We start from the raw sequence: 55,218 nt of genomic DNA, 5'->3' as shown, positions 1-55,218 counted from the left end.
TTGGGCCACCAGACCCATTGGCGCGTCGTCGAGCCAGACGAGGAGCTGCCCGGCCGTGCGCCGCTCGTGCTCCTGCACGGCGGACCGGGGTCGACGCACAACTACTTCGAGGTGCTGGACGGCCTGGCCGACCTCGACGGCAGGAGGCTGGTCATGTACGACCAGCTGGGCTGCGGTCTCTCGTGGGACGACGGGCTGGCGGGACATGACGAGCTCTGGCGCGCGGACACCTGGCTGGACGAGTTCGACGCCCTGCGCGCGGGGCTTGGGCTGGAGCGCATCCACCTCCTGGGGCAGTCATGGGGCGGGATGCTGGCGCTCATGCACCTCCTGGACCGCGGGGGCGTGGGCGTGAGGTCGGTGGTGCTCAGCAGCACGCTGGCATCGGCGAGCCTCTGGGGCAGCGAGGGACACCGGCGGCTTCGCTACCTGGGCGCGGACGAGCGCAGGACCATGGAGGAGACGGAGAGGAGCGGGCGCTTCGACACGCCGGAGTTCCGCGCCGCCGAGGCCCGCTACCTGGAGCTCTTCTGCGCCGGAGAGCCGGACGAGTCGAGCCCGGAGTGCCTGAGGAGGCCCAAGCGCACCGGCCGCGAGTCCTACCTCGCGGCGTGGGGAGACAACGAGCTCATGCCGAGTGGCACGCTCGCCGGCTTCGAGTACGCGGGACGCCTGAAAGAGGTGCGCTGCCCCGCACTGGTGGTGAGCGGGACCCAGGACCTCTGCTCCCCGCTGGTCGCCAAGCAGCTCGCGGACGGCATTCCCGGGGCGCGTTGGGAGCTCTTCGAGGGCTGCCGGCACGCGTGCTTCGTCGAGGACACGCCGCGCTACCTGGCGATGCTGCGGGAGTGGCTGGACGAGAACGACTAGCTGGCGCAGGCGGCGTGCGGCGGCCGGCGGCGAGCGCGGCTGACATCGTGGCCGGTGGCTATTCCGAGGCGGGCGCTGCGTCGAGCACGCGCGAGCGCACGCCGTTCTCGCCCGATGCGCCCAGACCGCATGCGACTCTCACCTTGCACGCCCATCCCGCACGCGCGAGCGCACGCCTTTCTCGCCTCGCACGCACATGCGCACACGCTTCTCGTCCAGCACGCACGAACGCACAGCGGGCTCCGCGTTTCCCCAGATGGCGAGAGGGACCGTTGTGCGCAACTGCGTGCTTGATGTCAGGGATGTGCGCGGCAGCGTGCTCGGTGCATACGCATGTGCGCGACAGCGTGCTCGGCGCCCGATCGTGCGCTACCGCGTGTGCGGCATCAGGGGTGCACGGCGGAGAAGCACGTCGCCGGCAGTCACGCGAACCGGCCACGAGCCGTCGCCGGAGGAGCCGTTGCCATCCGCCGGAAGGACCTCGAGCGATCCGTCCGCGCGCACGTCCCCCGCGACGCCCTCCACCCTATGACCGGCGGCGAGGTCGACCGTGACGGGATGCCCGCGAAGGACGTTCTCCACGTTCACGCGAGAGACGAGCTCGTCCCGCGCTGTCTCGCCGCCAAACGCGAGCGCGCCCATCTGCCGGCGCAGGCCACGCGCGATGCCGGCACACAGGCGGTCGCGCAGCTCGGCGAAGGGCGGCAGCCCGTCGAAGTGCAGCTGAAGCGACGTGGAGAGGGGCGTAGGCAGCCGGTCGGCCGCGACGAGGAGGTTGGCCCCGACGCCGACGACCACCCCCACGTCATCCGCATCCGAGAACGCCACCTCCGAGAGGATGCCGGCAAGCTTGCGTCCGGCCAGGTAGACGTCATTGGGCCACTTGAGTCCGAGCAGCTGGGCAGGGCTAGCGGCGACCGCGGTTCCGGCACCATCGACAGCGTGCGCTGCGCCACCGGCATTGCCCGCGACACCAAGGCCACCCGCAACACCGAGATCACCCGCGACACCGAGGCCACCCGCACCGACGACCACGTCGCGCAGGGCGTCGAGCACGGCAAGGCCAGCGGCAAGGGTAAGCAGTCCCGAGTCCGAGCCCCGCATGAGGGAGGCGGGGAGCGCGAGCACGAAGGATGCCGTGAGCGAATCGCCCACGCCACTCTGCCACGAGCGGCCAAGTCTGCCTCTACCCTGGGTCTGCTCGTCGGCGACCACGAGGCAGACGGGAACGCGGCCTACTCCTCGCCAGGGACGACCGCGCCGCCCGTCCGCAGCGTCTCCAAAACCCGCTGACACGGGCAGGCTCCCCAGGCTGGGATAGAGCCTCCGCGCAAGATCGTTGGTCGACCCGCAGGTGGCGACATGCACCAGCTCGTCGCAGGCCTGTCGGGAGAGGGGGAGGTCATCACGACCTGCGTCACGTCCCGCGTCGCGGCCAAGTCCTCCGTCGGCGTTGACGACCGTCTCGGCAGAGGTGTCCTCAGCGGCCGCCAAGGCCATCCGCCCCGCCCGCACCGAAACCGTCTGCCGCCACGTCGGCGCCACTGGCCACGTCGGCGCCACCCGTCGCCTCGCCACCCGCCACACCAGAACCGCCACCCGACGCGTCGACCCAGCCTAGGGCCAGCGACCCGACCCCCAGCCTCGACGTGAGCACGGGCCCACCGTCCTTCACGAGCACCCTCGCCTTGGGGCGACGGCGACGCAGCTCGACGAGGGCGAAGCGCGCCAGCTCGTCGGCATGCCCGAAGTGGGACACGATGACCGTCCCCACGTCCGCGGGAACGGGCCCCACGAGCTCGCGCGCGGCAGAGATCCCCCCGCGGACGACCTCGACCGTCTCGATGGCGCCCTCACGCAGGCAGAAGACCGGGTAGCGCCCCAGCATCCCCGCCACGGAGCGCCGCGTCGCCCCGAGCCGGCCGCTGCGGCGCAGGGGCCTCATGTCCGGGACGGCAAAGCGTATGCCCACGCGTCCGCGGAACTCGCGCACGCCGTCCGCGACCTCCGTGAGCGAGAGGCCCGCGTCCGCGAGGGCCCGGGCCTGACGCACGACGAGCTCGAGCCCCGAGGCCGTGGCCCACGAGTCAACGACCTGCACGCGCCCGCCGACGCCGGTCCGCTCCCGGTCAAGGGCCGCAACCGCCTCGCGGGCGGCGCGGTGCGCGCCAGACAGCCTCGCCGACATCGTCACGCACAGCACGTCCCGGTCCGAGTCGAGCAACCGCTCGAAGGCCCGCGCGAAGTCGCGCTGGTAGACCGACTCGGTCCCCACGAAGGGGTCCTCGCGCAGGATCGCCTCGTAGTCGCCGTTCTCACCTTGGGGCAGCTCCGGCCGGCGCTCGCCGCGCGCGACGTAGGTCATGGGCAGCACGGTGCACCCCAGCTCGCGCGCCTCCTGGCGCGTGAGGCAGCAGGTGGAGTCCGTGACGATAGCTATTCCTGGCATAGCGCGTCTCCTCCCATGCGGCGGAAGCGGTCGTAGCGGCGCTCGAGCAGCTCGTCCACGCCCAGACCAGCCAGGGCGTCGACCTCCTCGGCGAGCCGCGCGGAGAGGGACCGGGCGAACCCCTCGCCACCCAGGCCCGCGTCGTCCACCACGTCATCCACGATTCCCAGCTCGACGAGGTCGCGCGCCGTGACGCGCAGGGCCTCCGCCGCCTCCGCAGCGCGCGACGTGTCCTTCCAGAGGATGGACGCAGCGCCCTCCGGGCTCACGACCGAGTACACGGCGCCCGAGAGCATGAGCGTCCGGTCGCCTGCGGCCAGGGCGAGCGCCCCACCAGAACCGCCCTCGCCCACGATGACCGAGACGACGGGCACCCTGAGCCCGCCCATCTCCACCAGACTCGAGGCGATGGCCTCGCCCTGGCCGCGCTCCTCCGCGCCGACCCCGCAGTAGGCGCCCGAGGTGTCGACGAGGCATACCACGGGACGGCCGAACTTCTCGGCCTCGCGCATGAGGCGCTGGGCCTTGCGATAGCCCTCGGGGTTGGCCGAGCCGAAGTTGCGCGCGACGCGTTCCTTGGTGTCGCGGCCGCGCTCGGTGCCTATCACCGTCACGGGCCGGTTCCCCAGCAGCGCGATGCCGCCCACGATGGCCGCGTCGTCGCCGAAGAGCCGATCCCCGTGCAGCTCGAGGAAGCCGTCGAAGACCTGCTCCATCAGGGGGAGGACCGTCCCGCGCTCGCCGCCGCGCACGCGCGAGAGCAGCTCGTACGCCGAGGGAGCGGGCGTGGCCGATGGTGAGCCCTTGGCCGGCGCCCCGCCTTCCCGTCCGACATCAGGCGAGAGAGGCGTGCCCTCCTGGCCTCGCGAGCCCTCGCGAGCCGCACCGACGCCTTCGGTGGAGAGACGCACGCGTTTGCCCTCCTGGTCCCGCGCGGCCTCGCGAACCGCACCGCCCCCGTCCCCGCCAGCCGACAGCGCGACGCCCGAGGCGCCGGCGCCGTCCTTCCCCGTCCCCGCGGCGCCGGAAGGCTCCCCCAGCACGTCGGCCGCGGCGCGGACCTCGGGCACGTCGGCCCCGTCGGGCGCACGGTAGGCGCCGCCCTCGTGCAGGGCCAGCAGCCTGCCCAGCATCGAGGGGACGTCCCTGCGCTCCACGATGCGGTCCACGAAGCCGTGCTCCAGGAGGAACTCGGAGCGCTGGAACCCCGCGGGCAGGCGCTTGTGGGTGGTCTGCTCCACCACACGCGGCCCGGCGAAGGCAACGAGCGCCCCAGGCTCGGCCAGGGTGACGTCGCCCTCCATCGCGAAGCTCGCCGTGACGCCGCCCGAGGTCGGGTCCGTCAGCACCACCACGTAGAGCAGCCCCGCCTCGGAGTGCCTGCGCACCGCGGCGGAGACCTTGGCCATCTGCACGAGCGACGTGGTCCCCTCCTGCATGCGCGCCCCACCCGACACGGTGAAGCCTACCACGGGGATGCGCAGCTCGAGGGCCCTCTCGAAGAGGCGGCAGAGCTTCTCGCCCACCACGGCGCCCATGGAACCCATCATGAACTCGCCGTCCATCACGAAGACGCCGGTGGGGCAGCCGCCGATGGAGGCCACACCGGTGAGGACGGCGTCGTTCTCGCCCGTGCGCAGGCGGGCGCTGCGGAGCTTCTCCTCGTATCCCGGGAAGCGGAGGAAGTCCCTCACCCTGAGCTCGGCGTCCATCTCCTCGAAGCTCCCCGCGTCCACCGTCATCGCGAGGCGGCGGCGGGCCCTCAGCCGCATGGGATGGCCGCAGCGCGGGCACACGTCCAGGTTGTCGGCCAGGATGTCGGCGTCCGTCACGCGACGGCAGTTGGGGCACTTCACGAACACGTGGCGCGACGGCAGCTCGACGGGAACCTCGGTCACGGCCCCCTCGAGCACGTTCACGCTCTTGGTCTTCTTCCTATTCGTCGCCATAGAGGTGCTCCATGAGGTCGGTGTGGTAGACGCCCGAGACGAACTCGGGGTTCGAGAGTATGTCGAGCTGCAGCTCGGAGTTCTCCGCCACCCCCTCGATCACCAGCTCGCCCAGGGCGGAGCGCATCTTGCGTATGGCCTCCTCGCGCGAGGGGGACGAGATGACGAGCTTGCCCAGCATCGAGTCGTAGTAGGGAGGCACGGACGCCCCCTGGAAGAGGGCCGTGTCGAAGCGGACCCAGGGGCCGCCCGGGACGTGCAGCATGGACACCGTGCCGCACGAGGGGAGGAACTCGGGGGTCTCGGCGTTGATGCGGCACTCGATGGCGTGGCCGTCCACGCGGACGTCGTCCTGGGAGAAGGGCAGCTCCACCCCGGACGCCACGCGCAGCTGCCACTTCACCAGGTCGACTCCCGTGACCATCTCGGTCACGGGATGCTCCACCTGCAGGCGGGTATTCATCTCCATGAAGGCGAAGGTGCCGTCGTCGGAGCAGAGGTACTCGATGGTGCCCACACCCACGTAGCCCACGGCCCGGGCGAGGTCGCGCGCGGCGGCGTGCATGCGCTCGCGGACCTCGGGCGTGACCGAGGGGCTGGGGCTCTCCTCCAGGAGCTTCTGGTTGTGGCGCTGCACCGAGCACTCGCGCTCGCCCAGCGAGACCACGTTGCCCCGCGCGTCCGCCAGGACCTGGACCTCCACGTGGTGGGCGGGATGGATGAAGCGCTCCATGTAGCAGCCGCCGTCGCCGAAGGCCGCCTGGGCCTCGGAGCTCGCGGCCAGGAAGGCCGAAGCGACGCCCTCGGGGCCCGTCACCTTGCGGATGCCCCTGCCGCCGCCACCGGCACGTGCCTTGACCAGGAGCGGGAAGCCTATGCGGCGGGCTTGCTCCTGCGCATCCGCCTCGTCGCGCAGGAGGTCCGAGCCCTCCACCACGGGCACCCCCGCCGCGCGCGCCGTCCGGCGGGCCTCGTCCTTGTCGCCCATGCGCTCGATCACCTCGGGAGAGGGACCGACGAACACGATGCCGCAGTCGCGGCACTCGCGCGCGAAGGGGGCGGACTCCGAGAGGAAGCCGTAGCCGGGATGGATGGCCGTGGCCCCGCTCTCCAGGGCGACGGTGAGAATGGCATCGGCGTTGAGGTAGCTCTCCTGCGGGCGCGGCCCGCCTATGCAGTAGGCCTCGTCGGCAATCTGGGCGTGGAAGGCGCCGGCGTCGGCCGTGGAGTAGACGGCGACGGTCTTCACGCCCATCTCCTTGCAGGCGCGTATCACGCGGACGGCGACCTCGCCACGGTTGGCGACGAGGATCTTCTCGAACACCTAGCGCCCCCCGTCGGCCACGTCGGCGGCTGGCACCAGGGCGAACGACATGTCCGCGCTGCAGCAGGGCATGTCCCCCACGAGCGCCTCGCCGTGGGCGAAGTGGAAGGCCCCGTGCTCGCGCGTGATGCGGCAGCGCAGCTCCACGGTGTCGCCCGGCCTCACGGGGTGCCTGAAGCGCACCTTGTCCAGGCTCGTGTAGAGGGGGACCCTCCCCTCGCCCGACATCGCCTCGCCCAGGAGGACGCAGCAGTTCTGCGCGAGCATCTCGCACAGGATCACGCCGGGCACTACGGGGTCGCCGGGGAAGTGCCCCCGCACAAAGAACTCGTCGCCCGTGACCGTCACGTGCCCCACGGCCTCGTCCCCGACGACCTCGGCGTCGTCCAGGAGCAGCATGGGCTCGCGATGGGGCAGCAGCCCCTTGATCTCTTCCCTGTTCATGGCTCGTCTCCCTCGCAGGCCCGTCGGCCGTCCGCGTCAGCTGCCGCCTAGCACAGCTTCATGAGCGTGCAGCCGAACTCCACCAGCTCGCCGTCGCCCACGCACACGTCGATGACCTCGCCGTCGCGCTCGGCCACGACCTCGTTCATGAGCTTCATCGCCTCGATGACACAGAGCGTGTCGCCCTTGCGCACCTTGGATCCCACGTGCACGAATGGCTCCGCCCCGGGCGAGGGGGCGGCATAGAACACGCCCACCATGGGGGCGGTCACCGTGGCCACCTTGGAGAGGTCGAGCGGCCGCTGGTCCGGGTCCAGGCCGTCCTCGCCCGGGATCGTAGCCGCCATCGCGCCCTCGTCCGCAGGCGAGAGGGCCACCGCATCCGCGGCGGAGGGTGCCCCCGGCAACGTGGCATCAGCCACGCCCGCCACGCCCGCCGGCAATGGCGCGGAGGCGGACGTCGCCGCGACGACGGGCGCGCACTCGAGCTCTATGACCTCACCAGCCTCCTCGAGGCGCAGGCGCGTGAGTCCGTTGGACCTGAGCACCCGAGCCAGGTCGTCGACCCTCTTCGCATCGATCATCTCGACCACCTATCCCTCGAAGGAGCGCAGCACCAGGGCCGCGTTGTGTCCGCCGAAGCCGAGCGAGGTGGAGAGCGCCCAGCGCGCCCGGAACTCGGCGGCCATCAGCGGCGTGTAGTCGAGGTCGCAGTCCGGGTCGGGGTCGGTGAGCCCCATCGTGGGCGGCACGACCCCCTCCTCCAGGGCCTTCGCGCAGGCCAGGGCCTCGATGGCCCCCGCGGCCCCCAGCATGTGCCCCGTCATCGACTTGGTCGACGACACCTTGGCCGAACGCGCCGCCCCCTCGCCGAGCGCGGCCTTGAGTCCGCGCGTCTCCGAGAGGTCGTTGAGCTTGGTCGAGGTGCCGTGCGCGTTGACGTAGAGGCCCTCGGCGGCGTCCAGGCCCGCCTCCGCAGCCGCCTGCCCAATGGCGCGCGAGATGCCCGAGGCCTCCGGGTCGGGGCTCGTCATGTGGTAGGCGTCGCAGGTGTTGCCGTAGCCCATGACCTCGGCGTAGACGTGGGCCCCGCGGGCCAGGGCGTGGTCGAGCTCCTCGAGCACGAGGACCGCGGCTCCCTCCCCCATCACGAAGCCGTCGCGCCCGCGGTCGAAGGGCCGGCAGGCGGTCGCGGGGTCGGGGTTGCGCGTGAGGGCCTTGGCGTTGGCGAAGCCGGCCACGGCGAGCTCCATGATGGCCGCCTCCGAGCCGCCGGCCAGGATGGCGTCGGCGTAGCCGTGCCTGATGGCGCGGAACGCCTCGCCGATGGCGTGGGACGAGGTGGCGCAGGCCGTCACCACGGGAAGCGTGGGGCCGTAGCACCTGTGCCTGATGGCCACCTGCCCCGATGCCATGTTGGCGATCATTGCCGGCACCAGGAAGGGAGAGACCCTGCCGGGGCCCGAGCCCCTCAGCACGTCCTCGTTCGCCACGGTGGTCTGGATCCCACCGATGCCCGAGCCCACGTAGACGCCCAGGCGCTCGTGGTCCACGGCGCCCTCGCGGTCGAGGCCGGAGTCCGCCATGGCCTGGCCCGCCGCGACGAGCGCATAGAGCACGAAGGGGTCGCTCCGGCGGGCCTCAGCCACGCCGAAGGCCTCGCGGGCGTCGAAGCTCTTGACCTCCGCGGCGACCTTGACCTTGCTGCCGCTCGCATCGAACTTGCTTATGGGACCGATGCCCACGCGTCCCGCCCTGAGGGAGTCCCAGGTCTCGGCCGCGGTGTTGCCCACGGGCGAGATGGCCCCCAGGCCGGTGATGGCTACCCTGTGCTCCATGTGCGAACTCACGCTCCCCATTCTCTACATGCCCATTCCGCCGTCGACGGGCAGGACGGCCCCGGTGACGTAGGCCGCCGCGTCGCTCGCGAGGAAGGCGATGGCCTCCGCCACGTCCTCCGGCTCGCACAGGTGGCCCAGGGGAATCTGCCCCTCGTACCTCTCCCTCACCGCATCCGGCAGCTTCGCCGTCATGTCCGTCCGGACGAAGCCGGGGGCGACGGCGTTGCAGGTGACCCCGCGACCCGCCAGCTCGCGCGCCACGGACTTGGTGAGGCCGATGAGCCCCGCCTTCGAGGCGGCGTAGTTGGCCTGGCCCGCGTTGCCCATGACGCCCACGACGGAGCTCACGTTGACGATGCGGCCCCCGCGTTGGCGCATGAGGGTGCGGCAGAGGGCGCGCGTCATGTGGAAGGCGCCCTTGAGGTTCACGGAGAGGACCGCGTCGAAGTCCTCGTCGGACATGCGCGCCAGGAGGCCGTCGCGGGTGACGCCCGCGTTGTTCACGAGGGCCCAGACGGAGCCGAAGTCGGCCAGGACCTGCCTCACGCAGGCGGTCGCCTCGTCCCCGTCGGCCACGTCGCAGCGGTAGCTCCGTGCCGTGGCGCCCAGGGACTCGAGCTCCCCCACCGTCTTGCAGGCCGCCTCGTCGTTTCCGGCGTAGACCACGGCAACGTCGAACCCGTCCCTCGCGAGGGCGATCGACGTCGCCCTGCCGATCCCGCGCGAGCCGCCCGTGACGAGGGCCACCCTGCGCACGGGGGCCTCGGCTGGTCCCGTGGACACTCCGGCCGCGGACGTCCCTGCGATCGCGTCGCTCATGACTCTCTCCCCTCGAGATGCGCCAGCACGGCGTCGAGCTGGTCGGGCGTCTCGCAGGGGAGCGCGGTGGCTCCCCGCGCGATCCTGCCCACGAGCTTGGTGAGCGTGCTGCCCGGACCGACCTCGACGAAGGTGTCGACCCCGAGGCCCACCAGACCCTCCACGGTCTGCTGCCAGCGCACGGGACTCGACGCCTGCCGCGCCAGAAGCTCAGCCATGGCGGCGGGGTCGTCGGGGTAGGGCCGCGCCGTGGCGTTGGCCCACACGGGGACGGTCGTGGGGACGGGAAGCGTGCGCGCCAGCCACTCCCGCAGCCCGTCGGAGGCGGGTGCCATGAGCGGGCTGTGGAAGGCGCCCGAGACCGCCAGGCGCATGCAGCGCCCGCCCGCCTCGCGCACCAGGGCGTCAAGCCGCCCGAGGGCCTCCTCGGTCCCCGCCACCACGGTCTGTTCCGCGCTGTTGTAGTTGACGGGCCAGGCGTCGCCGGCCTTTGCGGCGAGGGCCTCCACGCGCCTGGCCGGAAGCCTCAGCACGGCCCTCATGCCCCCGGGATTCCTCCCCGAGGCGGAGTCCATGAGCTCGGCGCGACGTAGCACCAGGTCGAAGGCGTCCTCGGGCGAGAAGGCCCCCGCAAACGCTAGTGCGGACAGCTCCCCGAGCGAGAAGCCCGCCACGGCGTCGGGCCGCACGCCATGCGAGGCGAGCGCGCGGGCGGCCGCCAGGTCGCAGGCGAAGACGGCGGGCTGCGTGTTGCGCGTCTGCGCGAGCTCCTCACGGGAGCCCTCGCGGCAGAGCCTGCCCAGGCCGGGCATGCGGGCCTCGAGCAGCTCGAAGGTCTCTTGGGCGGCGGGCTCGCGCGTGACGAGGCCGTCGGCCATGCCGGGTTGCTGGGCTCCCTGGCCCGCGAAGAGGAGGGCTACCTTACCCATCTCGTCGCCCCCCGAAGCACTTCCTCTGCGCCTTCGAGCAGGTCGTCGACGATGTCGGCCGCGGGCTGGCGCCTGGTCACCATGCCGGCGGACTGGCCGGCCATGAAGCTGCCCTCCTCGTAGTTGCCGTCCACGGCGGCCTTGCGCAGGGAGCCGCGGCCCAGTTCGGCGAGCTCCTCCTTGGAGGCGCCCTCCCTCTCGAGCTTCGCGTACCTGCGCGAGAAGGGCGTCTTGAGGCAGCGGACGGCGCCGTCGTCCCTGCGGCCCGTCACCATGGTGGCGATGTCGTTGGCCTTGAGGATGCGCTCCTTGTACTCCTCGCTCACCGTGCACTCGTCGGCAACGAGGAAGCGCGTGCCCACCTGGACGCCCACGGCGCCAAGCATGAGGGCCGCAGCCACCCCCCTGCCGTCGGCGATCCCGCCGGCGGCGACCACGGGGACGTCCACTGCGTCGACCACCTGCGGCACCAGCGTCATGGTGGTGAGGTCTCCCACGTGGCCGCCCGACTCGCCGCCCTCGGCGACCACGGCCACGGCGCCGGCGCGCTCCACGAGGCGCGCGAGCGCCACGGAGGCGACAACGGGGATCACCTTGATGCCGGCGGGCACCCACGACTTCATGTGCTTGTTGGGCGTGCCCGCCCCCGTGATGACGACGGGGACGTGCTCGTCGACGACCACCTGGGCGACCTCGTCCACGAAGGGGCTCTGGAGCATGATGTTCACGCCGAACGGCCTGTCCGTGAGCTCGCGGCAGGCGCGGATCTGACCGCGGAGCCACTCCGCGTCGGCATTCATCGCCGAGATGACGCCCAGGCCGCCCGCGTTCGAGACGGCCGAGGCAAGGGAGGCATCGGCAATCCAGGCCATGCCACCCTGGAAGACGGGCTTCTCGATGCCGACGACGTCGCAAATGGGTGTGCGGATCATCTGGTGCTAGCCCTTCTGGGCGACGAGGCCGTCGACCAGCGAGACGAACTCGCCGATCGTCTTGGGGTTGGCCTCGGCGTCGATCTCGATGTCGAAGTCGCCCTCGCAGGCCATGACCGCCTCCACGATGGAGAGCGAGTCGAGGCCGATCTCCTCGAAGCTCGTCTCGGGCGTGAGCTCGCCGGTAATGCCGTCCTGCTCGCGGAGAATGTCGCAGATGTGCTCGAACGTGGTCTCCTTGGCCATGATGGCCCTCCTTCTGTCCGTCTTGACCTGTTCTTCCCTTGTCCTTGCGGGGCGATGGCCCCTATGGTCACGGGCGAGCCTCCGCCCGGTGATGCCCTGGGTCGCCCGCCGTCGCTCCCGACGGCGGCTCGTGGTCCCTCTCGGTGGTCACGTCAGTGGTGCCTTGGCGGCCGCGTGCGGAAGGGCCGGGCCCGTCCCGGCGGCCCCCTCCTCCCATCTGATCAGGCAGGAGCCCACGGAGAGCCCCGCCCCGAAGCCCACGATCGCGACGGTCTGCCCTGCCGTCAGGCCGCCCGACCTCACGAGGTGGTCGAGCGCGTGGGGAATGCAGGCGCTGGAGAGGTTGCCCGTCTCGGCCAGCGTCCGCACGACGCGCGAGGCGTCGATGCCCAGGCGCGACGCAGCCGAGTCGAGGATGCGACCGTTGGCCTGGTGAAACACGAAGTGGTCGATGTCCGCCACCTCCATGCCCGCGTCTGCCGCGAGGGCGCGCACCTCTCGCTCGATGGAAGTGACGCCGAACTTGAAGATCTCGCGGCCGCGCATGGAGAGCAGTTGCGGGCCGCGGACGGTCTTGTCGAAGGGGCTGCTCCCCGGGATGCCGGGGAGGTCCAGGGCGCCCGTGTCAGGCTGGGTCGACAGCCTGAGGGAGAGGAGCCCCTCCCCCTCCGCACCGAGCACCGCCGCCGCGGCACCGTCGCCGAAGAGCACGCAGGTGGCGCGGTCGGTCCAGTCGAGGTAGCGCGTGCACCTCTCCGCCGAGACCACGAGCACGCGGCGCGCCCTGCCCCTCGCGAAGATGCCGTCCGCCACGTCGAGGGCGAAGACGAACCCCGCGCAGGCCGCGGCGAGGTCGAACGAGGGGCAGGAGGCCCCGATGCTCCCCTGCACGACGCTCGCCTCGGCGGGCATCACGTGGTCGGGGGAGGTGGTGGTGCAGATGACGGCGCCGAGCTCGGACGCGTCGACGCCCGCGGACTCCAGGGCGCGCCGCGACGCCTGGGTCGCCAGGTCGTCGAGGGTCTCGGTGGTGCACACCCGGCGGGCGCGGATGCCCGTGCGCTGGCTGATCCACTCGTCGGAGGTGTCGAGGAAGCCCGACAGCTCCTCGTTGGTGACGCGCCTGGCGGGAAGGGCGCTGCCCGTCCCAAGGATGCGAAGGCCCATGCTACTTCTCCTCCTCTGCCCTGTAGAAGGCGGCGAGGCGCTCGATGCCCGCGTGGAACTTCCCCATGTCCTCGAGGGACATGCCCTCCATGATCGCGGCGGCCATGCGCATGTGGAAGATCGTGTGGAGGCGGTAGACCTCCTCGCCCTTCCTGGTGAGGGCCACGTTGACGCGTCGGCCGTCGCTCTCGTCGCGCTCCTTGATGAGGAAGCCACGGTCGACCAGGCGGTTGACTCCCGCGGTCATCGAGGGGATCCTGACCATCGCCTCGGTGGCGATCTGGCTCACGCTTATCTGCCTGTCGGTGTGGAAGGTCTCGTCCCCCACGATCTGGATAATGCGCGCCTCGCTCATGGTCACGCCCAGGCCGCGGACCCGCTTGAACATCTTGCTCTCGACCGTGTCGACCGAGTTGTAGATGGAGACGAGGAGCTCGCTGATCTCGACGGTGATGCGCTCGGCAGCCTTGGCGTCGGGGGTGGGGGTGACGGGCTGGCCGTCGGCCATCGCGCCCGCGGCGGGGGCGACGTCAAAGGTGGTCCGACCGTCGGCCGCAGGGCCGTCAGCGGGCGCCATGCCAGTCTTGACGCCGCCTCTGAGCTCGTCAATCGCGTCCACCAAGCCACCACCGATCCAGGTCTGGGCCATGTCGGGCAGCCTCTCTCCCCCCACATGGCGTGAAATTTAGTTAGTTAGACTAACTAACTAATCCGGAAATGGTGAGAAGGCGAGAAAAGCGTCACACAACTGACACATGGGACCTGGACGCGCAGAATTGCGCCCGCATCTCTCGCCCGCCATATGCCTAGCACGCGCCAGCGCACATACCGCAGCAACGAGCACGCGCGAGCGCACGCGCTTTTCGTCCACCACGCACGAACGCACAACGCAGCTCGCGTTTGCCCAGTTAATGAGGGCCGCCAATGTGCGTAACAGCGTGCTCGCCGCCAGGGGCGTGCGCAACAGCGTGCTCGCAGCCAAGACCGTGCCCGCCGCACGCACGCACGCGAACAAGAAAGCGCCGCGCAGCCCCTCGGCCACGCGGCGCCAACTCCCAACTCGCAGGTGATCCCGGCCACCTACTGCGCGGCCAGCTCCCCCTCTCCCGCAGCAGAGCCCTTGCGGCTCAGCAGCTTGGAGGCGACAGACTGCCCGGGCCTGCGCAGGCCGCGGGCGTCAGGCATGTTGATGCCCAGGCCCAGGATGGTGTTGGCGAGCCACACGAAGAACAGCAGCGTGACGATGGGAATCACGCAGCAGGTCACCACCATGACGGCAAAGGCCTCAATCATGCGGTTGAGGACGTTCTTCGCGGACTCGATGAACGACTTCGCGCCATCCGTCACCGCTTGGACGGCGTTGCCGACGGCATCCACGACGTTGGTCGCGACGGTGGTCGCGTCGTTCGCCCGGTCCTGTACCCAGCTTATGAAGTTATCCAGGACGTTCCTGTCCTCCTGGGTCTGCTCGCTCGCCTCGGGCTCCGGGGCCGCCTCCTCCACCTGGGGCTCCTCGATGGGAGACTCCTCCGGCGCGGACGTCACGGCCGCGGTCACCGACTCGACGTCCGCCTTGTACGTCGCCTGCACGACATCGGACACCATCACGCTCGCCGGGACCACCAGGAATCCCGCGACCGCAAAGACGGCCAGACGCAGAGCGAAGCTGCGGAACAGCGTCTGCAGCCCGGCGTTCTGGTCCCAGCGCAGGCGTCCGCTCGTGACCACGGCGGCGACGGCGAGAGCGCAGCTCAGTGGGATGAGCAGCCTGAACGCTGCCAGGCTGAAGATGGTGAGAAGGTACTTCTCAAGGTAGATGGCAGCAAGGACGATGCCCAGGTCGACGCTGAGCTCGACGAGCTTCTCCGCGATGGGCGCACCGAAGTCCCCCGGGATGAGCGAGATGCCGGCCGAGAGTGCCGTGGCCACCGTGACCAGTCCGGTCGCCGTCTCGGCGTGGGCATTGAGGGAGGCAATCTGCGAAGTCCAGGCGTCGGGACTCGAGAAGTGGTCGGCCAGCACCGTCGCCGAGACGATGGCGGCAACCAGTGCGGCAGCGACCATCAGAAGGCCACCCAGCTCCATGCCTGCGACGCGGCGGCTCAGGCGCCCCGCCTCGGAAGGGGCCTCCGCCAGCGTTTCCTCGGCCGCCCTGGCAATGTCATTGGCGAACGTCGGAGCAAGCTCCGCGGCGTCATTGCATCTTCCGGCACGGAGCCCGAAGCCTCCTCGAACGTCTCTTCCCTCTCGCTCATGTGACCTCCCCATCTCTCGGCTGCAGATGTGCGGGCGTTGCCCGCATTGCCCATCTTGCTAGCTTGGAAGGCGGCAGTCGTTAGCTGGCAGCTAACTAGTCGGGGGGGTAGCAAGTCGTCTGTAAGCGAGCTGACGACAGTTACGTACGGCAGTCGGCTGGCGGCTGACTGCTGGCGGCAGCCGACGACCGAGCTGTGCATTTCAAAAATGAAATGCACAGCTACCTACGTTTTCCCAGGTCAGCAGGAGACGGCGTACATTCTAGAAATGAAATGCGCACCTCTCCCCCAGCCATGCACCCCTCCCCTAGAATGGGTACACGCGCCGAGCCGTCGCTCGCGCACGGAACCGACTCGCCGACCGCCCGCCCTCGCGCATGCAGGAGGCCCCATGCAAAAACTGTCCGAGCTGCCGCTCCGCGCATACCTGGGCCACCCCGTCATCGTTGACCTCAGGCTCACCCGACACGACCTCGAGGAGCTGGCGCGGCAGATCACATCCGCGCCGGAGCCGCAACTCCCTCCCGAGGCCCTCGAGGCGCTGCCCGACCACTGGGACTTCGATGCCGATGCCAGCCTGGCCTGGCCGCGCGTCGACCACGAAAACGGCGTCTGTCTCTACCTACTGTGCCCGTGCAGCACCGCCGACCACCAGATCATGCCCCAGTACGACCTCTTCGGCGGCTTTGGGCTGACGCTGGAGCGCATCGTCGACCAGGATGCCCCCGACTGCAAGGTCATCGACATCCTGAGCTGGGAGGACATGCCCGAAATGCTCAAGGCGCACACGCGATGGATCGGCAAGCTATTCGAGGAGTTCCCGGGCGTCGAGGAGGCGCGCGGCGACGAGCGGCTCGACCGCTGGCGCGACCCGCTGTACCCCGACGTCGTGAGCGCCGTGCTCTTCCCGTCCGAGGGTGAGGGCGACGCGGACGCACATCCCTGGCGCGTCTTCGCGCGCGTCGAGCGTTGCGCTATCGACCCGGACGAACCCGACGCGCCGCACTGGGAGGCGACGCTCGCCGCCGTGGTGCCGTTCCCGGACGAGAAGGGGGCCACGGAACCGGGAGCCGCGGAAGGCGTCGGGACCACTGACGGCGACCTACAGGCCGGCCTCGACCTCCCCCAGCCGGGAAGCAGGCTGTGGCTGGGCATCGCCCGTACAGAGGAAGACGGCAAGGTCCTGGGCCTCTACGCGTTCGAGGCCCAGGACCTCGGCGCAGAGGACTACGACCCTGAGGTCGACGCGAGAGAGGACGGCGAGCTCTCGCTTGCCATCGGCGCGCGCTACTACCAGGAGGGCATGGTCAGCGAGGGGATTCACCGCGTGGTCTGCTTCGAGCTCGCGGAGCACTTCTACCAGGCATCGGCCGAGCGTGGGAACGCACGGGCCATGTGCAACCTGGGCCACGTCTACTCGTACGGTCGGCTGGGCGAGAAGGACTTCGACGCGGCCGCGAAGTGGTTCCGCAAGGCGGCGGTGCTGGGCAACGCCGAGGCCGCGTGCAAGTACGGCGACCTGCTGTGGCAGGGGCACGGCGTGAGACGCGACGACGAGCAGGCCTACTTCTACTACCAGATGGCCTACAAGCGCGCGAAGGACGAGGGGGACGGTGCCGTCTGGGGAAGCGCGGCCCTGAGGCTCGCCGGCTGCTTCGAGTACGGGCGAGGGGGCGAGAGGGACCACCATCGCGCTCGCGACCTCTACCTCGAGGCCGAGGCGGGCCTCCTCGAGGCGGTGCCGGACCAGCCCTGGTACAAGGGCCAGCTAGCGCGCGCTCGCGAGGGACTGGAGCGGCTAGCGAGAGAGTAGGCTTGCGTCTCTCGGCTCGCAGCGTGACGTCAGCCGCCCGCTTTTGGCGAGCGGCAGCAGGGCTCCAGGCGGGAGGGCGAGGTGCGCAGTGGAAAGGACGCTCATGAGCGACTACAGGCTACGTCCCGAGGTCAGGATCCACGACGCCGAAAGGGGCGTCCGCGGCTGGCCCGCCGTCCTCGCCGCCGTCAGAGGCAGGCTGGACGAGCTCGCGGGCGAGAGAGGCAGCAGGCTCACCCTCGCCATCGAATGCTATCCGGGGACCAACATGGACGAGATCCGGCAGGGCCTCGTGGAACCGCTTGGCGCCGAAGCTGCCCTCCTTGCCGACGACTACGCATGGGACGCCCCGCGCGTGCAGGCGCGCATCGCCGACACGATCACCGACGACCGCGTGTTTGGCGTCCTCTCCCACTACACGGCGGACGAGTTCTTCGACGCAGGCCGCGTGGGGCAGGCACGCGCCAGGCTTTCGTCCGCCCCGGGGCTCTCCGTGGTCTTTGGCGTCGGCGCCACCGTCATCTGCCCTGATCCCGACCTCCTGCTGTACGCCGACCTCACCCGCTGGGAGATCCAGCTGCGCCTGCGTGCCGGCATGCCCAACTGGAAGGCAGACAACGCCGACGAGGACGCCCTGCGCAAGTTCAAGCGCGGCTACTTCTTCGAGTGGCGCATGGCCGACCTCACCAAGCGGGCGCTCTTCGACCGCGTGGACTTCGAGCTCGAGACCAACGTGCCCGGCGAGCCCAAGATGGTGCCGGGCGACGCCTACCGCGCGGGCCTCGCCCAGGTCGCGCGCCAGCCCTTCCGCCTCGTCCCCTACTTCGACGCGAGCGTCTGGGGCGGCCACTGGATGCAGGAGCGCTTCGGCCTCGACCCCGACGCGCCCAACTTTGGCTGGGCCTTCGACGGCGTGCCCGAGGAGAACAGCGTCATCCTCGACTTCGATGGGGTGCGCCTGGAGATTCCTGCGATCAACGTCGTGCTGCGCGAGCCGGACGCGCTCCTGGGGCCCAAGGTCCACGCCCGCTTCGGGGCGGAGTTCCCCATCCGCTTCGACTTCCTCGACACGATGGGTGGCCAGAACCTCTCCCTGCAGGTCCATCCGCTGGTGGAGTACGCGCAGGACAGGTTTGGCATCCACTACACGCAGGACGAGAGCTACTACATCCTCGACGCGAGCGAGGACTCCTGCGTGTACCTGGGCGTGAGGCCCGGCGTGAGCCGCGAGGAGATGGTGGCCGACCTCAAGCGCGCCGAGCGCGGCGAGGACCGTTTCCACGACGAGCGCTTCGTGAACCGCTTTCCCGTGAGGAAGCACGACCACGTGTCGATTCCCGCTGGCACCGTGCACTGCGCCGGGCCCAACACCGTGGTGCTCGAGATCAGCGCGACACCCTACATCTTCACCTTCAAGCTGTGGGACTGGGGTCGCGTGGGGCTCGACGGCGTCCCCCGCCCCGTGCACGTCGACCACGGCGCGCCCAACATCAAGCTCGACCGCGACACCGACTATGCCCTCTCGCAGCTGATCGACCGGGCGGACGCCCCGCACCAGGACCTTTCCGACCAGGAGGGCGTGGTGATCCAGAGGACCGGCCTCCACGAGCTCGAGTTCATCGAGACAGACCGCCACTGGTTCGAGGATGCCGCCACGGTCGACTGCCACCAGAGCGTCAACATGCTCAACCTCGTGGAGGGCACGAGCGCCCGCGTCGTGAGCCTGGACGGCAGCTTCGAGCCCTTCGACGTCTACTACGGCGAGACCTTCGTCGTGCCCCAGAGCGTGGGGCGCTATCGCATCGAGAACACCGGCGACCGCACGCGGCACGTCGGCGTCATCCAAGCCTTCGTCCGCAACCTTTAGGCGGCAGGCAGCGGGTGCGCCCGTCGCACGTGTGGACCGCGATAGGTCACGAAGGTCCTTGCCCGACCACAACGTCGAAAGGAAGAGTCCCATGCGGCCCCTCAAGCTCATTCCCTTGTATGACAGGACCATCTGGGCTGGCGAGCGACTCTCGGTCCTCCGGAACCGTCCTGCGGCCGGCGAGGGGACGAGCTGGGAGATCTCGGTGCATCCCCATGCCCAGTCGGTGGTCGCCAACGGCCCCGACGCCGGCCGCACCCTGCGCGAGCTCATCGATTCCGACCCCGAGGGCATGGAGGGGCCGGGCATGGGCGACGCGGAGCTCCTGCGTCTCGCCTTCCTGGACGCACGCGATCCGCTGTCGGTACAGGTACATCCCGACGAGGCCTATGCCCAGGCGCATGCGCGCGACCACGGAAAGACCGAGGGCTGGTACGTGCTCGACGCCGACCCCGGTGCAGCGCTGGTGGTCGGCTGCGACCTGGCCAGCAAGGACGAGGTCGCGCGGGCGATTGCCGACGACAGCATCGAGGACCACCTCTGTCGCGTGCCCGTGACGGAGGACGACTTCGTGTTCGTGCCCGCAGGCACCCTTCATGCCCTGGGCGCGGGAATCCTAGCCCTCGAGATCGGCACCAACTCGAACACCACCTATCGCTTCTACGACTACCATCGCAAGGACGATGAGGGCAACGAGCGAGAGCTGCACGTGCGGAGAAGCCTGGACGTGGTGAGGCTCGACTATCGCGGCAATGTCGTGCACACACCCCTTGACGGCATGCCCAAGGAGAGGACGCTCGTGAGCTCCCCGGAGTTTGACGTCATACTCATAGACGTCGCAGACACCCATGTCCTGCCTGCCGACCACGCCCGCTTCCGCACGATCTCGTGTGTGAGGGGCGCCTGCGACCTCGTCTGCGGGGGTACGAGCACGCATCTGGGCTACACCGAGTCGGCGTTCCTTCCCGCAGCGCTCGGAGACGTCCTGGTGACGGGCGACTGCCGCTTGCTCGTGGGCATGCCCCACCGCCGCTGAGTCTTCTGGGCTCGTGCCAGCTGGTCGTGCCAGCCGGTCGTGCAGAACTCGTCCGAGTCAACGAATTCCTGTCATCTCGGACGAGTTGTGAATCCGCTCCCTCCGAGGACCTCCGAGAGATGAGACCGTGCGCCCCCCATGCCTTCCCTATGCCTTCTTCTGAGTCTGCCGCGCCAGCCCCGCCATCGGCGCGTTCGGCGCCCGGGTGCTCTTCTCATATCCCAAATTGCACGTGACCCAGCTATCCCAATTTTCGGAATGCGATGCAGGGTGCGTAACGTCACCCAAAAGTCGTTAGAGTCACTCGAGATGCTCTAACGACTTTTTTTAAGCGAAAAAAGTCGTTAGAGTCTATCATGTTCTCTGTAACGACACTTTCCAGTCATAAGGAGAATCATGGAGTTCGTCCCCAGCGGACAGGGATTCTTGCGCAAGAACCTACATGGTGCCATGGAGTACCAGTCCTTCGTGCCCACCCCACTAAACGAGGTTGTCCCCCTCGGGCTCGGAAGCGACACCCATCGCCTGCTTAGCACCTGCTCGCTCAAGCTTGGCGAGCTGAAGGGGATGCTGAGGTTCATCTCCAACGCAGACATGTATCTCGCCATGTACGTGCGCAAAGAGGCTCTCCTCTCCGCACAGATCGAAGGGACACAATGTACCTTCGACGACGTGCTTGACCCCACAAGGACGGACCTCATCGGGCATGAAGTCGCTGATGTTGTGGCATACGTGAGGGCAACGGAGCTTGCGGTCCAGAGAATGAAATGCCTTCCCCTTTGTATGAGACTGCTCCGTGAGGTTCACAAGAAACTCCTCGATGGAACACGAGGGACAGAGAAGAATCCAGGAGAGGTACGGACCTCCCAGAATTGGGTTGGACCGACAGGCTGCACGATCAAGGGGGCAGCTTACATACCTCCCAATATCGAAGACATGAATGCCGCGCTTTCGGAACTGGAGCGCTTCATCAACGAGGCAGACTCTGTTGACCCGATACTCAAGGCCGCGCTTGTACACTACCAGTTTGAGACCATCCACCCCTTTTTGGATGGCAACGGCAGGCTCGGGAGGCTGCTCATTACGCTCTCCCTGCTTAACGATGGAGTGCTGACGGGTGCCGTGTTCTATCCCTCGTATTACCTGAAACTAAACAGGTCCGAGTACTACACAAGACTCATGAATGTGAGACAGAGGGGAGCCTATGAAGAGTGGGTCGCATTCTTTTGCAAGTGCCTCATAAAAAGCGCCGATGATGCCATCGAATCGCTGGATCGGCTCGTCGAGCTTCGCCGATGCAACCTAGAAAAGCTGGGCAAGGCAACGGGGGTGTCTGTACAGAATGGTCAGCGTCTGCTGGACCTCCTCGAAGCAAGTCCCTTCGTAAGCATCGGCGACGTTACCGAAAAGCTGAACATCGCCCGAACCACTGCCAGCAAGCTAGTGGAGGGATTCGAAAGGCTCGGGATTCTCGTGCAGCATGAGACTGGCAGGCGCCGCTATCGCACGTTCCAGTACGAGGAATATCTCAGCATCCTGAGACAAGGGAGCGAGCCACTATAGGGCCTTGCGCGCATTGATGCGCATGCTAGAAACACAGGCGAACGCGCGGGGCGCGGCAGCCAGGACCCAGAGCCAGCGGCTACGGCGCTTCGGCGCAAACGAGCGGGATACGCAGCCGTACTCCGAAGCCGTCGGCGTGACGTGTCGGAGCAATCCGTCGAGCCCCTCGCACGCGTCAAGGCCTGGCTCAAGCGAGCGGACCTCCTCTTCCGAGCCGAGCACGCACAGCAGGTCGCAACCCGCCCACGCCTCGACGGGCCGCACGCCGAGGGCGGTCTCCGTGGCTATGCCCTGCATGAGGCGGTCGTCCAGCCAAGAATCAACTATGTAGATCGCGGCGGGGTTCCCCGAGAAGACCTTTTCGGCGAATGCGTCCGTCCGCCGCATATCGGCGCATGTCCATTACTGTTGCTCCAAACCGTCACATCGTGAATCTTGAACGGACCGGGAAGCTCACGTACGTGTCGGAGGACGAGCACGAGAGGCACCACCTGGCGCGCAAGGGCACCCGCCGTCCCGGGTCGACCACGCTATGAGGTTCAGGCTCACCGAGCTTGCCGACGAGGACCTCTCCGGCATTGAGGACTGGGTCAGGGTGACCCGCGGGGCCGACACCGCAGACGAGGTGTCGGGCGACATAGACGCGAAGATGCGCGAGATCGCTGAGCACTCTCTTCGGTCCACCGTCTGCCAGTTCGACGGGGAGCACGGCCTCCTGCACGAGTACCGCAGCGCGGGCACCGACCGATTCAAGGTCTTCTACTGGGTGAACGACGCCGAGGGTTTCGTCGAGATTTGGCGCGTCCTTCATGTCCCGTCCGACTTCACGCGCATGGGCTGGTACGCCGGGAGGCAGCCGGCTGCCCGAGGATGGCGAATAGGCGTTTGCACGCATGCCGCTCGTCCTGCGGGGGTTCCGTGATCGTCAGATGAGGGTTCCGCGAGTGACGGGAAGACGGTCCCGCACGACCTGAGATCAGCAATATCGACGCGCGTCCTTGCCTCGCCGTGCGCTTTCGCACTTGTCGGTAAGATGTCGGTAGCAATATCGGTCACGTGACAGTCAAAACCCCGACCTGTCTTCGCAGGTCAGGGTATAAGTTTTGGTCGCGGGGGCAGGATTTGAACCTGCGACCTCCGGGTTATGAGCGAGTCAAGCTGGAGGTTCCGCAAATTCTCCCTCGTCTACCTCGTCTGGACGCACTGCGCCGAGCAGGCGTTTTGCGTCTCTTCGCGTCTCCAACGGTCTGCAGGATTCTGCTTCTCCTGCATCTCCAACCTCGTTTTGGCGGTCATTTGGCGGTCATTTGGCGGTCACTTTGGCGGTCACAATGTCGGTCAGAAACGGCTGTCGAAAACCGAGTGGAAGGAAGTGGAGATGCAGGACCTTACCTACACCAGCCGTGGCCTGAGGAGACGGAGAAACAGCGACCGATGGGAGGCGGTCCTCTCGCACACCGACCCCGTGACGGGCGAGGTCGTGAGGACGTTCCACACGGTCGAGGGCAAGACGCGCCGGCAGGCGGAGCGCGCACGCGACGCGCTCATCTTGGAGCTCGAGCGCAAGGGAGGAGCCGTCGGCTCCTCGATGAGCGTGCGCGAGTTCATGGAGCAGTTCCTCGCCTACAAGGAGGGCTCGGGCACCATAGAGCCCTCGACGGCGCGCGGCTACCGCGCCGAGGCGCGCCAGATAGACTCCTACATCGGAAACGTCCGCCTGGCGGACCTCTCAGTGGAGGACGTGTCGGGCTGGATGCGCGACATGAGCGCCGACGGCTACGCGCCGAAGAGCGTGTCGAAGCCCTTCCGCCTGCTCAAGCAGGCGCTCAAGTGGGGCATGGCACAGAACCTCATCACCAAGAACCCCCTGCGACTTCTGCAAGCCGCCCAAGCGCGTGAAGACGCCCATCAACGCCCTGCCGCGCGAGGAGCGCACCCGCATGCTGGAGCTGGCGAGGCGCGCGCAGCCGGCGCCTTTGGGCATATCCATAGAGCTCGCCCTCACCACGGGCATGAGGCGCGGCGAGGTCTGCGCGCTCAAGTGGTCCGACCTCTCCGATGACGGCACCATAACCGTGAGCCATGCCCTGGGGAACGGCGATGGCGGCTTCTACGTGAAGGAGCCCAAGACCTCAAGCTCGCTGAGGACGATTCCCCTCACCAGGCGCACCTTCGACATGCTGCGCCTGGTGAGGGCGGACGCCGTGCGCATCGCCAACGAGTTCGCGCTTCCCTTCGGAGACCCCTACATACTGGGAACGCAGCAGGAGAAGAGCAGGCCCTACAACCCCACGCAGCTCGGCAAAGACTTCGCCACCTTCTGCAAGATGAACGGCTTCAAGTGCACCTTCCACGACCTCAGGCACACCTTCGCCACCATGATGATCGCGGGAGGCTGCGACGTGCGGACCGTGGCGAGCTACCTGGGGCACGCGAGCGTGTCGATGACCCTAGACATATACGCGGGCGTGGACCGGAGGCCAAGCGCACCGCCGTGAGCAAGGTCGAGGAGAGCTTCGACGCAGAGATGGGCGGCTACGGCGACGCCATCATGGACAACGTCTTCGGAGCTCCCAAGCGCCGCGAGCCCGCGATCAGCTTCTCGGTGGACCAGCTCAAGGCGATGCTCGCCGCAGCAGAGGAGAAGGAGGCGGGCCATGGGCGTCTTTAGGCTCGTCTGGCGCTTCGTGCGCTGGCTCTTCCGCGCCGTCTCGCGATGGATGTGAACAGATGAATAACGCTGATTTACAGCTAATAATGCATGGATACGGTTACAATTTGTACCCGTTTCCACTATAATTCGTCTGTATGAAGTTCAAAGACTACATAGCATCACACCAGGCGTTCACGACAGAGGACATCTATGCCATAACGTCGAGGGAGGCCGCGCACACGCAGCTGCAGCGCGCCGTCAAGTCCGGCGAGGTGGAGCGCGTGCGCCGTGGCATCTATGTGTCCAAGACCGGCAGGTTTACCGGCGAGGCGCCCGACCCGTTCCTTGTGGCCAGGACGGTCGACCCCGAGGCCGTGATCTCGTACCACTCCGCCCTCGTCGCCCACGGCGTCGCCCACAACGTCGGCTTCGAGTGCTCGTTCAGGTCCGCGAAGGTACGTTCGCCGTTCGAGTACGGGGGCGTCCGCTACGTCCCGTACAACCTCGACGATAACCCGCAGGCGCAGACCATGCGCTCAAAGTCGTATGGGACGGTTGGCGTGACCACGCGCGAGCAGACTCTCGTCGACTGCCTCACATACCCCGGGAGGGTTGGCGGCGTTGAGGAGGCTGTGCGGTCCTGCTCGGCGTTTCCCTACCTCGACGTTGATGCCCTGCTCGAGATCCTCGGTAGCGCTCCTGCAGCCGTCGTCGCCCGCACGGGCTGGCTCCTCGAAGCAAAGCAAGCTGACTGGGGCGTGGCGAGCGAGAAGCTCCTGTCGCTCGAAGCGAGGCTCGGGAGCGGCCCGTCCAAGCTCGACCCGAGGTCAAGGGAGAACGAGGACTGGAGCCCTCGCTGGAAGCTGTACCTTCCCGAGACAGAAGAGGAGATCCTCTCATGGACACCATGAGCACCGACGAGTTCGAGCCGAGGACCGTGGACAAGGTCGAGCGCCTGCTCGACCTTCTGGACGAGATGGAGCGGCACCCCGCCCTCAGGGGCAAGCTGGCGCTCCACGGCGGCACGGCCATCAACCTCTTCATGCTCGACGTGCCGAGGCTCTCGGTAGACCTCGACGTCTCCTACATCGGGAGTGTCCCGCGCGAGGATATGCTCGCTGACAGGCCGCGCGTCGAGGCGGGCATAGAGGCCGTCGCGCAGGCGCTGGGCTATGCGGTGGAGGCGCATCCCGGCGGACATGCGGGACGAACCTTCCTGCTGCGCTACCGCGGGGACTGGGGAGTCGACCACGTGAAGATCGACTGCATCTACATGAACCGTTCGCCCATCCTGCCGCCCGTCGTGCGCGAGACACCCGTGAGGCCGGGCGCCAAGGTCCGCACGTTCGCGGACGCCGAGCTCGCTGCCGGCAAGGTGAAGGCGTTCTTCGATCGCGTGAAGGTCCGCGACCTCTACGACGTCTCGAATCTGCTCAGCGTCTACGGGTCGCTCGAGCCCGATGGGCAAGAAACAGCGCATCGGCTCGCCCTCTACTACGCCTCGCTCTCTGCATGCTTCCCGAAACCGTTCGAGGGCAGGGAACGGCGCTTCACGGACAGGCTTTCCGAGCTCGCGGACCAGCTCTACCCGATGCTGCGCTCCTCGACCGAGCGCCCGACCCTTGAGGGGCTCATAAAGGATGTCGAGCGCTTTACAGCGGAATGGGTCCTGCCCAGGACAGATGGAGAGCGTGAATATCTCGAGCGCCTCGCAGGAGGTGACTACCGACCGGAGCTCGTCTTCCCGGACAAGGTGATGGCCGAGTCCGCCGCCGTGAACCCCGAGGCACTCTGGAAAGTCGAGAACCTCGGGAAGATGCAGCGGTAGCGCGACCAGCTCCGCGCCGTTGAATGTAATAGACTCTAACTAGTAAACCCGCCTGGCCTCTGCCTCCGAGCACGCACACTGGCGGGTCTTCTTTATGCGATGCGCCTGCAATCTGCCCTGCCCCGGGCCCGAAGGCTAAGGGCAGCCGCATGGGCCGATCTCCTGTTGAGACGATCGGCGTGGTAGCGGAGTGACCTTCTCAACCCGACACCAGACACAATGTCAAAGCAAACGCCAGGGGCCTCCATGCACCGCAGCGGGCAGACCACAACGCACGAAGCGCCCCGAGCACCTCATGGGCATGACAACCGCACACCGCACGGCATCCACGAGAGCGCCCGGTCGCCCAGTGAAGCCGCCAGCAGCCAGCCATGCATCGCATCTCCGCCAGACGCCCCAGTGCAACCAGATACGCAACGCCTCGCGGCAACCACATCGCCGCAATCCCACGGGCAGCCTCCACGCACGCCCCACCCCGCCTCGCCTTGGGAGCGAAGACTCGCCCACGGTCGCTCTAGAGCAAGGGGCGCGAAAACTTTTCCGAGAGGCACAAGGCGCCCCTCGGAAAACTCGGGCGCATCCGCGTTTCGCTTTTGCCCCTTGCGCTGCCGCTTTCCCGCAGGCGCCATCCGCACCACAAGGCGCGCCAAGGGGGCGGGCCCAACACGAGGAGGCAGACAGCCATGGGAAAGAGCATCGACGAGAGGTCGCACGAGGCAATCCGCGCATACCTGAGGCACAGGGGTATCGAGGTCCTGGAGGAGGGCTGGGCGCGCGGCTCGGGCAGCATCGACCCCATCGCCATGGACGACGAGGAGCTCGTCTTCGTGGACGCCGCCACCAAGTGCGGGGGCCACGACATGCCCCGTGAGGAGCCCGACCAGGGGCGCTTCGAGCGCATCGCGGCGGCCTACCTCGCCGAGGCCGAGGTGGAGGGCCTCACCAGCATCCGCTACGACATCGTGAGCCTCCTGGTGACGGGCTCCGAGAAGGCCCTCCTGCGCCACCACAAGAACGTCCTCAGCGACGGGAGGTAGGCCCCAAAGCGGCTGCCCCGGGCCTTCGGGCTCGGGGCAGGCCGTCTACTTCGGCATCAGTGGGTCCTGGAAAACCTGGACCTTCCTCATGACCCTCGTGGGCATAGCCGAGGTCTTTTCCGGGTCAGTCGGGATCGCGGCAGACCATATCCTCCATCGAGCGCGGTGACTACAACCCCACAATCAGGCTCTGCCGCGCCATCTGCAAGGCCCTCGACCGAACGCTGGACGAGCTCTTCTGGGAGGACTAGCCGTTTTTGGCCGGGAAGTCGGTGACATGTCCCACTATGCATCAACTAAGGCCGAGGTGACTTCCTCGTAAACGGTCTCGGTCTGTGCCGTGTCGCTCGCGCCCAGAAGGTAGGTTGTGCCGCTCCTCGTCCGCACGAGGAGCCAGGGGCCGACCTCGGGGTCCAGGCACACCTTGAGCGATCCGTACGCGTCACTTGAGAAGTTACCTTCGAGGAAGGTTTCACTCGCGCCGCCAAACGTGCGCGTCATCTGGGGAAGTTGGTCAACCAGCTCCACAGACACCACGTCGTCCATGTCAATCTCATAGGTTGTGAGCGAGTGGTGTGCCCGAATCTTCTGCTCGCTCAGCTCAAGCGTCACAGGAGCTCCAAATTCCTCCGCCATGAACGCTCCCGCCACGGGCAGGCAGAGCAGCAAGCAAGCGAGGGCCACTACAATCGCCTTTCCCGCCGGCCGTGCCAGGTTGATCGACGTGTTGATGCCCACGCGCTCGTTCACTATGAGTTTGGCATCGTCGGGGTTATAGTAGAAGATGCCAAAGATCCAGTGATCGTCCTCGTCCACGTAGAGGCCCTCGCCGCTGGCCTTTGTAAGACGCTCCTGCAGGCTGCGCACGCGCATCTCGGTTGCAAACGCCACGATTCCGAGGACCGTGCAGGGAAGCATCATACCGATAAAGTACAGATTGGCTGAACCCTGGAAGAGGAGCTGCGCCCAGCTCATGAATGCAAAAGACGCCGCCGCGACGAGGAACACCCTCGCCCAGGCGCGCCGGCGTATGCGCGTGAGCGTCTGCGTGAGGGCGGTATTGTCGTCCACCACCTCGCTGCGATTGCGGTAGCACCAACGGAAGATTGCCCACATCATGAGCACGCATGCGGCAAACAGCAGGTAGATTACTAAGTTGTCACGATCGAGCAGGGCGGGGACCAGGCTCGTCGCGCAGATGAGGACAAACCATATGCTCGAGACGCGCGGGTACGACTGCGCGGCCACCCCGATATCGGCCACCGTCACGCGCTGGGTCGCGGCGCCTCTGGTCCGCCAGCCTCGCTCGTCCTTCAGGGCCGCGAGCCTGCGGTTGGTGAGCGCGTAGATCACCTCGGGCACGATACAGACCACAAGTATCCAGACGCTCCAGCAGAACATGCTCAACCCGGCCCACGCTCGTACCGTTCCTGTCGCCGCACCGCCAAGTGCCGCAGCCACGAGCACGATAGCGCACGCGAGCTGTAGGCGACGGTAGCTGGTAAGAAGCGCCTTTACCTGCACGTCTTCCCGCGCCTCGCGCGGGAAGGTGACGCCGATGACAATGTTCTTCTTGAAGCGCGCTGTGTTCCTGAGCGTCCACCATATGAGGAGTGGAATCCAGCTGCAGGAGAGCCATAGGATAGTCGCAGTGCTCATCATAAACTTCCTTACTTCTAGCGATACGCAATCTCATCCAGCAGGCGCTCGCAGAGCGCGAGAACCTCTTTGCCTGACATCCCACCGGCCACCAGCTCAGCCAGGCGCATCCGCAGCGCGTCCACGATGCCGGGATTGGGGTCTGAGCTGCCATCGGGCTCGCACACGAAGGTGCCACCCCTCCGGTCGCCGCGCACGTGTCCCTCCTGCTTGAGGAGCTGATAGGCCTTGCTCACCGTCATGGCGTTGACGCCGCACTCCGATGCGAGCGCCCGCACGGTCGGCAGGCGCTCGCCAGGCGCAAGCTCGCCTTCGGCGATGCCCCGCACGATCTGATCGCGGATCTGCTGGTAGATGGGTGTCGCGGTTGAGAAGTCCAGCTGCAGGAGCATGGTGTGAGCCTCCAACGATGTCTGTATCGTATGTATTACTCACAATAACACATAACAGACAAAGCTGCAAGCGCAGAGGAAAGCACAGTCCAAGCCGCTTCCGTCATCGCATCATTTTCCATTGTATGATCTGTACCTACAGCAGATCTGCCTTGGAGGAATCGGGGTCCGGCCATGTCCTCCCATTAAGAGCTCGTCTTCGACACGAGCGCTCAACTCCTCGGCGCAGGAGTTGACCGGATAGAGAGAAGCAAACCCGCGATTTGGTTGAGCATACGTCCCGCAAGAGAATTCTTTCCGGACCATCATCAAGGGCCCCTTTTCGTGCGCTCAAACGCTGCTCCCGCGATGCGCCCGGCGGGACTTCTCAATTTTTTCACCAAGGGGCGCACATCTTGAGCGAATCATTCGTTGTATTGGATAGAGGAGGTGATCGAGCTTGCCATGGAATGAAGCGAGCAGCCTATCTTGTGCGCACAACGCACGAGATAGCGCTTGTCGGCACCGGGGGCCGCGCCCATCGCGCTGCCACTTCGATGGCGCGTCACCCCACCCGGATGCCGAGCGACGGGAGCACGCGCGCGTGCGCACGTGATACGCTCCTCTGCGGGGGATGCCCCGCGCCCCTGGGAAGCCCGGACGGATGTCCGGGCAAGACGCGCCTCTCGGCGCCTAGGGGAACCATGGAGAGATTCGACAAGCGCCTGCACATACGTGTGAGCGAGGCGGACGTCGAGCGCGCGCAGGAACTCGCGGGCACGCTGAGCATCACCACTTCCGCGCTCGTGAGGCTGCTCCTGCAGCTCCCGGCGGAGGACGTCGCGGCACGACACCACGTGGTGCTCGACCTCGCCTGCGCCAACCGCCTCTACCGCGAGCTCAACCAGTGGGGCTACCAGCAGAACCAGGCAGCCCACGCCCTGAACCGCATCGCCTACTACCTCAGACGCGAGGCCATGGACGCATCCGACGTCCTGGAGGAGCTCGCCTCGGTGGAGCGGCAGCTGGAGCGCCTGCGCGAGAGAGCGGATGAGATCGCCGTTCCCGTGCGCAAGGTGGCAGAGTCGCGTCTGCTCTTCCTGTAGGTGCGCCCATGCCGTTGCTCAAGCCCATATCCGGTCACACGTCCTGCCGGGGCGTCTACCGCTACCTCACCAAGAACGAACGGGCCCTCGCCTCCGACTACCTGAACCTCGACGCTCCCGAGCAAGAGAACGCCGCCTTCAACTGGGCGGCGGCGATGGACGACACGCGCTCGCGCTGGCGAAACGACACGCCCTGGGGAGACAGGCCCTGCCGCACCTACAAGCACTACGTACTCTCGCCGGACCCGAAGGACCACGTGAACCTGGACGCGCTCCGAGAGCTCACCATCGCTTGGGCGCGCGAGCACTTCGGCGACTTCGAGGTGGCCATCGTCTACCACGACGACAATGCTGGCCATATACCTCATGCCCACGTGGTCGTGAACAACACCAACATCGTCACGGGGCGCCGCCTTCAGGATCCCGACCCCAAGGAGCTCAAGCACTCCCTGCAGCGCATGGCCAAGGAGCGCGGATTCTCGGACTTCGACAGCGCCGAGGAGAAGGCGTCCGTGCGCGGACGAGTGCGACCCCGCACGCTGCAGGCAGAGCACGTGCGCCGTGCGGAGCGAGAGATCGCCGAGAAGGGCGGCTACTCCTGGGTGGCGGACATCCGCGCCCGCATCCGCGTAGCGCGCTCCGTCACGAGGAGCGAGGACGAGTTCAGGGGGCTCCTCAAGAGCCTGGGCGTGGGGGTCGAGGGCAACTCCGCCAAGGCGCGTCGCCGTGATTGGGTGTTCTCGCTCGCCGGGCATCCCACCTGGCGCGTCTCAGGCGAGAGCCTGGGACTTGGCTACGGGCGCGAGTCGCTCATGCGCGGCTTCTCGCTGGGTGCGGCAGGGCATCTCGCGGACGCAGGCGAGCGCAGAGTCGCGGAGCTCGCGCGCCCCGCCGTGGAGCTCGACGACCTGTCTGAGTTAGAGAGGCTCTCCGAGGCGCTCGCGTGGCTCAAGGGCAACCGCATCCGCACGGCGGCGGACCTCGCCGCCAAGGGCACAGGCAATCCCGAGATGACCGCCTACGTGCTGGGCCTCGACATTCTCAAGGAAGGCGGCACCGAGCGCGCGCCATGCGCCGAGGCCGGCGAAGCCTTTCTCCCGCACCCTGGACGCAAGCGCCCAGCGCAACACCACTGAGCACGCAAGCGAGCACCAGCGCACACGCCAGCGCGATGACGGAAGGGAAAGCCAGCGATGATCGTGAAGACCTACTACCAGGACGGGCGCATGGATGCGTTCGACACCGCCAACCTCACCGACGCGAGCATGTACCGCGGGAACGTCGCTACAAACTGGTCGCTCGACCTATCCGGAGCCATGCGCGATGGCGGCATGCTGCTCCTCTCCATGCGTTGGTACCCCGCGCCGGGCCAGGACGCACCCGCCGGGCCGGAGGGCCTCCCCATAGCCCGCAGGCTCGACGGGCTCTGCGTCGTCGTGGCGGACAGCGAGGACGTGCCGCAGCTGTCCATGGTGACGGTGGACGGCGAGTTCGCGCTCCTGCGCGTGGGGGACGGCCTCGTGGACTGCAACCGCCTCGCATGGGCCTCGCGCATCGCCGACGGCCTGCCCGCCCAGGCGGTCTCGGCGCACCAAACGCTCAGCATGCTTGTAGGCGATGGTGCAGACGGCATCGACGTGGAAGCCGAGGTCTGCCGACAGATGGGCTTCGACCCTGCGACGTATGCGCTTGTGGAGGGGATGCATGAGATGACGTGTGCCAATCAAGAAAATACTGATGAGAGATTCAGCAAGGGTCCGCTTACCTAGAAAATACGCATAGCTCAACCCTGCAGATGCAATAATCCTCTTAAGGCAAAGCACGTTATTAGCCAGGTGAAAAATGAAAATTCATTACTTCCAACGCTACCAGCAAAAAGAAAACGTTGCGACTGCGAACACGATGCTGTTACTATCGCGCCTATACCAGTATTCCCCCGATAAGTTCTTCCGCTTTCTAAAGGCAGAATCCGATGCTTTTGAACCGGAGGTTACTTTTACCCTGCAGGAGAAGAACGAGTCCAGCGTTCCCGACGCGACGATTACCCAGGAAAGCTTCAAGGTCGTCGTGGAGACAAAACGGTCCGATAAGTTCGATCTGAATCAGTTAGTGAATCACCTTGCTGCATTCGACGATCAAAAATACAAGCGGCTAGTTACGCTTGCACCTATTCCAATGAGTGAAAGCATGAAGAAGCTCGTCGAGGCTGAGATATCAAAGCACAAAAAAGCCTCGGGCGAAAAATTTGGCATCGTTCATGTAAACATGACATTCAAAGAGTTGGCAGATGCGGTTCAGGACGTCCTCGATGACCATGATTACGATATGCAGGAGGTGCTCGACGATTACATCGACTACTGCCGCCATGACAATCTGATTGTCGAGCAGGACTCTTGGAAGTACCTGCGCATGCGGCTATGCGGCACCACCTTTGACTTCAATAAGAAGAGCGGTCTGTACTACGACAAAGCCGAACATGGATTTAGACCACATGACTATCTCGGCTTGTACAAAAACAAGAGTATCCGGTCGATCGGGAAAATCTGCGCGCGCATTGTAGCGTGGGAAGAATCTGGGAAAATGCGGTATCAGCCTGAATTCGGGGAGTGCACAAAAGAACACATGGACACAATCGTTGAGGCGATAAAGGACGGGAAAAATTACGGCTATGATTTGGCCGCAGAAAAGCATCGATACTTTTTCGTGGACCAATTTGTTGAGACTGATTTCAGAAAAGTCACCCCGTACGCTCCAATGGGAGCAAGGATCTTCGACCTCACTGATGTTTTAGGCGCTGACAGTCTCCCTGACGTACAAGAAATCGCAAAAGCACTTAGCACGAAAACATAGAGCTAAGTGCCTGGAAGCTGTTTTTCTGACAATAGGGCAAACACCGAACTGATAGCAGAATGCGCCTCGGATGACCGGGGTGCATTTCGTTCACATTCTCTCTCGTATTCTTATCGCTCCCGTTCCTCCGCCCGCGACGCCGCGCCGGACGCCCTACAACAGGCGTAGGCGGCGAGCGTCACGAAGCCGGAGAGGAAGCCGGCTATGCAGGCGACGATGCTCCATCCTCTCCCTCGTCCTCCTCGCGGCGCGGGCCGATGCTGCGCGCGATGCCGATGACGGTGGCGGCACAACCCGCCGCAGCCAGGGCGCAGATGCCCACTATCGGCAGCTCGTCTCCCGTCTACGGGAGCTTGCCGCCGGGCGCCGGCGCCTCGGGGGTCCCGGGTGGCACGAGCTCCACGGTCTGCCCCTCGTCGTTCACGTCGGCATGCGAAGCGACCTCCTGGCCGTCCAGGGCGAGCGACTCGAAGGCCACGACCGCATGCCCGGAAAGCTTCGCGCCGTCGAAGGTGAAGGTTACCTCCTGCGTGTCGTCCTCCGCATCGGGCACGAAGGCCACGGTGGAGGTGACGGCCTTGCCGTCCGGGCGCACGGGCTCGCCGGTCTCCTTGTCCACGAGCGTGCCGGTGAGCGTGTACTCCTCGCCGGGCGTGAGCCCCGTGCAGGAGACGGTGTCCACGATGGTCACCGAGTCGTCGGCCACGGCCTCGTGGTCGCCGTCGTCCGCGTCGGTCGCCTCGGTCTGCACGCCGGGCGCGGGAGGCGTCTGCGTGGGCGGCGCATCGTTGGTGAGCGTGCCCAAATCCACGGCCACGGCGTCGCGGTAGACCGACACGTCGAAGGCCGGGATGAGCGCGCGGTCGGCATTGGCCTCTGAGGGCTGCTCCTCGAGCGTGTAGTCGTCGTAGGGCAGCGCGCCCTTGGCGTCGTCGGGGTCGGAGCCTCCGAACCACACGCCGGAGTCCGCCGTGCCGCCATTGGTGTCCTTGGTGTGGGCGTTCCAGCTGGCAGCCGTGGAGGCCTGGCCGTTGCCGTCGGTCACGATCATGTGGCTCTCGCCCGTGGTCTTGCTGGTGATCTTGAAGGGCACGCCCGCGAGTCGCTGCTGGTGCCGTCCGCCACCTTCACGAGCGCGAGATCGCCGCGCACCACCTGCTCGGTGAACTCGCCCTCGGGCGTGAGCTCGAAGGCCGCGGAGCCGTGTGGCCCGCATCCTCATTGGCGGGGCGGCACGCCAGGCCTTCCTGCACCACCTGACCTGCATGAGGTGCGCCGGGACCGACAGGCGCCAGCTCGAGAGGCGGGTAAAGGAAGGAGCGCGCAAGGGCAGGTGGGCCGCCACCGCGCGCGCCCTCTCCTGCGTCAGGAGCATAGACGAGATAAGCGCGTTCTGCCTGGCCGCGGAGGCTGGCTGCCTCTCGGGGTTCCCCGCCGCACCGGAGTATGCGAGCTGGTGCGGACTCGTCCCCTCCGAGCACTCGTCAGGCGAGAGGGAGGAGACGGGGCACATCGCCAAAGCGGGCAACTCCGCGTCGAGGAGGACGCCCGTCGAGAGCGCCTGGCACCATGCGAGCTGCTCGGCAAGGCCCAAGCGGCTCCCCGGCGAGTGGGGCGCGCCCACTGCCGCCATACGCCCGCGCGGCAACGCCTGCGCCCGCGAGCTCACCTGCTGGGTCTGGGAGATAGGCCGTGGGGCGGAAGGCACCTATCACAGGTAGTTCCCCCGTATCCCATGGGCATCTCTGCCAGGAGGGCCTGCGGCCCTCGACGCACCGCCGGGAGCCGCTCGCGACTCCTTTTTTGGACAACCGCAAGGCTGCGTCCGCCACAAAGACTGACGTTCGCACGAGGCTCCCAGGCGAAGAATCGAACTACGACACCACGCCTCCCTACCAATTGCTGGGCCCTATGACCGGCAGGGGCGCGGGCACAAGCCCGCGAACATTAGCTTGCCAGGCAAGCGTCGACCAAGAGATGCGTGCCCCCAGGCCCACGCCTGGCTGGAAGTGACGGCAGGCCGCTTGACAACGCTTCTCTCGCATTAAAAGAAAGGCCAGGGGTTTTCGCCGCTGACCTCCAGTTTTATAGTCGCGGTGGCAGAATTTGAACCTGTGACCTCCGGGTTATGAGCGACCTAGAGGGCGTTTCATACCAGTTCCAGCGATTCCAGAATTGCAGCGAACGGTACCTGAACTGTGGTTTTCCCATTCTCCACGTTCTGTGCGCTCTGGGTTTCCTGTCCTTCCGACATCCGTTTGTCGGTCATTTGTTGGTTCTGATGTCGGTGAGAATGTCGGTTAACAAATGGCTGTGGAAAACGGACGTTTGGAGGACCGATGGAGTACGCGAGCAGGGGGCTGAGGAGGCGCGGCGACACCGACCAGTGGGAGGTGACGCTCTCCCGCAGGAACCCGATAACCGGGGAGCCCGAGAGGCTCTACTGCATCGCGAGGGGCAGGACGAGGCAGGCAGCCGAGAAGGCGCGCGACGAACTCATAGCATAGTGCAGCTCGAGCTGGAGGGCGGCACCGCGACGTCCAACGTGTGCGTTCGCGACTTCATGGACGCGTTCCTGCGCTACAAGGAGGGCTCCAAGACGATAGAGCCCTCCACGGTACGCAGCTACCGCGCCGAGACAAAGCAGATCTGCCACTACCTGAGCGATGTGAGACTCTCGGCGCTCACCGTGGCCGACGTCAACGGCTGGATGGCCCGCATGACCGCCGACGGCTATGCGCCGAAGTCGGTGGCCAAGCCCTTCCGCCTGCTGAAGCAGGCGCTCAAGTGGGCGATGTCGCAGGACCTGGTGCGCAAGAACGTCTGCGAGTTCTGCAAGCCGCCCAAGTGGGTGAAGACGCCCATAAACGCGCTCGATCGCGCCGCGCGCACGCGCATGCTGAGGCTCGCCGTCGCGGCCGAGGCCACGAGCCCGCTGGGCCTGGCCATAGAGCTCGCGCTCACCACCGGCATGAGGCGTGGCGAGGTGTGCGCGCTGCGCTGGAGCGACGTGGGGGGCGACGGCACCGTGACCGTCTCCCACGCGCTGGGCAACGGCGAGGGCGGCTTCTACCTGAAGGAACCCAAGACCGGAAGCTCCGCGCGCACCATACCGCTCACGGCGCACACGGCGGCGACCCTCAGGGCCAAGCGCGCCGACTCCCGGCGCGTGCTGGCCAAGATGGGAGTCCCCGCCGGCGACCCCTTCGTACTGGGGACGCAGGAGCCCGAGAGCAGGCCCTACAACCCCACGCAGCTGGGGAAGGACTTTCTCGGCGTTCTGCAAGATGAACGGCTTCGACTGCACGTTCCACGACCTTCGGCACATCTTCGCCACCATGATGATCGGGAACGGCTGCGACGTGCGCACCGTGGCGAGCTACCTGGGGCACGCGAGCGTGAACATGACGCTCGACATCTACGCGGACGTGGACCCGGAGGCAAAGAGGGCCGCCGTGGGCAAGGTGGACGAGAGCTTCGACCTGGACATGAGCTCGCCGGCGCTCTGGGAGCCGCAGGTCGCACAGCCAGCCGCCGAGTCGGAGGGCCTCACGTTCACCGTGGGACAGCTAGAGGCCATGCTCGCCGAGGCCAAGCGGAGGGAGGCCGGCCATGAGGGCGCTTAGGGCACTACTGCGGTTGCTGAAGGCCGTCGCGCGCATCGCGCTGCGCTGGATGTAGCCGCGCCGCTAGAGCCTACTCGAACCCGAGGTTCGACCTCCACGGGCCCCTTTACCTGTGAGGCCCTCGGACGGGCCGGCTTTACTCGAACCTACTCGAACCTACTTGGACCCGAGGTTCGACCTCCACGGGCCCCTTTACCTGTGAGGCCCTCGGACGGGCCGGCTTTACTCGAACCTACTTGGACCTACTTGGACCCATGCAGGGAATAGTACTGCGACGGGTCGTGGGCGCTGTTGCCGTGCCAGTCCAGAATCCCCTTCTTTACCAGGGACTTGAGGGCTGGTCGCGAGACCTTTACGCTGCGGCCGAGGTGGTCGGTGAGCTCTCTGGCGGTCACCCGCCCCCTCCCGTACACGTACTGGAGGGCGGCGAGCTCGTACTCGCCCAGGGCGCCAAGCGCGTCCTCGCCGATGTCACTCGCGATCGTGTCGCCCCGGCGCAGGACGCGCGAGGTCGCGCTGTTCTCGAGCGTGAGCCTCACCGAGGCGCCGTTCGGCTCCGAGAAGGTGGGCTCCCTCAGGAAGAAGCTCGCCATCTCGTCGTATATGCGCTGCACGCCCTCGTTGAGCTCCCTGACCCAGCCGAACTCGACCAGGGTGCGCGCGATCGTAGGGTTGCGCGACCAGCGGGTGTACTTCATGTTCTCGAGCGTCACGATGTTGGGGAGCTTGCCCGGACTCGTTATCTCGAGGCGGTCGTCGTACATCATCACGCGGATGTGGTCGCCGCTCATCGCGTAGTCGCGGTGTGTGACCGCGTTAACGAGTCCCTCGAACCAGGCGAACTCCGGGTACTCCGGTATGACCTTGAACCTGCCGTCGTCCCCGAGGTACTGGAACTCCCTCAGCTGGCTCGAGATGAACTCCTTCGCGCCATCGATGGTCTTGGGGAGCGGCCCGTCGAAGGTCCTGTCCTTGACTATGTTGAGCCTGCGCCCCGTCTCCATCTTGCTGCCGTCGAGGCGGATGACGCACACCCGCGCCCACGGCATGAATCTGGCGGGGCTCTCCGAGAAGAGGAGGACTCCCGCGTTGGTGAGGTGGCCGTCCTGGAGGAAGCCGCGGCTCCGGAGGACCTGCTCGTCGCTCGCCTCCGTGCCGAGCTCGGCCTTGTAGCGGGCCATCACCTCGGGGTCCACGTCCCCTATCGAGGAGCGCTCCTGCACCTTGTCCTCGTAGCGGCGCTGCTGACCATCTAACGACCAGAGCTCAACCTCATCGGTTATGATTTTCCGGGTCCATCCTCTCCTCGGCCTGCGAGGCGGCGCCGCTAGCCTTGCAGCAGGCCAGGGCGCTCGCCGTTGGAGCCGGCCGTCTCCCTGGTCGGGGGTGAGACCAGTTTCACGGTCTGGCCTTCGTCGTCGATGTCGGCGTGGGACGCGACCTCTTCCCCACCCGTGCGCGAGGACGGTGTACGCAACCTCGTCATGGGCGGCCATCTGGTCCGCGCGGCGCCGTCGGCGCTCTCAGGGGAATCAGCGCATTGCGGCAGGCCGCGAGAAGGTGTTCCTGGATTTTACTATCGGCCCGGAGTTCCCACGGGCGTCCGCGGACGTCTCGCAATAACGCTCGCGCAAACCAGAGACACACCGGCGTGGACAGGCGGAACTCGGGAAGCTACTTGGGAACTTAGGAAGACCGCGCTTCCCAAGTTCCCAAGTTTCGAGCCAATGAACGGCCAACGAAAACGCGCTTTCGCCCTGCAACAAGGCCGCCTGCTGCGCCTTTCTCGGGATATAATGCAATCTACTTAGGAACTTTACTTCGGAACTTAGGAAGTCTTCCCTTCCCAAGTTCCCAAGTTCGTCGAAGGAGGGCCCATGTACATAGCCAGCGACGAAGACCTTGCCGCCGCGATGGACCGCATGAGGAAGGCCGGCACAGACTTGGCCGAGTACGAGGTCAAGTCCGCCGCGGGCGGGTTCCCCAAGAGCATCCCCGATACGATATCGGCGTTCGCGAACACCTACGGCGGGACCATCGTGCTCGGCGTGTCCGAGAAGGACGGCTTCTCTCCGGTCCCGGACTCCGATACGAAGACGCTTCAGTCGAAGCTCGCGCAGGCGGCCCGCGAGCTCGTCGAGCCCCCGCAGGCCGTCGACCTCCTTGTCCTGCAGCTCGAAGGCCGTCCCGTGGTGGTGGCCAACGTGCGGGAGGCCCCGGTGCGCGAGAAGCCCTGCTTCGTGAGGAAACTCGGGCAGATGGGCGGGTCCTTCGTCCGGACGGGCGATGGGGACCATAGGATGTCGCTCTACGAGATCGACCGCTTCATCGAGAACCAGCACCGCACCGCGCGCAACGACGCCGAGCCGGTTCCTGACGCGACCCTCTCCGACCTCGACGAGGACCTGCTGGAGGGATGGCTCTCCCATGCGCGCGCCACGACGCTCGACCGGTCGAGGGCGGTGGGCGACGAGGAGCTGATGGCCAACCGCCGCGTCGCCGCCGTGGACGGGCATGGCGTCCTCCGCCCCACGCTCGCGGGAATCATGGCCCTCGGCAAGTACCCGCAGAAGTTCTTCCCGCGTCTGGACGTGGTGTTCACCAGATACCCCGGCCCCCGCAAGGGCGAGCTGGACGAGGCGGGCAGGCGCTTCGTGGACTCGGCCAACGTCGACGGCCCCATCCCGCAGATGGTGGTGGAGACCGTGCGCGCCGTGTCGCGGAACATGAAGCACGGGGCAATCGTAAGAGGGGCCCTGCGCGAGAACGTGCCGGACTACCCCCTTCCCGCCGTGCGCGAGGCGGTAGCGAACGCCCTCATGCACCGCGACTACTCCGTCGACGGGCAGGGCACGCCGGTCCTCGTGGACATGTACCCCGACCGGCTGGAGGTATCCAACCCAGGCGGCCTCTTCGGGTCGCTCACGGTGGACAGGCTGGGCGAGAGGGGCGGCACCGCGTCGAGGAACCAGTTCCTGGCCCGCATCCTGGAGGACGTCCCCTACACCGACTACGACGGCAGCACGGGTCGCGTCGTGGAGAACCGGGGCTCCGGCATCCCCACGATCAACCGGGAGCTCGCCGACGCACTCATGGAAAGGCCGATCGTGCGCAGCACGCTCGACGGGTTCGACATCACCTTCAGACACAGGAGGATGACCGAGGCCGAGGGCGCGGGATACTCCAAGGGCAACATGGAGGAAGCGGTGCTCGCATACTTCTCGGAGCACGAGAGCGCGAGCACCTTCGAGGTCGCCAAGGCCTCTGGCACGTCGACGAAGACTGCGCTGCGCTACATCAAAGCGCTCTTAGACGAGGGACTGCTGGAGCCCATCGGGACCAAGAACAGCCCGAAGAGAAGGTACCGGCTGAGCTAACGGGGATGATGCGGCACGGAGCTGCGGGGCCGCGTCGACAAGGGCACGTGGCTCACTGCGGTCATCACCTACCGGCAGGGCCGCGGGCGCAGGCAACGCTCGTTTTCGGGCGAAAAAAAATGGTAATGCTCGAATCGATTCGTCGGCAAAATATCGGTTAAAAGAAACCCCGACCTGCCTTCGCAGGTCGGGGTTGTAGTTTTGGTCGCGGGGGCAGGATTTGAACCTACGACCTCCGGGTTATGAGCCCGGCGAGCTACCAGACTGCTCCACCCCGCAATGTCTGGGCGCAACCTGTGCGCAAAGAGATAATATAGGGACCCGAAGGCAGACGGTCAAGCTCCATCGTGACTTCCAACATATCCCTTCACAATTGCGCCACGATTCGTCCGCTCTATGCAATTTCACGCGGATTTGCTCACAAGAGAGGTCTTACATGGACACCACACCCCTCGCCTCTGCCCTTGCATCCCTGCTCGTAGGCTATGCCTTCGGCAACTTCCTCACGGCGGACGTCGTCGCGCGGGTCCTCACGCACAAGAGCGCCTTCCAGACCGGCGTGGGGAACCCAGGAATGGCAAACATAGGTCATGAGCTGGGCAAAGGTGCGGCCCTTGTCGTCCTCGCCGGAGACATCCTCAAGGTGGTCGCCGCCTGGGTCCTCTGCCGCACACTCTTCCCCGGCAGCGCCGAGCTCGCTGGCAACGCCGCCGCCCTCGCGACCACCCTTGGCCACAACTTCTCCGCCTGGCATCGGTTCCGTGGCGGAAAGGGCGTGACCACCACCTGCTCGGCAATCATCCTCGCCGCTCCCGCCCTCGGGATCGCGAGCTGCCTCATCGGCCTCGCCACCGTCGTCGCCTCAGGCTACCTCTGCTATGGCGCCGTAACGATCACCCTCGCCTACCTCGTGGGGTCGGTCGTCCTCGCCGCGACGGGAGCCTCCTCTCCCCTGCTCGTGGCCTTTACGCTCGTGCTCTGCGCGCTCATGTTCGTCGCCCACTGGAGCGCGATCCAAGCTGCGCGCAACGGCAGCGCCCGGCGGGCGAGCATCTCGGTCAAGCTGAGGGAGAAGCTGGGACTGCGCGGATAGCGCCGAGCACGTCCGACGCGTCTTCTGGAGCGCACCAGCTGAAGCCGAGCACGTCCGACGCGTCTGGTTGTCTCGTCAGGACGTCCAGCGCGTCTGAGCCTCTCTTCAACACGCCTGACGCGTGCGAATTTCTCCCCACAACGCCCAACGCGCGCGACTTTCTCTCCACTACGTCCAACGCGTCTGGCGATGTGACGTTTGCGCAGGTCAGCGTTTTCAGAGAAACGCGTTGGACGTCTCGTGATAAATCTGCACGCGTTGGACGCTCTGGCGGCGGAGAGAAACGCGCTGGACGCCCTCGCGACATAGCCGCACGCGCCAGACACCCCTCGCGCCCGCGGCGCGCGCCCTACGCGCGCATGAAGCTCGCAGGCTCGTCCGTGCCCGCCACCTGCGCGAGCTCGCGCAGCGCCTCGGGAACGCCGTCGTCCAGGCAGGCCCCGACATGCCAGCGTGCCGTCTCGGCAGCCACCGGCATGGCGTTTGCCACCGCAACGGAGTTGGGAACGCGCTCCATCATCTTGACGTCGTTCTCGCCATCACCGAAGAAGGCGACCTCGTCGTCCGAGATGCCCATGGCCGCGATGAGCTCGTCCAGGCCGGATGCCTTGCTGACGCCCTTGGGAAGCACGTCGAACCAGTGGGTGATGGGTGCCACGATGTCGAACTCGGGCGCGAGCCGCGCGGCGATGCGACGAACGTAGCCCATGTTCTCGTCCGGGCCGTCGCAGGCGATCGCGGAGGCGATGAAGTCGATGTCGGGCAGCTGCTCGCAGAGGATGCCGTTGAAGCGCAGACGACTCTCGTACGCCGCCATCTCTGCCGTGCGCGCGCCGAGGACGTAGACGGGGTTGCTGTGGTCGGTCTTGGCGGGATACGCGCAGAGGAAGACGCCCGGCACGGCGAAGAAGGCGTCGGCAAGCCGCTGGAGCGCCTCCTTGTCCATGTAGTGCACGGCGACGAGCTCGCCGTCGAGCTTGACCTTCTTGCCGTTGGAGAGGATGCCCGTCTCGAAGCAGGACTCGTCGCCGCCGAAGAAGCGCCTGAGCTCCTGCTCGTCACGGCCCGTGGCGGGACCGAAGCGCAGGCCTGCCTCGCGCACGAGGGACACCGCCTCGAAGACCGAGTCAGAGACGCGGTCCTGCCCAAAGGGAATCAGCGTGTTGTCCATGTCCGAAAGAGCAAGCTTGATCATTGCGACCCCCGTCATGCGGGACGCCGTGGGCGCCTGCGTGCTGGAAGAGCGGACCGGCCCGCCGGGAGACCCCGGCCGCGAGCCGTGCAGCCCAGTCTACCACGCGCGACTCGCGCCCCTCGAGGCGTGGGGCGGCCGCGGGCCGCCAAACCCACCATTCCGCCAAGGTCCACAGGCGCGCCAGCGCAATGGAACAAGAGCGTGAAATGCGCTGGCCGACGTCCGCCATCAAGGCTAGACTGCCCCACGGACTCATCGGAATGGCGCACGTCGTTGCGCCAGGCGCGACAGGGGAGCTCGGCGCATGAGCGAAGCGAACGACACGGAGAGGCCCGCAAGCCAGGTCCAACGCAGGCGCAACAGGCTGGGGAACGTCGCGACGGTCCTCTCGATCGTCATAGGCATCGTCGCCTTCATGGCAGTCATCGCCGTGCCCGTGATTGCCTCCATAGAGCCCGGCTGGCCCCTCTACGACTTCATCAACGACGAGGTCCTCGACGGACCCCTGGGCTGGCTGCTGGGCCTGTACTTCTTTCTCGACATCGCCTTCTTCATCTGGCTCATCGTGTGGCTGAACGAACGCTTCGAGACGCTGGTCGACCGCCTGGTGCCCGACCCCACGGCACCCGCGCGCGACCGCAGCCTGGAAGAGGCGGCAAAAAGGAGGGCGCACTCCCCCGCAGCGCCACCCTCCCCCACCAAGCCGCTCACGAGAGAGGAGCGCGCGGCGCAGGCGGGGAGGCGCCGGAGGACAGTCGCCATCATCCTGGTCATCGCCTACCTGGTCGTCCTCCTCTCGATGTTCGTCACGAACCTCGCCGGGATGGCGCTCAACGGCGGCTCGACCAACCTCTACTTCTTCTCGCTCCCGTTCTGGGCCGTCGTCGCCGTGGGCCCCTTCGCGTACCTGAGGGCCGCGCATAAGCTGGTTCCAGCGCTCAACGCGAAGCCAGGGCCAGGCGAGAGGGACGCTGGCGACGTCTCCGAGGGCGATTCCGGAAACGTTCCCGAGGGCACTCCCACGATCGGCCAGAAGGCGCGGAACATGGGGCTGCTGTCGATGATGGGAGGTTGGCTCCAAAGTATTCCCGTGGGTCTTCGGCCCGCCTTCCGCACCGCCGGGAGCATCCTCTTCGGCCTGGTCATCCTCGTCGGCTTCGTCGTGCCCCGCGTCCTCGACGTCCCCTACGCCCTTCGCCCCTCGGTCGTCGTGATCAGGTCGTACGAGGTGAAGAGCGCCCTCTTGCGGGCGACGGACACCGAGCCCCTCTATGCGGTGCACGCGACGGGCGAGGACGGCGGGAGCTACACCTACTCGATCTCGAACCCCAGCGAGACCGACTACTACACGCAGCCCGTCGTGATGCAGGTGCTCCCGCACTCCGGGCGCGTTGTCGGCGTCAAGGAGGGGTACCAGGCCCTCGAGCTGCTGCACGACGCGGGTCGCCTGACCGACAGCGAGTACGACGAGGCAGAGAAATACCTGCTCACCAGGGGCACTCTGTAGCGAGATGCCCATCCGCGGGGCGTGGAGGGCGGAGAGGCCCGCGCTCACGGGAGCGGCGCCTTTGGACGGAATTCGTCGCTCCTCGCCGTCAGGCACCTCTCGCCATCAGGCGCCCCTCGCGGTCAGACGCCCCTCGCGTCGAGCGCCTCGGAGAGCTCGTCCGCCCGCTTGACCGACATGACGAGGTAGGGCACCGCTGCGGCGACCAGGGCGCGCGTCCCCGAGAGCCCCCGGGCCGCAACGGCGTCCCTCGCCTGCGCGTAGGTTGATCGAGCGAGCGGAATCGCCGAGGCGGTCAGCATGATCAGCAGTCCCAGGCGCGCGGAATCGACGCCGAGGGGACGCAGGAAGCCCAGCGCGGACGTGAGAGTGCGGAGCAGGTCGGTCGCCCGCGTCGTGTACGCGAGCAGGTCGCAGAGCAGGACGACAGAGACGATCCTGCCGGTGACGGCCACGACCCGTGCCGGCCCCTGGAAGGGCGCCTGGGCGAGCACGGTGAACGCGACGAGCCACCTGATGGACCAGGCGTCCCGGGCGAGCGAGGCGATGCCGAAGCCCGAGGCGAGGTGACCCGCGGCGGCGACGGCCACGAGGAGCAGGATGGCCGCCCAGCCCGGGGACGTCGCGGCGACCACGGAGCAGGCGAGAAGGGCGAGGAGCTTCGCCCCCGCAGGGAGGCGGTGGAGGGGCCCGTCCCCCGCCCGGTACAAGGCCCCCATCACTCCCACCTCGCACGATAGGCGTCGACCACCCGGGGCGCGGGCCCCCGGTCGACGATGGTGCCGCCCTCCATCAGGACGGCCTCGTCACAGCCCGCGGCGAGCGCGAGGTCGTGCGTCGCGACCACGAGCGGGCGGCGGAGCCCCCCGAGGAGCAGCCGGCCGATGCGCAGCGCATTGGGCAGGTCGAGCATCGTGGTCGGCTCGTCCGCAAGGACGAGCTCGGGGTCGCGCACGACGGCGGAGGCGATGGCGAGGAGCTGCTTCTGTCCGCCGGAGAGGCTGTGGGCCGGGACGTCGGCAAGGCGGTCCAGGCCGAGGGACTCGAGGGTCGAGGCGACGCGGCGTCCGGCCTCCTTCGCACCCAGGTGGAGGGGGCCCAGGGAGAAGGCCACGTCCTCGGCCACCGTCGGCATGACGATCTGGGCGTCGGGGTTGGTGAAGACGAACCCCACCCGCTCGTGCAGGCGCCTCCGCTCCTCCCAGGCGTCGAGCCCGAGCACGCGGGCCCTCCCCGAGGTCGCCCTGGCGAGGCCGTCGATCACGCGGAGCAGGGTCGACTTCCCCGAGCCGTTCCGGCCTATCACGGCCAGGGTCGTCACGTCTGCCTCGAGGGACACGTCGCGGAGGATGGTAGCCCCGTCGACGACGAGCCCCACGGCATCGAGCTCGACGTCAGCCAACGTCGCCGTCCCGCGCGACCCTCGAGGCGCCAAGGGAGTCGGACCACGCGGCGGGGTACGCCCGCCAGAGCACGCAGGCGACCGTGGTGGCAAGCACGGCCTTGACGAGGTCGCCGGGGACGAACACGAGGGCGGACAGCGCGGTCTGAGGTATGCCCTGCCCGAGCACGAGCGCCGTCCCGGGTATGCCGAACAGGTACGGGACGGCGACGCCGCCCACGAGGCAGGCCACGAACGTCCGGACGGGCGTGACCCTCCCGCCCGACTGGGCGGTGAGGCCGCACGCGCAGGAGCCGGCGACGAACCCGACCAGGTAGCCGACGGTCGGTCCCATGAACAGGGCGAGGCCGCCCGCCCCGCCGTGCAGCACCGGAAGGCCGATGGCGGCAAGGAGGAGGAGCACGACCACCGAGAGCGGAGCGAGGCAGGGCCCGAGCACGATGCCGGCGAGCATGACCGCGAAGGTCTGCAGCGTGATGGGCACGGGGCCCATGGGGACGGACGTCCATCCCCCGACGGCGATGAGCGCGGCGAACGTCGCCACACGCGCGAGGTCGCGGTTCTCCAGGCGCCGAGGCGCCCCCTTGGCCTTACCCATGACCTTCTCCCGTCTCTCGATGGCCAGCCATGGGCATCCTAGTGAAGGCCAGGCGAGAAACGCAAGGAACTTATTGACTTGTCAACATTCTCCACGAAAGCCAGCGGGCGGAACGGGGCGGTGGCATGGCCCCGCAAGACCTAGGCGAGCGGAAGCACGATGGCAGCACGCGCCCCCAGGGCGGCTCCCCCGCTGTCCTCGCGGTTGGAGAGCTCGAGCCTGCCGCCGTGTGCGGAGGCGACGTCCGCAGCGATCGAGAGCCCGAGCCCGAAGTGGGAACCCGCCCCGGAGGTGCGCGACGCGTCCCCGCGCCAGAAGCGCTCGGCCCCGTGCGCCAGGACGTCGGGCGAGAAGCCCTCCCCGTCGTCCTCGACGGCGATGGCAAGGTGCTGCGAATCGCTAGAGAACGCAAGCGTCACGCAGCCGCCCCCCGCGTGCTCGCAGGCGTTGCCAGCCAGGTTGAGCACAGCGCGCGCGAGGGCGTCCCCGTCCCACCGCGGCTTCGGCAGCTCTCCCCTCGCGACCGCGTCGCACAGGCCCCGGAAGGACGGCTCCCGCGACGTCTCGAACTTGAGGCCATGGGCGGAGACGAGCCTCCCCACCTCGCCCTCCAGACCGTCTGCCAGGGCGGCCGGGTCCACGGGCGCGAGGTCCAGCACCTCTGCATGCCCGCGGGACGCCTCGACGATCCTCCCCACGAAGGCGTCCATGGAAAGCATCGCGTCGCGTATGGCACGAACGCAGGTGGCCTGCTCGTCGCCGAGCCTCCCCTCCCCGACGTCCTCGGCCAGCAGCTCGGCGTTGCCGAGCGCGACCGTGAGCGGCGTCTTGAGGTCGTGGGCGAGCGCCGCGACCTGCTCTCGTGCCCGCCGCTCCGCCGCCCTCTGCGCCTCGAGCGAGCCCTTCAGCGAGAGGCGCATCTCCTCCATGGCGCGCAGGACGTCGTCCACCTCGGCAACGTCGCTCTTCCCCACGGGTGCTTCGAGGTCCTGCCTGCCGACCGCTTCCGCCGCCCGCACCAGGGGGGCCATCTTGCGCGTCAGCACGCGGCCGGCACGCAGGGCGATGAGGGTGACGGCCGCGACCAATGGGAGCAGGATGGACCACATCAGCAGGTCCTGAGGATTGGGCAACGCGTCTCGCAGGCCCTTGTCGGCCCACTGGGGGACGATGTCGTAGCAGAGCACGCAACGGCCCCCGTCCGGCAGGTCGACGACAGCATAGAAGGACGAGCCGGACGTCGTGGGCCGGATGTCCCCGCCTCCCCGCCCGGCGGCCAAGGTCCGTGCCTCATCGAGCTGGCGCCCACCCATGTCGGACCCAAGCAGCCTGCCGTCCGCACCGAAGCGCGCATAGCGGTATGCCGACGGGATGCCGGAGGAATCGAAGGAGGGCTGGCTGGCAAGGACGGACGCGACCTCGTCCAGGTGCGTCTCGCCATAGTTGGCCACCAGGACGGTACCGGACTGCATCTGCCCGCCGAAGACGCCCAGTGGGATTCCCAGGGCGAGAAGCGCCGCCACGAGCACATAGAGGAAGTAGCGCGAGATCACCAGGGCGAGGGGGATCCGCGTGCGCCGCGGCAACGGACCTACGAGGACCATCGGTACCCCATCCCCCGCACCGTCTCGATGGGGTCCACGCCCGCGGCATGGAGCTTGGCGCGCACGTTGCTCACGTGCATCGACACGGCGTCGTCCCCCGCGTCCGACGCCCACCCAAACGCCCCATCGCGAATCTGGTCGCGCGAGAGAACCTGCCCGTCGTGTCGCGCGAGGAACTCGCAGATGGCGTATTCCGTGGGCGTGAGCGCCACGGGCCTTCCGGCGACGGAGAGCGCGCGACCACCGAGGTCGAAGCGGACGTCGCCGAGGGCAAGGACGTGGGTGTGGGTACGTCCCTCTCGCCTCAGGTGGGCGGCCACCTTGGCGCGCAGCTCGGCCACCCCGAACGGCTTGCGCAGGTAGTCGTCTGCGCCCAGGGCGAGCCCACGCACGGCGTCCTCCTCGGCCACCCTGGCGGTGAGGAAGACTATGGGGGCGTCCACGAGCTCGCGGATGCGTCCGACCAGCTCGAAGCCGTCCATCCCGGGCATCATCACGTCGCAGAGGACGAGGTCGTAGCGCGAGAGGTCACGCCCGGGCACGGATGTTGGGTCGTTCTCGACGTCGACCACATGCCCGTCGCGCGCGAGGGCACGGGCGAGCAGGTCCGTGATTGCCCGCTCGTCGTCTATCGCCAGGATCCGCGCCATGGGACCCCACCGTCCTCTCCCTCCGGCCCCGGGGACCGCAGTTCCGTCACCGCCATGATAGGCAAGGAGGGCGCCCGCACGCCATCCCCCAGGCCCGCGTCACCCCGCACCGAGGGCGTCGCGCGCGGTCTGCGGGACCTCGGACTCGTCGACGCCGTCGTAGCGGACGCCCGAGCTCCCCTTCGCCTCGATCCTGAGCCACCCCTGTCCGGACGCCTCGCGCCCGAAGAGGATGATGGTCACCATGAGATGCGTGCCATCCTCTGCGGCCGCCTCCACGTCGTAGACGAAGTTCACGCTCGATCCGGACGCGTCCGGATATGAGTCCACGTGGGCCCCCGGAGCCGGACAGCGCGCCCACACCATGCGGGACGGCACGGGCAACAGCCTGTCGGCCGTGCTCTTGGCCACCGTTCCGGCACCAGAGCATTCCTGAATCGCGGCGCATACGAGCATGGCTCCCGCTGCGAGCGCAAGGGTCACGACGACCCGTCCCCACGTTCTTACGACCATGCCGAACACCCCCTACTCCCCGCGGCGCGCGGGCTCGAAGCGCGAGACCCACCACTGCACGGCCACCGCGAGCAGGGCAGTCGCCACGACGCACGCGCCCGCGAGGCGAGCCAGCACGGCCGCGACGGCACCCGCCCCGCCAGAGACGAAGAGCTCCACGCCGAGGGAGCCCAGGCGTGCGGACCAGCAAGCGGGAACCAGGCCGAACGCGCTCGTCCCGACGGCGGTGAGCTCCCCGGTCATGAGGCCGTGCGCGAGCCCGCCCACCGAGAAGAACGCGAGCATGAGCCCCGCCGCGCCCACGGCGATGGCCACGTTGCGGCCCCAGCGCAGCGCAACCGCGTAGAGGAGCAGGTAGAGCAGGATGCTGCCCAGGGACAGGCCCGCAAGCGCAAGCACCCACACGCCCGCCCCGAACGGACTCCTGCCCGCCACGTGCAGCACGGTGGCGAAGGTGCCCAGCGAGAGGGCGAGGGCGGCCGTCCCCATCAGCCACAGGACGCAGAGGCGCGCAGACAGGGCAATCCGACGCGACGGGACGGATAGCAGGGCCGAGAGTCCCGTGGCCTCCCCCTCGCCGTCCGCGTCCAGACCACAGACGATGCCCGCCATGAGAGGCATCAGGGCCCCCAGCAGCTGCACAAAGGCGTCCGACCCCATGGCCGGGTCCCAGGGCGCATAGGCGAAGTACGCACCGCAGGCGAGACCCGCCGCAAGCGCACAGGAGAGGTGGAGGGGCACGAGGGGCGACCGGCGCAACCGCAGGGCCTCCGCATGCAGGGCGCGCGGAAGGGTCGTCCTGGGCGCGGCGCCCCTGCCGGAAGCCCGCGACCCGCCCTTGCGCGCCCTCATCTGAGCTCCTCCGAGCGAGAGACCCAGACCGCCCCCGCCGCCGTCAGGGCGGCGGTGAGCGCGCAGGCCACGGCGAGCGCGAGCGCGACATGGCCTCCCTGGGAGACCGCCTCCACCGTCGCCATGCCGGCCGACGCCGGCTCGCCGCTGGGCAGCACGGGCAAAAACGCCGTAGGCAGCACGATGGTGGCCGTGGGTGGGCAGGCGGGCCAGAACGGCACAGCCGACCAGCCGAAGCTCAAGGCCAGCTGGACCGCCAGGGGGACAAAGATGCCCGCAAGCATCCCCACATGCATCGTAAGCAGGAGCGTTGCCGGGATCATCCACGAGCTCGCGACCACGAGGGAGAGCGCCGCCGCCAGCATCGCCCCCATGCCCGCCGCCCCCTCGGGAGCCGCGATCGCGAGGGCCGCGTACACGGCGAGCACCACCAGGTTGGCGAGCAGCGAGAGGCCCAGGCACCAGATGACCTTGGCGCACCACGCGCGTCCGAGCGGCACGCCGTCGGAGAGCAGGGCGCGGTTTCCCATGCGGGCATCTGCGTTGGCCACCGTGGCGGCGACGAGCGAGAGCATGACCGGCATCAGCAGCACATACCAGTAGTTCCAGGGCGTGTAGGAGATGCTCGCCCCCGGCACGATCAGGACCGCCAGGGCAGCAAGCAGCGGGAAGGGCAGGGCGAGGGCGACCGCCAGCCGCAGGGGCGCGGCGTGCCTCGACTTCAGCGCCTCCGCGCGCAGCGCCGAGACGAGCGTGGCGCCCACAGCCCCGGTCCCCTTGGCACTCTTGGTACCCTCGTCCCTCCTCGCCCCGCGGCGCGACGTGGCGGTCATCTGGACCCCTCCTTCCGGCACACGTCCAGGCACACGTCCATGAAGAGCCTCTCCAGGTCCTCTCCCTCGCGCAGCACGTCCTCGTAGGCGAGCCTGCCGCCCACGATGATGCCCACGGAATCGGCCATGTGCTGGACCTCGCCCAGGATGTGGCTGGAGAGCAGCACCGTGATGCCACGCTCCGGGAAGCTCCTGACCAGCCCGCGCAGGTCCTCTATGCCCAGGGGGTCGAGGCCGTTGGTGGGCTCGTCCAGGATCAGCAGGCGGGGGCTCGCGAGCAGGGCGAGGGCGATTCCCAGGCGCTGCCGCATGCCCAGCGAGAAGCGGTCCGCACGCTTGGAGCCCGTGTCGGTGAGGTCAACCGTATTCAGGACCTCGTCGATGCGCCCCTCCGGCAGGCCGAGGAGCGTGGTGCGCACGCGCAGGTTCTCGCGGGCGGTGAGGTTGGGGTAGAGGGGCGGCTGCTCCACGAGCGAGCCTATGCGGTACAGGTCGTCGCGACGCCAGGGGCGACCCTCGAAGAGCATCTCGCCCTCCGTCGGGCGCAGCATGCCCGTGATCATCTTGAGGGTGGTCGACTTCCCCGCCCCGTTGGGACCGAGGAGCCCGTATACCCTCCCCTCCTCGACGTGCAGCGAGACGTGGTCGACCGCCGTCTGGGCGTTCGCTCCACGCCCGAAGCGCTTGACCAACCCGCGCGTCTCCAGGACACATGCAGCCATGGGATCTCCTTCCGTTCTGGCTTCTCGTCTTCGAGAACCAGTCTGGGGGCGATCCCTAAAGGAACGCTAAAGGACGTAGCCAATGCGGCCCTCCGGACGCGCCGGAAGGCGAGGCGGTGACGCGCAAACCAGGCGCAGAATGCGCGCCTGCCGACAAACTCGCAGGTCAATGAAAAGCGGCGCGCACTTGGGGAATGGCCTGCACGCCAATGATGCGCGAGCTGCGCCATTGGCCGGCCCTGCCGTGGAAAACCGTCACGAACGGGCGCCTGCACTAGGATGCCGAGAGCCGACCCCGAATCTCATCGAGCATCGAGGTGGCCCTCGCAACCTGGCTGGCAATCTCGTCCATCTCGCCCGCATACCGAGCCTGATGCTCCTCGGCGGCCCGGAAGGCGGCCAGTATGACTTCCCTGGAGACGTCGTTCATGTCGATTTGCTTGCGCAGGTACGTCTCCATGTCGTTACGATAGCGCTCCACGTCAAGTCGTCCCACGAGGTTCTCGAAGCGGTACCGTATGTCCCAGCGCGTGATGTCCCACCATGGCTCGGCATCCACCTGGGCAACGATGTCGAGAAGCTCCTGCATGCGCTCGTCAGACCAATCGCGGATCTCCTCCTGACGCACGGCAACAACCTCGGTCCGCCGTACGCCAGAGTCGATGTCCCCCTCGGTGGACTTCAGGGCGGACCCAAAGCGACCGGCCCACTCCGAGTCGGCTCCCAGCAAACGGGCCAGCACCCCCATGGCCCACGGGCGTCTGGCGCCACTCCTCACGATGGTGAGGAGCAGGGCCGCGAGGACCTTGCCTGCCAGGCCGATGCCAGCCAGCTGGCTCAAGAGGTCCTCGGCATGGGGATATTTTCCTATGGCAGCGACAAGCATGCCGAGCTCCTCCGGATGCTGTCGGATGTAATCCCTGGCATGGCTCGGGTCATCTGCGCACGCACCGATCAACCCCGCAATCCGCCGCTGCTGCGCGGCGGGCACGTTGTCCATGATCCATAGGGTGAAGTGGTTGATCGTCTTCCAATATCCGCTCGCCCTCCCAGAGGAGTCCAGCCTGAAGTCCTTGGAATTCGAGAAGAGCATCATGGGGGCATGGTTTCTCGGGAGGAAGCTCGCGTCACCGCGTAGGAGCCAGTTGAGGGCGGACCCAAAGCCCTCGTGGTCCTGCCCCGACTCCAGAAAGTGGGTGTCTCCCGCCACGGAGCAGAGCAGGGCGCTCACGAAATCGCCCTCGTAGTCATAGGCGTGGATGTGGGCCTTCCTCGCGGCAATCTGGGAGGCATACTTGTTCATGAAGTTGCGACTGAACCCCTGCCCGTCAAAGGAATAGCACTCGTCGACGTTGGGATTGGTCACTGCGACGTACATGGCCTTGTTGCCGCCCTTCGAGTGACCCGTCACAGTGACGTGGTAATCGCCACCGCACACCATCTGGTCGACATAGGCGCTCGCGGCCCTCTGGTTTGGGGTGTCGTACTCGTAGAGGCCCTTGAAGTTATCGCCCCACTCCCCCGTCGAACCCTGGGTCCCCTTGAAGACGATGTACATGTCGTTCGTCTGCCTGTTCACAAGGGTCAGGTTGCGGCTGGTCTGGCCGTTCGTGCCAGGCTGGGTAAGGTCCTTCACGCTCAGGCCGGCAATCTCGGGATCGTTCAGCGCGTGGTCAATGAGGGCCCTGTACTGCTCGTCGCTGATGTAGCCATCATGCTGGTTGGCTCTCCCGGCGTGGGACTTCATGTACTGGAGCAAGACCCTCATGTCGGACGTCCCAAGGGCCTTGTACGCGTTCGACATGCCCTCTTGGTAGATGAGGGTGTTGAGCTGGGCTAGCTGGTCGGCACCCAGGGACATGCCTAGCCCACCCCCAGAAGGTCACCGGTTTGCTGCCATGCGTGTTGTCCGGACCTCACGGCCTCGTCGGCCCATTCCCAGGCGAAGCTCGCCCCATCTAGGGGCTTGGTCACCTTGTGGGCCTCCCAGTGGATGTCCAGGCCGGTCCTCCTCAAGGCTTCCACCATCCTCGAGACGCGTCCGGAGTAGTCCTTCTCGCTCAGGGTGCATTCGGGCGAGAGGTACACCCACACGTGGCCGTCAAGGTAGGGGCCCATCACGGACAGGCTGGCATCAGGGGGGATGGAGACACTCTGACCCTGGTCGTGGACATCGTTCTCCACCTCCGGGTAGGGCCTCTCGGTCATGCCCGCATCACATAGCCACGTGCCTTGGGGAAGGTCTCCGAAGGCCGACGATGCCGCCGCCTCTGCCGCCGCTTCGTATTCCTCGTGTAGCCGCACGTATGGATAGGTGTCAGACCACTGCGGCCCACCGTCTTGGGGAGCACCGCCCGGGAAGAAGGTGCACTTGCACGTCGCCCCTGCGAATGGGCCGGAATCCACCGTGCAGGTCACGCTGTCGGCCTCGGCGAGCACCCCGCGGGAAAGTGTCACCTCGGTTGCCCTGAACGTCTCGCCGTACCTATCGGAGAGGTGGTCTTCCACGGCCTCGGCATAGCGGACGTTCTCCCGCGCGGTGACGGAAGGCCATGCGCCCCTCTCGAGGGATGAGAGCACCTCATCGGGCGCGCCCAGCTGTCTTGCCATCGCGCGGTCACGTTCGGTGACCTCTTCGCTCATGTTCGCTACCTCCTGCGTCGTGTGCGAGCTTCCCAGCGTGCCTGGCATGCAGCCCGCGCAACCAATCGCCACCAGAGCCGCAAGGGCCATTTCTGCGACCAGGGAGTGGGCACCCCTCACCATGAGGAGCCCCCACCGGTGCCGCCCCCTGCGGCGAGAGGACTCGCGTCTGATGGTTCGCCGATGCGCGCGTTTCGTCTCGCCGCCTCGAAGTCGGCTCCCTGGAAGTCCGCCTTAGCCGCAGCGATGTCATCGGCGAGCGCCGAGAGGGTGCCCGATAGTGCTGTGGCACAGGCTCCTATGGCCCGCCCCACGCCCTCAAGGGCCTGTCCCCCCGACCCCGTCGTCAGCGTAAGGGAGTAGTCGGCAGCCGTCACCATGGCGGCATCGTCAGCCAGGGAGCGAAGCATGGCGACGATGTCATCGACACTGTCGGGAACGATGGTTATCTGACCGGATTGTCCCATGGCTGCACCTCAATCGAACTGGGCGTCGTCGGCGTCAAGGTCCTCGATGAATGCATTGGTCTTCCCGATGATGGGGGCAAGCGCCTGCTCGAGCACGTAGAGGGCCCTGACGATCTTGGCTTTGTCGGCCTCAAGCGGCACGCTAATGCGCTCGGAGCGGATTCCGGTGGCAATAAGCAGGTCAATCAGCTTGGCAGACTCGCTGCCCAGCGCAACGAGCTTTTCCACGTGCTCCCGTGCGAGCCCGGCATCGTAGGCAAGCTCGTGGTCGGACACCTTAAAGTCCATGGAATTCCTTCCCTCGCATGAGTGCCACGCACCAAACGGCTAGGCGTACGGGCCCGTTCGCCAAAGACGTCCCTCGGCCTCGCGACGAGCGGCCTCTGCGCGTTCCCGCGCCCGCTCGCTCGCAATCTCCGCTCGTATGGAGGAGAGGCGCGCCCGCTCTTCGTCCAGTTCGGCCTCGGCCCGCAGCGTTGCCACGCTTGCCTGAGCGTCCACCTCAAAGAACCCGGCAGACATCACTTGGTCGAGCTCGCCCGTCAGGTAGCCCACGGTGTGTTCGGCGTACCTTCGCGCAGTGCGCATACCCGATATGCCACCTGCGCGCCTGGCCACGTTTGCCTTGTACGCAAGCTGGTCCCGAAACCTGTCGGACGAGCGTGCGACCTCTGCGCGAAAATCCGAAAGGCTGTCAAGAACGCATGTGAGCTCCTCTATACGCGAGAGGCACAACCTTTCCTGGGCGCGTAGGTACGAGATGGCGGACATGCCTACCCTCCCTCGTTCGAACTCGTTTCCCTAGGTCAACACGCATTCGACCTCGACCGCGACCCGAGCGAGGCGGTGGCGTTTCCGTCCCCTCTCGGGGTTAAAGGGATTTCAACTATGTCAATGGAGACGATACCACGCTCAGAGTGTTTGGTTTCCGTCCCCTCTCGGGGTTAAAGGGATTTCAACGCGAGGAACGCTTCAAGGAGTGCGCGGCGGGCATCCACGTTTCCGTCCCCTCTCGGGGTTAAAGGGATTTCAACAGACAACATTAGAGAGGGGAAATCATGAGCATCGATACCGTTTCCGTCCCCTCTCGGGGTTAAAGGGATTTCAACGAGGCGTAGCGATGGTCGC

56 protein-coding genes, 1 tRNA gene, 2 pseudogenes and 1 CRISPR repeat array (1 of these 60 only partly in view) are annotated in these 55,218 nt (G+C 67.1%); of the genes and pseudogenes, 24 read left to right on the top strand and 35 right to left on the bottom strand.

The genetic code is table 11. The annotated features are described in order from the left end of the window. Window positions 1-870: the 3' portion of a proline iminopeptidase-family hydrolase gene (locus Q5923_RS08165; protein ID WP_303133381.1), read on the top strand. Its footprint begins 30 nt before the window's first position; the window shows 870 of its 900 coding nt (coding positions 31-900); its start codon lies beyond the left edge, outside the window; its stop codon occupies window positions 868-870. Window positions 871-1,239: 369 nt separating this feature from the next. On the opposite strand, the gene Q5923_RS08160 is transcribed toward Q5923_RS08165, so the two are convergent. From Q5923_RS08160 to Q5923_RS08095, 14 genes are all read right to left on the bottom strand, one after another. Next, window positions 1,240-2,364, bottom strand: a complete 1,125-nt coding sequence (locus Q5923_RS08160; protein ID WP_303133380.1) for a biotin--[acetyl-CoA-carboxylase] ligase — start codon at window positions 2,362-2,364, stop codon at window positions 1,240-1,242. Further along, window positions 2,351-3,319 (bottom strand): DegV family protein, encoded by a 969-nt coding sequence (locus Q5923_RS08155; protein ID WP_303133378.1) that lies wholly within the window; start codon window positions 3,317-3,319, stop codon window positions 2,351-2,353. The genes Q5923_RS08160 and Q5923_RS08155 overlap by 14 nt, the downstream gene beginning before the upstream one ends. Next, window positions 3,307-5,268, bottom strand: coding sequence for an acetyl-CoA carboxylase, carboxyltransferase subunit beta (gene accD / locus Q5923_RS08150; protein WP_303133377.1), 1,962 nt, complete (start codon window positions 5,266-5,268; stop codon window positions 3,307-3,309). The genes Q5923_RS08155 and accD overlap by 13 nt, the downstream gene beginning before the upstream one ends. Further along, a complete protein-coding gene (locus Q5923_RS08145) occupies window positions 5,255-6,592 on the bottom strand; it encodes an acetyl/propionyl/methylcrotonyl-CoA carboxylase subunit alpha (RefSeq protein WP_303133375.1) in 1,338 nt (445 codons plus the stop codon). Before Q5923_RS08145 ends, accD begins: the two co-directional genes overlap by 14 nt. Continuing rightward, window positions 6,593-7,036, bottom strand: coding sequence for a 3-hydroxyacyl-ACP dehydratase FabZ family protein (locus tag Q5923_RS08140; RefSeq protein WP_303133374.1), 444 nt, complete (start codon window positions 7,034-7,036; stop codon window positions 6,593-6,595). Between the two features lie 47 nt (window positions 7,037-7,083). Then, window positions 7,084-7,620, bottom strand: a complete 537-nt coding sequence (locus tag Q5923_RS08135) for a biotin/lipoyl-containing protein (RefSeq protein WP_303133373.1) — start codon at window positions 7,618-7,620, stop codon at window positions 7,084-7,086. A 9-nt stretch (window positions 7,621-7,629) separates the two neighbouring features. Next, on the bottom strand, window positions 7,630-8,874 hold the full coding sequence (gene fabF / locus Q5923_RS08130; protein WP_303133371.1) for a beta-ketoacyl-ACP synthase II: 1,245 nt from the start codon (window positions 8,872-8,874) through the stop codon (window positions 7,630-7,632). A gap of 24 nt (window positions 8,875-8,898) precedes the next feature. Next, on the bottom strand, window positions 8,899-9,633 hold the full coding sequence (gene fabG / locus Q5923_RS08125; RefSeq protein WP_368501958.1) for a 3-oxoacyl-[acyl-carrier-protein] reductase: 735 nt from the start codon (window positions 9,631-9,633) through the stop codon (window positions 8,899-8,901). 59 nt (window positions 9,634-9,692) lie between these two features. Beyond that, window positions 9,693-10,625 (bottom strand): ACP S-malonyltransferase, encoded by a 933-nt coding sequence (locus Q5923_RS08120; protein ID WP_303133367.1) that lies wholly within the window; start codon window positions 10,623-10,625, stop codon window positions 9,693-9,695. Beyond that, window positions 10,613-11,557 carry a nitronate monooxygenase gene (locus Q5923_RS08115; protein WP_303133366.1) on the bottom strand — a complete coding sequence of 315 codons (945 nt, stop codon included), beginning with the start codon at window positions 11,555-11,557 and terminating at the stop codon, window positions 10,613-10,615. Before Q5923_RS08115 ends, Q5923_RS08120 begins: the two co-directional genes overlap by 13 nt. A 6-nt stretch (window positions 11,558-11,563) precedes the next feature. After that, the gene (locus Q5923_RS08110) at window positions 11,564-11,803 is read right to left on the bottom strand and encodes an acyl carrier protein (protein ID WP_009278871.1); all 240 of its coding nucleotides are present in this window, start codon (window positions 11,801-11,803) and stop codon (window positions 11,564-11,566) included. Between the two features lie 147 nt (window positions 11,804-11,950). Then, complete coding sequence (locus Q5923_RS08105; RefSeq protein WP_303133365.1) at window positions 11,951-12,970, bottom strand: beta-ketoacyl-ACP synthase III; 1,020 nt, start codon at window positions 12,968-12,970, stop codon at window positions 11,951-11,953. A gap of 1 nt (window position 12,971) precedes the next feature. Continuing rightward, complete coding sequence (locus Q5923_RS08100) at window positions 12,972-13,619, bottom strand: MarR family winged helix-turn-helix transcriptional regulator (protein WP_303133363.1); 648 nt, start codon at window positions 13,617-13,619, stop codon at window positions 12,972-12,974. A gap of 431 nt (window positions 13,620-14,050) precedes the next feature. After that, window positions 14,051-15,034: a hypothetical protein gene (locus Q5923_RS08095; protein ID WP_303133361.1), complete on the bottom strand. Its 984-nt coding sequence runs from the start codon at window positions 15,032-15,034 to the stop codon at window positions 14,051-14,053. Between the two features lie 582 nt (window positions 15,035-15,616). On the opposite strand from Q5923_RS08095, the gene Q5923_RS08090 reads away from it, so the two are divergent. The 4 genes from Q5923_RS08090 to Q5923_RS08075 all read left to right on the top strand — a co-directional run bounded on the left by Q5923_RS08090 (window position 15,617) and on the right by Q5923_RS08075 (window position 21,504). Next, window positions 15,617-17,038, top strand: a complete 1,422-nt coding sequence (locus Q5923_RS08090) for a tetratricopeptide repeat protein (protein WP_303133359.1) — start codon at window positions 15,617-15,619, stop codon at window positions 17,036-17,038. Between the two features lie 103 nt (window positions 17,039-17,141). After that, window positions 17,142-18,905 carry a class I mannose-6-phosphate isomerase gene (locus Q5923_RS08085; protein WP_303133357.1) on the top strand — a complete coding sequence of 588 codons (1,764 nt, stop codon included), beginning with the start codon at window positions 17,142-17,144 and terminating at the stop codon, window positions 18,903-18,905. A 91-nt stretch (window positions 18,906-18,996) separates the two neighbouring features. Then, window positions 18,997-19,941, top strand: a complete 945-nt coding sequence (locus Q5923_RS08080) for a type I phosphomannose isomerase catalytic subunit (protein ID WP_303133356.1) — start codon at window positions 18,997-18,999, stop codon at window positions 19,939-19,941. A 396-nt stretch (window positions 19,942-20,337) separates the two neighbouring features. Continuing rightward, on the top strand, window positions 20,338-21,504 hold the full coding sequence (locus Q5923_RS08075) for a Fic family protein (RefSeq protein WP_303133354.1): 1,167 nt from the start codon (window positions 20,338-20,340) through the stop codon (window positions 21,502-21,504). Here the strand turns inward: Q5923_RS08075 and Q5923_RS08070 are convergent. After that, on the bottom strand, window positions 21,499-21,891 hold the full coding sequence (locus Q5923_RS08070; protein ID WP_303133352.1) for a PhzF family phenazine biosynthesis protein: 393 nt from the start codon (window positions 21,889-21,891) through the stop codon (window positions 21,499-21,501). The genes Q5923_RS08075 and Q5923_RS08070 overlap by 6 nt on opposite strands. A gap of 145 nt (window positions 21,892-22,036) precedes the next feature. Here Q5923_RS08070 and Q5923_RS08065 point away from each other — a divergent pair, with 145 nt between their 5' ends. From Q5923_RS08065 to Q5923_RS08030, 8 genes are all read left to right on the top strand, one after another. Further along, window positions 22,037-22,426, top strand: coding sequence for a type II toxin-antitoxin system RelE/ParE family toxin (locus Q5923_RS08065; RefSeq protein ID WP_009278862.1), 390 nt, complete (start codon window positions 22,037-22,039; stop codon window positions 22,424-22,426). Window positions 22,427-22,882: 456 nt separating this feature from the next. Further along, on the top strand, window positions 22,883-23,566 hold the full coding sequence (locus Q5923_RS08060; RefSeq protein ID WP_303133351.1) for a hypothetical protein: 684 nt from the start codon (window positions 22,883-22,885) through the stop codon (window positions 23,564-23,566). Beyond that, window positions 23,481-24,002 carry a site-specific integrase gene (locus Q5923_RS08055; RefSeq protein WP_303133349.1) on the top strand — a complete coding sequence of 174 codons (522 nt, stop codon included), beginning with the start codon at window positions 23,481-23,483 and terminating at the stop codon, window positions 24,000-24,002. The genes Q5923_RS08060 and Q5923_RS08055 overlap by 86 nt, the downstream gene beginning before the upstream one ends. Further along, window positions 23,999-24,175 (top strand): hypothetical protein, encoded by a 177-nt coding sequence (locus tag Q5923_RS08050; protein WP_303133347.1) that lies wholly within the window; start codon window positions 23,999-24,001, stop codon window positions 24,173-24,175. The genes Q5923_RS08055 and Q5923_RS08050 overlap by 4 nt, the downstream gene beginning before the upstream one ends. 137 nt (window positions 24,176-24,312) lie before the next feature. Then, window positions 24,313-25,068 (top strand): type IV toxin-antitoxin system AbiEi family antitoxin domain-containing protein, encoded by a 756-nt coding sequence (locus Q5923_RS08045; RefSeq protein ID WP_303133345.1) that lies wholly within the window; start codon window positions 24,313-24,315, stop codon window positions 25,066-25,068. Then, window positions 25,056-25,985, top strand: a complete 930-nt coding sequence (locus Q5923_RS08040) for a nucleotidyl transferase AbiEii/AbiGii toxin family protein (RefSeq protein WP_303133344.1) — start codon at window positions 25,056-25,058, stop codon at window positions 25,983-25,985. The genes Q5923_RS08045 and Q5923_RS08040 overlap by 13 nt, the downstream gene beginning before the upstream one ends. Window positions 25,986-26,668: 683 nt before the next feature. Next, a complete protein-coding gene (locus tag Q5923_RS08035) occupies window positions 26,669-27,022 on the top strand; it encodes a YraN family protein (RefSeq protein ID WP_303133342.1) in 354 nt (117 codons plus the stop codon). 146 nt (window positions 27,023-27,168) lie between these two features. After that, window positions 27,169-27,273 carry a helix-turn-helix transcriptional regulator gene (locus tag Q5923_RS08030; RefSeq protein ID WP_082719540.1) on the top strand — a complete coding sequence of 35 codons (105 nt, stop codon included), beginning with the start codon at window positions 27,169-27,171 and terminating at the stop codon, window positions 27,271-27,273. Window positions 27,274-27,307: 34 nt separating this feature from the next. Here the strand turns inward: Q5923_RS08030 and Q5923_RS08025 are convergent, their stop codons facing one another. Both Q5923_RS08025 and Q5923_RS08020 read right to left on the bottom strand, forming a co-directional pair. After that, window positions 27,308-28,681 (bottom strand): hypothetical protein, encoded by a 1,374-nt coding sequence (locus Q5923_RS08025; protein WP_303133340.1) that lies wholly within the window; start codon window positions 28,679-28,681, stop codon window positions 27,308-27,310. A 17-nt stretch (window positions 28,682-28,698) separates the two neighbouring features. Next, a complete protein-coding gene (locus Q5923_RS08020; protein WP_303133338.1) occupies window positions 28,699-29,073 on the bottom strand; it encodes a GntR family transcriptional regulator in 375 nt (124 codons plus the stop codon). A 683-nt stretch (window positions 29,074-29,756) separates the two neighbouring features. On the opposite strand from Q5923_RS08020, the gene Q5923_RS08015 reads away from it, so the two are divergent. From Q5923_RS08015 to Q5923_RS08000, 4 genes are all read left to right on the top strand, one after another. Continuing rightward, the gene (locus Q5923_RS08015) at window positions 29,757-30,158 is read left to right on the top strand and encodes a hypothetical protein (RefSeq protein ID WP_303133336.1); all 402 of its coding nucleotides are present in this window, start codon (window positions 29,757-29,759) and stop codon (window positions 30,156-30,158) included. An 8-nt stretch (window positions 30,159-30,166) separates the two neighbouring features. Continuing rightward, entirely contained in the window at window positions 30,167-31,294 is a 1,128-nt protein-coding gene (locus tag Q5923_RS08010; protein WP_303133335.1) for a relaxase/mobilization nuclease domain-containing protein, read from the top strand. Between the two features lie 57 nt (window positions 31,295-31,351). Continuing rightward, entirely contained in the window at window positions 31,352-31,927 is a 576-nt protein-coding gene (locus Q5923_RS08005; RefSeq protein ID WP_062530748.1) for a hypothetical protein, read from the top strand. Window positions 31,928-32,000: 73 nt separating this feature from the next. Continuing rightward, complete coding sequence (locus tag Q5923_RS08000; protein ID WP_303133333.1) at window positions 32,001-33,008, top strand: hypothetical protein; 1,008 nt, start codon at window positions 32,001-32,003, stop codon at window positions 33,006-33,008. A 343-nt stretch (window positions 33,009-33,351) separates the two neighbouring features. Here the strand turns inward: Q5923_RS08000 and Q5923_RS07995 are convergent, their stop codons facing one another. Beyond that, entirely contained in the window at window positions 33,352-34,101 is a 750-nt protein-coding gene (locus Q5923_RS07995; RefSeq protein ID WP_303133331.1) for a VaFE repeat-containing surface-anchored protein, read from the bottom strand. Between the two features lie 112 nt (window positions 34,102-34,213). Here Q5923_RS07995 and Q5923_RS07990 point away from each other — a divergent pair, with 112 nt between their 5' ends. The 4 genes and pseudogenes from Q5923_RS07990 to Q5923_RS07980 all read left to right on the top strand — a co-directional run. Then, window positions 34,214-34,729: a transposase gene (locus Q5923_RS07990; protein WP_303133329.1), complete on the top strand. Its 516-nt coding sequence runs from the start codon at window positions 34,214-34,216 to the stop codon at window positions 34,727-34,729. A gap of 618 nt (window positions 34,730-35,347) precedes the next feature. After that, the gene (locus tag Q5923_RS07985) at window positions 35,348-35,515 is read left to right on the top strand and encodes a hypothetical protein (protein WP_303133327.1); all 168 of its coding nucleotides are present in this window, start codon (window positions 35,348-35,350) and stop codon (window positions 35,513-35,515) included. A gap of 56 nt (window positions 35,516-35,571) precedes the next feature. Continuing rightward, window positions 35,572-36,141: pseudogene (locus tag Q5923_RS09575) on the top strand (tyrosine-type recombinase/integrase); the annotation flags it as partial. A gap of 109 nt (window positions 36,142-36,250) precedes the next feature. Then, window positions 36,251-36,634, top strand: a pseudogene (locus Q5923_RS07980) (tyrosine-type recombinase/integrase); the annotation flags it as partial. A 242-nt stretch (window positions 36,635-36,876) separates the two neighbouring features. Here Q5923_RS07980 and Q5923_RS07975 read toward each other — a convergent pair. After that, window positions 36,877-37,857 carry an ATP-binding protein gene (locus Q5923_RS07975; protein WP_009278847.1) on the bottom strand — a complete coding sequence of 327 codons (981 nt, stop codon included), beginning with the start codon at window positions 37,855-37,857 and terminating at the stop codon, window positions 36,877-36,879. Between the two features lie 654 nt (window positions 37,858-38,511). Here Q5923_RS07975 and Q5923_RS07970 point away from each other — a divergent pair. Continuing rightward, window positions 38,512-40,011: an ATP-binding protein gene (locus Q5923_RS07970; protein ID WP_009278846.1), complete on the top strand. Its 1,500-nt coding sequence runs from the start codon at window positions 38,512-38,514 to the stop codon at window positions 40,009-40,011. Between the two features lie 202 nt (window positions 40,012-40,213). On the opposite strand, the gene Q5923_RS07965 is transcribed toward Q5923_RS07970, so the two are convergent. Next, window positions 40,214-40,290, bottom strand: a tRNA-Met gene (locus Q5923_RS07965). A gap of 157 nt (window positions 40,291-40,447) precedes the next feature. On the opposite strand from Q5923_RS07965, the gene Q5923_RS07960 reads away from it, so the two are divergent. Then, a complete protein-coding gene (locus Q5923_RS07960; protein ID WP_009278845.1) occupies window positions 40,448-41,104 on the top strand; it encodes a glycerol-3-phosphate acyltransferase in 657 nt (218 codons plus the stop codon). A 349-nt stretch (window positions 41,105-41,453) separates the two neighbouring features. On the opposite strand, the gene Q5923_RS07955 is transcribed toward Q5923_RS07960, so the two are convergent. Further along, on the bottom strand, window positions 41,454-42,299 hold the full coding sequence (locus Q5923_RS07955) for an HAD family hydrolase (protein WP_009278844.1): 846 nt from the start codon (window positions 42,297-42,299) through the stop codon (window positions 41,454-41,456). A gap of 304 nt (window positions 42,300-42,603) precedes the next feature. On the opposite strand from Q5923_RS07955, the gene Q5923_RS07950 reads away from it, so the two are divergent. Beyond that, complete coding sequence (locus Q5923_RS07950) at window positions 42,604-43,806, top strand: hypothetical protein (RefSeq protein WP_303133323.1); 1,203 nt, start codon at window positions 42,604-42,606, stop codon at window positions 43,804-43,806. A gap of 122 nt (window positions 43,807-43,928) precedes the next feature. Here the strand turns inward: Q5923_RS07950 and Q5923_RS07945 are convergent, their stop codons facing one another. The 14 genes from Q5923_RS07945 to Q5923_RS07880 form a co-directional block, all read right to left on the bottom strand. Beyond that, window positions 43,929-44,525: an energy-coupling factor transporter transmembrane component T gene (locus Q5923_RS07945; RefSeq protein ID WP_303133321.1), complete on the bottom strand. Its 597-nt coding sequence runs from the start codon at window positions 44,523-44,525 to the stop codon at window positions 43,929-43,931. Beyond that, on the bottom strand, window positions 44,525-45,208 hold the full coding sequence (locus tag Q5923_RS07940) for an energy-coupling factor ABC transporter ATP-binding protein (RefSeq protein ID WP_009278841.1): 684 nt from the start codon (window positions 45,206-45,208) through the stop codon (window positions 44,525-44,527). The genes Q5923_RS07945 and Q5923_RS07940 overlap by 1 nt, the downstream gene beginning before the upstream one ends. After that, complete coding sequence (locus tag Q5923_RS07935; protein WP_303133319.1) at window positions 45,201-45,806, bottom strand: biotin transporter BioY; 606 nt, start codon at window positions 45,804-45,806, stop codon at window positions 45,201-45,203. Before Q5923_RS07935 ends, Q5923_RS07940 begins: the two co-directional genes overlap by 8 nt. Before the next feature lie 140 nt (window positions 45,807-45,946). Continuing rightward, on the bottom strand, window positions 45,947-47,410 hold the full coding sequence (locus tag Q5923_RS07930) for a HAMP domain-containing sensor histidine kinase (RefSeq protein WP_303133317.1): 1,464 nt from the start codon (window positions 47,408-47,410) through the stop codon (window positions 45,947-45,949). Further along, on the bottom strand, window positions 47,398-48,060 hold the full coding sequence (locus Q5923_RS07925) for a response regulator transcription factor (protein WP_303133315.1): 663 nt from the start codon (window positions 48,058-48,060) through the stop codon (window positions 47,398-47,400). Before Q5923_RS07925 ends, Q5923_RS07930 begins: the two co-directional genes overlap by 13 nt. Before the next feature lie 99 nt (window positions 48,061-48,159). After that, on the bottom strand, window positions 48,160-48,573 hold the full coding sequence (locus Q5923_RS07920) for a hypothetical protein (RefSeq protein ID WP_303133313.1): 414 nt from the start codon (window positions 48,571-48,573) through the stop codon (window positions 48,160-48,162). Window positions 48,574-48,585: 12 nt separating this feature from the next. Beyond that, window positions 48,586-49,425: an ABC transporter permease gene (locus tag Q5923_RS07915; protein ID WP_303133311.1), complete on the bottom strand. Its 840-nt coding sequence runs from the start codon at window positions 49,423-49,425 to the stop codon at window positions 48,586-48,588. After that, the gene (locus Q5923_RS07910; RefSeq protein WP_303133309.1) at window positions 49,422-50,258 is read right to left on the bottom strand and encodes a bacteriocin ABC transporter permease; all 837 of its coding nucleotides are present in this window, start codon (window positions 50,256-50,258) and stop codon (window positions 49,422-49,424) included. The genes Q5923_RS07915 and Q5923_RS07910 overlap by 4 nt, the downstream gene beginning before the upstream one ends. Beyond that, on the bottom strand, window positions 50,255-50,980 hold the full coding sequence (locus Q5923_RS07905; protein ID WP_303133307.1) for a lantibiotic protection ABC transporter ATP-binding protein: 726 nt from the start codon (window positions 50,978-50,980) through the stop codon (window positions 50,255-50,257). The genes Q5923_RS07910 and Q5923_RS07905 overlap by 4 nt, the downstream gene beginning before the upstream one ends. A 274-nt stretch (window positions 50,981-51,254) precedes the next feature. Further along, on the bottom strand, window positions 51,255-52,841 hold the full coding sequence (locus Q5923_RS07900) for an Mbeg1-like protein (RefSeq protein WP_303133305.1): 1,587 nt from the start codon (window positions 52,839-52,841) through the stop codon (window positions 51,255-51,257). 2 nt (window positions 52,842-52,843) lie between these two features. Then, entirely contained in the window at window positions 52,844-53,623 is a 780-nt protein-coding gene (locus Q5923_RS07895; protein ID WP_303133303.1) for a hypothetical protein, read from the bottom strand. Between the two features lie 116 nt (window positions 53,624-53,739). Beyond that, the gene (locus Q5923_RS07890) at window positions 53,740-54,090 is read right to left on the bottom strand and encodes a hypothetical protein (RefSeq protein WP_009278831.1); all 351 of its coding nucleotides are present in this window, start codon (window positions 54,088-54,090) and stop codon (window positions 53,740-53,742) included. A 9-nt stretch (window positions 54,091-54,099) separates the two neighbouring features. Next, complete coding sequence (locus Q5923_RS07885; RefSeq protein ID WP_303133300.1) at window positions 54,100-54,378, bottom strand: hypothetical protein; 279 nt, start codon at window positions 54,376-54,378, stop codon at window positions 54,100-54,102. Between the two features lie 39 nt (window positions 54,379-54,417). Beyond that, window positions 54,418-54,861, bottom strand: a complete 444-nt coding sequence (locus Q5923_RS07880) for a hypothetical protein (protein WP_303133299.1) — start codon at window positions 54,859-54,861, stop codon at window positions 54,418-54,420. Window positions 54,862-54,940: 79 nt separating this feature from the next. Then, window positions 54,941-55,199: direct repeats of the CRISPR family, unit length 37 nt; unit sequence CGTTTCCGTCCCCTCTCGGGGTTAAAGGGATTTCAAC. Between the last annotated feature and the right edge of the window lie 19 nt (window positions 55,200-55,218).

Origin of the sequence: uncultured Olsenella sp. (genome assembly GCF_959602185.1) — a bacterium.
Classification (GTDB): Bacteria; Actinomycetota; Coriobacteriia; order Coriobacteriales; family Atopobiaceae; genus Olsenella_I; species Olsenella_I phocaeensis.
This window is presented reverse-complemented; position numbering and strand designations above follow the sequence as displayed.

Excerpts from the sequence above, each read along its gene's own strand:
- Q5923_RS08155 (WP_303133378.1), bottom strand. The coding sequence starts at position 3,319 with ATGCCAGGAATAGCTATCGTCACGGACTCCACCTGCTGCCTCACGCGC.
- accD (WP_303133377.1), bottom strand. The coding sequence starts at position 5,268 with ATGGCGACGAATAGGAAGAAGACCAAGAGCGTGAACGTGCTCGAGGGG.
- Q5923_RS08140 (WP_303133374.1), bottom strand. The coding sequence starts at position 7,036 with ATGAACAGGGAAGAGATCAAGGGGCTGCTGCCCCATCGCGAGCCCATG.
- Q5923_RS08135 (WP_303133373.1), bottom strand. The coding sequence starts at position 7,620 with ATGATCGATGCGAAGAGGGTCGACGACCTGGCTCGGGTGCTCAGGTCC.
- fabF (WP_303133371.1), bottom strand. The coding sequence starts at position 8,874 with ATGGAGCACAGGGTAGCCATCACCGGCCTGGGGGCCATCTCGCCCGTG.
- Q5923_RS08120 (WP_303133367.1), bottom strand. The coding sequence starts at position 10,625 with ATGGGTAAGGTAGCCCTCCTCTTCGCGGGCCAGGGAGCCCAGCAACCC.
- Q5923_RS08115 (WP_303133366.1), bottom strand. The coding sequence starts at position 11,557 with ATGATCCGCACACCCATTTGCGACGTCGTCGGCATCGAGAAGCCCGTC.
- Q5923_RS08110 (WP_009278871.1), bottom strand. The coding sequence starts at position 11,803 with ATGGCCAAGGAGACCACGTTCGAGCACATCTGCGACATTCTCCGCGAG.
- Q5923_RS08105 (WP_303133365.1), bottom strand. The coding sequence starts at position 12,970 with ATGGGCCTTCGCATCCTTGGGACGGGCAGCGCCCTTCCCGCCAGGCGC.
- Q5923_RS08100 (WP_303133363.1), bottom strand. The coding sequence starts at position 13,619 with ATGGCCCAGACCTGGATCGGTGGTGGCTTGGTGGACGCGATTGACGAG.
- Q5923_RS08095 (WP_303133361.1), bottom strand. The coding sequence starts at position 15,034 with ATGGTCGCTGCCGCACTGGTTGCCGCCATCGTCTCGGCGACGGTGCTG.
- Q5923_RS08090 (WP_303133359.1), top strand. The coding sequence starts at position 15,617 with ATGCAAAAACTGTCCGAGCTGCCGCTCCGCGCATACCTGGGCCACCCC.
- Q5923_RS08085 (WP_303133357.1), top strand. The coding sequence starts at position 17,142 with ATGAGCGACTACAGGCTACGTCCCGAGGTCAGGATCCACGACGCCGAA.
- Q5923_RS08080 (WP_303133356.1), top strand. The coding sequence starts at position 18,997 with ATGCGGCCCCTCAAGCTCATTCCCTTGTATGACAGGACCATCTGGGCT.
- Q5923_RS08075 (WP_303133354.1), top strand. The coding sequence starts at position 20,338 with ATGGAGTTCGTCCCCAGCGGACAGGGATTCTTGCGCAAGAACCTACAT.
- Q5923_RS08070 (WP_303133352.1), bottom strand. The coding sequence starts at position 21,891 with ATGCGGCGGACGGACGCATTCGCCGAAAAGGTCTTCTCGGGGAACCCC.
- Q5923_RS08065 (WP_009278862.1), top strand. The coding sequence starts at position 22,037 with ATGAGGTTCAGGCTCACCGAGCTTGCCGACGAGGACCTCTCCGGCATT.
- Q5923_RS08060 (WP_303133351.1), top strand. The coding sequence starts at position 22,883 with ATGCAGGACCTTACCTACACCAGCCGTGGCCTGAGGAGACGGAGAAAC.
- Q5923_RS08045 (WP_303133345.1), top strand. The coding sequence starts at position 24,313 with ATGAAGTTCAAAGACTACATAGCATCACACCAGGCGTTCACGACAGAG.
- Q5923_RS08040 (WP_303133344.1), top strand. The coding sequence starts at position 25,056 with ATGGACACCATGAGCACCGACGAGTTCGAGCCGAGGACCGTGGACAAG.
- Q5923_RS08035 (WP_303133342.1), top strand. The coding sequence starts at position 26,669 with ATGGGAAAGAGCATCGACGAGAGGTCGCACGAGGCAATCCGCGCATAC.
- Q5923_RS08025 (WP_303133340.1), bottom strand. The coding sequence starts at position 28,681 with ATGAGCACTGCGACTATCCTATGGCTCTCCTGCAGCTGGATTCCACTC.
- Q5923_RS08020 (WP_303133338.1), bottom strand. The coding sequence starts at position 29,073 with ATGCTCCTGCAGCTGGACTTCTCAACCGCGACACCCATCTACCAGCAG.
- Q5923_RS08015 (WP_303133336.1), top strand. The coding sequence starts at position 29,757 with ATGGAGAGATTCGACAAGCGCCTGCACATACGTGTGAGCGAGGCGGAC.
- Q5923_RS08010 (WP_303133335.1), top strand. The coding sequence starts at position 30,167 with ATGCCGTTGCTCAAGCCCATATCCGGTCACACGTCCTGCCGGGGCGTC.
- Q5923_RS08005 (WP_062530748.1), top strand. The coding sequence starts at position 31,352 with ATGATCGTGAAGACCTACTACCAGGACGGGCGCATGGATGCGTTCGAC.
- Q5923_RS08000 (WP_303133333.1), top strand. The coding sequence starts at position 32,001 with ATGAAAATTCATTACTTCCAACGCTACCAGCAAAAAGAAAACGTTGCG.
- Q5923_RS07985 (WP_303133327.1), top strand. The coding sequence starts at position 35,348 with ATGGAGTACGCGAGCAGGGGGCTGAGGAGGCGCGGCGACACCGACCAG.
- Q5923_RS07970 (WP_009278846.1), top strand. The coding sequence starts at position 38,512 with ATGTACATAGCCAGCGACGAAGACCTTGCCGCCGCGATGGACCGCATG.
- Q5923_RS07960 (WP_009278845.1), top strand. The coding sequence starts at position 40,448 with ATGGACACCACACCCCTCGCCTCTGCCCTTGCATCCCTGCTCGTAGGC.
- Q5923_RS07955 (WP_009278844.1), bottom strand. The coding sequence starts at position 42,299 with ATGATCAAGCTTGCTCTTTCGGACATGGACAACACGCTGATTCCCTTT.
- Q5923_RS07950 (WP_303133323.1), top strand. The coding sequence starts at position 42,604 with ATGAGCGAAGCGAACGACACGGAGAGGCCCGCAAGCCAGGTCCAACGC.
- Q5923_RS07945 (WP_303133321.1), bottom strand. The coding sequence starts at position 44,525 with ATGGGGGCCTTGTACCGGGCGGGGGACGGGCCCCTCCACCGCCTCCCT.
- Q5923_RS07935 (WP_303133319.1), bottom strand. The coding sequence starts at position 45,806 with ATGGGTAAGGCCAAGGGGGCGCCTCGGCGCCTGGAGAACCGCGACCTC.
- Q5923_RS07930 (WP_303133317.1), bottom strand. The coding sequence starts at position 47,410 with ATGGTCCTCGTAGGTCCGTTGCCGCGGCGCACGCGGATCCCCCTCGCC.
- Q5923_RS07925 (WP_303133315.1), bottom strand. The coding sequence starts at position 48,060 with ATGGCGCGGATCCTGGCGATAGACGACGAGCGGGCAATCACGGACCTG.
- Q5923_RS07920 (WP_303133313.1), bottom strand. The coding sequence starts at position 48,573 with ATGGTCGTAAGAACGTGGGGACGGGTCGTCGTGACCCTTGCGCTCGCA.
- Q5923_RS07915 (WP_303133311.1), bottom strand. The coding sequence starts at position 49,425 with ATGAGGGCGCGCAAGGGCGGGTCGCGGGCTTCCGGCAGGGGCGCCGCG.
- Q5923_RS07910 (WP_303133309.1), bottom strand. The coding sequence starts at position 50,258 with ATGACCGCCACGTCGCGCCGCGGGGCGAGGAGGGACGAGGGTACCAAG.
- Q5923_RS07905 (WP_303133307.1), bottom strand. The coding sequence starts at position 50,980 with ATGGCTGCATGTGTCCTGGAGACGCGCGGGTTGGTCAAGCGCTTCGGG.
- Q5923_RS07900 (WP_303133305.1), bottom strand. The coding sequence starts at position 52,841 with ATGTCCCTGGGTGCCGACCAGCTAGCCCAGCTCAACACCCTCATCTAC.
- Q5923_RS07895 (WP_303133303.1), bottom strand. The coding sequence starts at position 53,623 with ATGAGCGAAGAGGTCACCGAACGTGACCGCGCGATGGCAAGACAGCTG.
- Q5923_RS07890 (WP_009278831.1), bottom strand. The coding sequence starts at position 54,090 with ATGGGACAATCCGGTCAGATAACCATCGTTCCCGACAGTGTCGATGAC.
- Q5923_RS07885 (WP_303133300.1), bottom strand. The coding sequence starts at position 54,378 with ATGGACTTTAAGGTGTCCGACCACGAGCTTGCCTACGATGCCGGGCTC.
- Q5923_RS07880 (WP_303133299.1), bottom strand. The coding sequence starts at position 54,861 with ATGTCCGCCATCTCGTACCTACGCGCCCAGGAAAGGTTGTGCCTCTCG.